General features: G+C 63.8%; 54 protein-coding genes and 2 pseudogenes (1 of these 56 only partly in view). 29 read left to right on the top strand and 27 right to left on the bottom strand.

Features of this window, described 5'->3' with window-relative positions:
- Nucleotides 1-88 precede the first annotated feature (88 nt).
- Nucleotides 89-859, top strand: a complete 771-nt coding sequence (locus tag NKJ26_RS13600) for an IclR family transcriptional regulator domain-containing protein (RefSeq protein WP_352695705.1) — start codon at nucleotides 89-91, stop codon at nucleotides 857-859.
- 89 nt (nucleotides 860-948) lie between these two features.
- On the opposite strand, the gene NKJ26_RS13595 is transcribed toward NKJ26_RS13600, so the two are convergent.
- From NKJ26_RS13595 to NKJ26_RS13580, 4 genes are read right to left on the bottom strand one after another with little or no spacing between them, the layout of a single operon-like run.
- A complete protein-coding gene (locus tag NKJ26_RS13595; protein ID WP_352695703.1) occupies nucleotides 949-2247 on the bottom strand; it encodes an NAD(P)/FAD-dependent oxidoreductase in 1299 nt (432 codons plus the stop codon).
- Nucleotides 2248-2249: 2 nt separating this feature from the next.
- On the bottom strand, nucleotides 2250-3620 hold the full coding sequence (locus NKJ26_RS13590; protein ID WP_352695733.1) for a glutamine synthetase family protein: 1371 nt from the start codon (nucleotides 3618-3620) through the stop codon (nucleotides 2250-2252).
- Nucleotides 3621-3625: 5 nt separating this feature from the next.
- Nucleotides 3626-4909, bottom strand: a complete 1284-nt coding sequence (locus NKJ26_RS13585) for a glycosyltransferase (RefSeq protein WP_352695701.1) — start codon at nucleotides 4907-4909, stop codon at nucleotides 3626-3628.
- A 10-nt stretch (nucleotides 4910-4919) separates the two neighbouring features.
- Nucleotides 4920-5858 carry a GntR family transcriptional regulator gene (locus NKJ26_RS13580; protein ID WP_352695700.1) on the bottom strand — a complete coding sequence of 313 codons (939 nt, stop codon included), beginning with the start codon at nucleotides 5856-5858 and terminating at the stop codon, nucleotides 4920-4922.
- Nucleotides 5859-6095: 237 nt separating this feature from the next.
- On the opposite strand from NKJ26_RS13580, the gene NKJ26_RS13575 reads away from it, so the two are divergent.
- The 8 genes from NKJ26_RS13575 (at nucleotide 6096) to NKJ26_RS13540 (ending at nucleotide 14341) form a co-directional block, all read left to right on the top strand.
- Nucleotides 6096-7160, top strand: coding sequence for a polyamine ABC transporter substrate-binding protein (locus NKJ26_RS13575; protein ID WP_352695699.1), 1065 nt, complete (start codon nucleotides 6096-6098; stop codon nucleotides 7158-7160).
- Between the two features lie 279 nt (nucleotides 7161-7439).
- A complete protein-coding gene (locus NKJ26_RS13570; RefSeq protein ID WP_352605957.1) occupies nucleotides 7440-8282 on the top strand; it encodes an ABC transporter permease in 843 nt (280 codons plus the stop codon).
- 225 nt (nucleotides 8283-8507) lie between these two features.
- The gene (locus NKJ26_RS13565; RefSeq protein WP_352695698.1) at nucleotides 8508-9299 is read left to right on the top strand and encodes an ABC transporter permease; all 792 of its coding nucleotides are present in this window, start codon (nucleotides 8508-8510) and stop codon (nucleotides 9297-9299) included.
- Nucleotides 9296-10369: an ABC transporter ATP-binding protein gene (locus tag NKJ26_RS13560; RefSeq protein WP_352695696.1), complete on the top strand. Its 1074-nt coding sequence runs from the start codon at nucleotides 9296-9298 to the stop codon at nucleotides 10367-10369. The genes NKJ26_RS13565 and NKJ26_RS13560 overlap by 4 nt, the downstream gene beginning before the upstream one ends.
- Before the next feature lie 11 nt (nucleotides 10370-10380).
- Nucleotides 10381-11655, top strand: a complete 1275-nt coding sequence (locus tag NKJ26_RS13555) for a glycosyltransferase (protein WP_352695695.1) — start codon at nucleotides 10381-10383, stop codon at nucleotides 11653-11655.
- Nucleotides 11656-11884: 229 nt separating this feature from the next.
- Nucleotides 11885-12235: a cupin domain-containing protein gene (locus NKJ26_RS13550; RefSeq protein WP_352602838.1), complete on the top strand. Its 351-nt coding sequence runs from the start codon at nucleotides 11885-11887 to the stop codon at nucleotides 12233-12235.
- A 90-nt stretch (nucleotides 12236-12325) separates the two neighbouring features.
- Nucleotides 12326-12670, top strand: a complete 345-nt coding sequence (locus NKJ26_RS13545; RefSeq protein ID WP_352602840.1) for a cupin domain-containing protein — start codon at nucleotides 12326-12328, stop codon at nucleotides 12668-12670.
- 162 nt (nucleotides 12671-12832) lie between these two features.
- A complete protein-coding gene (locus tag NKJ26_RS13540; RefSeq protein ID WP_352695693.1) occupies nucleotides 12833-14341 on the top strand; it encodes an aldehyde dehydrogenase family protein in 1509 nt (502 codons plus the stop codon).
- A 68-nt stretch (nucleotides 14342-14409) separates the two neighbouring features.
- Here the strand turns inward: NKJ26_RS13540 and NKJ26_RS13535 are convergent, their stop codons facing one another.
- The 6 genes from NKJ26_RS13535 to NKJ26_RS13510 form a co-directional block, all read right to left on the bottom strand.
- The gene (locus tag NKJ26_RS13535) at nucleotides 14410-15198 is read right to left on the bottom strand and encodes a hypothetical protein (RefSeq protein ID WP_352695692.1); all 789 of its coding nucleotides are present in this window, start codon (nucleotides 15196-15198) and stop codon (nucleotides 14410-14412) included.
- Nucleotides 15199-15496: 298 nt separating this feature from the next.
- On the bottom strand, nucleotides 15497-16258 hold the full coding sequence (locus NKJ26_RS13530) for an SDR family NAD(P)-dependent oxidoreductase (protein ID WP_352695690.1): 762 nt from the start codon (nucleotides 16256-16258) through the stop codon (nucleotides 15497-15499).
- 10 nt (nucleotides 16259-16268) lie between these two features.
- Nucleotides 16269-17081, bottom strand: a complete 813-nt coding sequence (locus NKJ26_RS13525) for an ABC transporter permease (protein WP_352695688.1) — start codon at nucleotides 17079-17081, stop codon at nucleotides 16269-16271.
- The gene (locus tag NKJ26_RS13520; RefSeq protein ID WP_352695687.1) at nucleotides 17081-17944 is read right to left on the bottom strand and encodes an ABC transporter permease; all 864 of its coding nucleotides are present in this window, start codon (nucleotides 17942-17944) and stop codon (nucleotides 17081-17083) included. Before NKJ26_RS13520 ends, NKJ26_RS13525 begins: the two co-directional genes overlap by 1 nt.
- Before the next feature lie 78 nt (nucleotides 17945-18022).
- Nucleotides 18023-19186: an ABC transporter substrate-binding protein gene (locus tag NKJ26_RS13515; protein WP_352695685.1), complete on the bottom strand. Its 1164-nt coding sequence runs from the start codon at nucleotides 19184-19186 to the stop codon at nucleotides 18023-18025.
- Nucleotides 19167-20303 carry an ABC transporter ATP-binding protein gene (locus tag NKJ26_RS13510; protein ID WP_352695684.1) on the bottom strand — a complete coding sequence of 379 codons (1137 nt, stop codon included), beginning with the start codon at nucleotides 20301-20303 and terminating at the stop codon, nucleotides 19167-19169. The genes NKJ26_RS13515 and NKJ26_RS13510 overlap by 20 nt, the downstream gene beginning before the upstream one ends.
- Nucleotides 20304-20413: 110 nt before the next feature.
- Between NKJ26_RS13510 and NKJ26_RS13505 the strand changes: the two genes are divergently transcribed.
- Nucleotides 20414-21220: a helix-turn-helix transcriptional regulator gene (locus NKJ26_RS13505; RefSeq protein ID WP_352695683.1), complete on the top strand. Its 807-nt coding sequence runs from the start codon at nucleotides 20414-20416 to the stop codon at nucleotides 21218-21220.
- A 346-nt stretch (nucleotides 21221-21566) separates the two neighbouring features.
- On the opposite strand, the gene NKJ26_RS13500 is transcribed toward NKJ26_RS13505, so the two are convergent.
- The 5 genes from NKJ26_RS13500 to NKJ26_RS13480 form a co-directional block, all read right to left on the bottom strand.
- Nucleotides 21567-23639, bottom strand: coding sequence for a 3-hydroxyacyl-CoA dehydrogenase NAD-binding domain-containing protein (locus NKJ26_RS13500; RefSeq protein ID WP_352695681.1), 2073 nt, complete (start codon nucleotides 23637-23639; stop codon nucleotides 21567-21569).
- A 152-nt stretch (nucleotides 23640-23791) separates the two neighbouring features.
- Nucleotides 23792-24739, bottom strand: coding sequence for an ABC transporter permease (locus NKJ26_RS13495; protein ID WP_027025641.1), 948 nt, complete (start codon nucleotides 24737-24739; stop codon nucleotides 23792-23794).
- A gap of 4 nt (nucleotides 24740-24743) precedes the next feature.
- A complete protein-coding gene (locus tag NKJ26_RS13490; RefSeq protein ID WP_352602860.1) occupies nucleotides 24744-25724 on the bottom strand; it encodes an ABC transporter permease in 981 nt (326 codons plus the stop codon).
- Between the two features lies 1 nt (nucleotide 25725).
- Nucleotides 25726-27195, bottom strand: a complete 1470-nt coding sequence (locus NKJ26_RS13485) for a sugar ABC transporter ATP-binding protein (protein WP_352695679.1) — start codon at nucleotides 27193-27195, stop codon at nucleotides 25726-25728.
- Nucleotides 27196-27236: 41 nt separating this feature from the next.
- Nucleotides 27237-28250 carry an ABC transporter substrate-binding protein gene (locus NKJ26_RS13480; protein ID WP_352695678.1) on the bottom strand — a complete coding sequence of 338 codons (1014 nt, stop codon included), beginning with the start codon at nucleotides 28248-28250 and terminating at the stop codon, nucleotides 27237-27239.
- Nucleotides 28251-28773: 523 nt separating this feature from the next.
- On the opposite strand from NKJ26_RS13480, the pseudogene NKJ26_RS13475 reads away from it, so the two are divergent.
- The 9 genes and pseudogenes from NKJ26_RS13475 to NKJ26_RS13435 form a co-directional block, all read left to right on the top strand.
- Nucleotides 28774-28962, top strand: a pseudogene (locus NKJ26_RS13475) (hypothetical protein); the annotation flags it as partial.
- A gap of 153 nt (nucleotides 28963-29115) precedes the next feature.
- The gene (gene gnd / locus NKJ26_RS13470) at nucleotides 29116-30132 is read left to right on the top strand and encodes a phosphogluconate dehydrogenase (NAD(+)-dependent, decarboxylating) (RefSeq protein ID WP_352695676.1); all 1017 of its coding nucleotides are present in this window, start codon (nucleotides 29116-29118) and stop codon (nucleotides 30130-30132) included.
- A 22-nt stretch (nucleotides 30133-30154) separates the two neighbouring features.
- On the top strand, nucleotides 30155-31531 hold the full coding sequence (zwf, locus tag NKJ26_RS13465) for a glucose-6-phosphate dehydrogenase (protein WP_352695675.1): 1377 nt from the start codon (nucleotides 30155-30157) through the stop codon (nucleotides 31529-31531).
- 25 nt (nucleotides 31532-31556) lie between these two features.
- Nucleotides 31557-32110: pseudogene (locus tag NKJ26_RS13460) on the top strand (ROK family protein).
- 215 nt (nucleotides 32111-32325) lie between these two features.
- The gene (locus NKJ26_RS13455) at nucleotides 32326-32784 is read left to right on the top strand and encodes a Ros/MucR family transcriptional regulator (protein ID WP_352602870.1); all 459 of its coding nucleotides are present in this window, start codon (nucleotides 32326-32328) and stop codon (nucleotides 32782-32784) included.
- A 153-nt stretch (nucleotides 32785-32937) separates the two neighbouring features.
- Complete coding sequence (locus NKJ26_RS13450; protein WP_352695674.1) at nucleotides 32938-34038, top strand: aminotransferase class I/II-fold pyridoxal phosphate-dependent enzyme; 1101 nt, start codon at nucleotides 32938-32940, stop codon at nucleotides 34036-34038.
- 170 nt (nucleotides 34039-34208) lie between these two features.
- Nucleotides 34209-34487, top strand: a complete 279-nt coding sequence (locus tag NKJ26_RS13445) for a hypothetical protein (protein ID WP_352695672.1) — start codon at nucleotides 34209-34211, stop codon at nucleotides 34485-34487.
- Complete coding sequence (locus tag NKJ26_RS13440; RefSeq protein ID WP_352695670.1) at nucleotides 34487-35776, top strand: hypothetical protein; 1290 nt, start codon at nucleotides 34487-34489, stop codon at nucleotides 35774-35776. Before NKJ26_RS13445 ends, NKJ26_RS13440 begins: the two co-directional genes overlap by 1 nt.
- A gap of 230 nt (nucleotides 35777-36006) precedes the next feature.
- Nucleotides 36007-37227, top strand: a complete 1221-nt coding sequence (locus NKJ26_RS13435; RefSeq protein ID WP_352695732.1) for an MFS transporter — start codon at nucleotides 36007-36009, stop codon at nucleotides 37225-37227.
- A gap of 3 nt (nucleotides 37228-37230) precedes the next feature.
- Here NKJ26_RS13435 and NKJ26_RS13430 read toward each other — a convergent pair whose 3' ends face one another.
- From NKJ26_RS13430 to hemC, 6 genes are all read right to left on the bottom strand, one after another.
- Nucleotides 37231-37947 (bottom strand): glutamine amidotransferase, encoded by a 717-nt coding sequence (locus tag NKJ26_RS13430; protein WP_352602876.1) that lies wholly within the window; start codon nucleotides 37945-37947, stop codon nucleotides 37231-37233.
- Nucleotides 37948-37961: 14 nt separating this feature from the next.
- Nucleotides 37962-38441 (bottom strand): tellurite resistance TerB family protein, encoded by a 480-nt coding sequence (locus tag NKJ26_RS13425; RefSeq protein ID WP_352602878.1) that lies wholly within the window; start codon nucleotides 38439-38441, stop codon nucleotides 37962-37964.
- A 35-nt stretch (nucleotides 38442-38476) separates the two neighbouring features.
- The gene (locus NKJ26_RS13420) at nucleotides 38477-40066 is read right to left on the bottom strand and encodes a heme biosynthesis protein HemY (RefSeq protein WP_352695668.1); all 1590 of its coding nucleotides are present in this window, start codon (nucleotides 40064-40066) and stop codon (nucleotides 38477-38479) included.
- 10 nt (nucleotides 40067-40076) lie between these two features.
- Complete coding sequence (locus tag NKJ26_RS13415; RefSeq protein ID WP_352695667.1) at nucleotides 40077-41567, bottom strand: COG4223 family protein; 1491 nt, start codon at nucleotides 41565-41567, stop codon at nucleotides 40077-40079.
- 110 nt (nucleotides 41568-41677) lie between these two features.
- Nucleotides 41678-42394 carry a uroporphyrinogen-III synthase gene (locus NKJ26_RS13410; protein ID WP_352695665.1) on the bottom strand — a complete coding sequence of 239 codons (717 nt, stop codon included), beginning with the start codon at nucleotides 42392-42394 and terminating at the stop codon, nucleotides 41678-41680.
- Nucleotide 42395: 1 nt separating this feature from the next.
- On the bottom strand, nucleotides 42396-43322 hold the full coding sequence (hemC, locus tag NKJ26_RS13405; protein WP_352695663.1) for a hydroxymethylbilane synthase: 927 nt from the start codon (nucleotides 43320-43322) through the stop codon (nucleotides 42396-42398).
- A gap of 101 nt (nucleotides 43323-43423) precedes the next feature.
- On the opposite strand from hemC, the gene tsaD reads away from it, so the two are divergent.
- From tsaD to NKJ26_RS13370, 7 genes are read left to right on the top strand one after another with little or no spacing between them, the layout of a single operon-like run.
- Nucleotides 43424-44509, top strand: coding sequence for a tRNA (adenosine(37)-N6)-threonylcarbamoyltransferase complex transferase subunit TsaD (tsaD, locus tag NKJ26_RS13400; RefSeq protein ID WP_352695730.1), 1086 nt, complete (start codon nucleotides 43424-43426; stop codon nucleotides 44507-44509).
- 41 nt (nucleotides 44510-44550) lie between these two features.
- Nucleotides 44551-45558 (top strand): NAD(P)H-dependent glycerol-3-phosphate dehydrogenase, encoded by a 1008-nt coding sequence (locus NKJ26_RS13395; protein ID WP_352695729.1) that lies wholly within the window; start codon nucleotides 44551-44553, stop codon nucleotides 45556-45558.
- Between the two features lie 21 nt (nucleotides 45559-45579).
- Complete coding sequence (locus NKJ26_RS13390) at nucleotides 45580-45876, top strand: YciI-like protein (protein ID WP_352695662.1); 297 nt, start codon at nucleotides 45580-45582, stop codon at nucleotides 45874-45876.
- A gap of 42 nt (nucleotides 45877-45918) precedes the next feature.
- Complete coding sequence (locus tag NKJ26_RS13385; protein WP_352602890.1) at nucleotides 45919-46344, top strand: EVE domain-containing protein; 426 nt, start codon at nucleotides 45919-45921, stop codon at nucleotides 46342-46344.
- Complete coding sequence (locus NKJ26_RS13380) at nucleotides 46299-47039, top strand: class I SAM-dependent methyltransferase (protein ID WP_502903106.1); 741 nt, start codon at nucleotides 46299-46301, stop codon at nucleotides 47037-47039. Before NKJ26_RS13385 ends, NKJ26_RS13380 begins: the two co-directional genes overlap by 46 nt.
- A 23-nt stretch (nucleotides 47040-47062) precedes the next feature.
- The gene (locus NKJ26_RS13375; RefSeq protein WP_352695659.1) at nucleotides 47063-47479 is read left to right on the top strand and encodes a DUF1761 domain-containing protein; all 417 of its coding nucleotides are present in this window, start codon (nucleotides 47063-47065) and stop codon (nucleotides 47477-47479) included.
- 18 nt (nucleotides 47480-47497) lie between these two features.
- On the top strand, nucleotides 47498-48235 hold the full coding sequence (locus NKJ26_RS13370; protein WP_352695658.1) for a glycosyltransferase family 25 protein: 738 nt from the start codon (nucleotides 47498-47500) through the stop codon (nucleotides 48233-48235).
- A 28-nt stretch (nucleotides 48236-48263) separates the two neighbouring features.
- On the opposite strand, the gene gcvA is transcribed toward NKJ26_RS13370, so the two are convergent.
- Nucleotides 48264-49196 carry a transcriptional regulator GcvA gene (gene gcvA, locus NKJ26_RS13365; protein WP_352695656.1) on the bottom strand — a complete coding sequence of 311 codons (933 nt, stop codon included), beginning with the start codon at nucleotides 49194-49196 and terminating at the stop codon, nucleotides 48264-48266.
- 165 nt (nucleotides 49197-49361) lie between these two features.
- Here gcvA and NKJ26_RS13360 point away from each other — a divergent pair, with 165 nt between their 5' ends.
- Nucleotides 49362-49613, top strand: coding sequence for a hypothetical protein (locus NKJ26_RS13360; RefSeq protein ID WP_352695654.1), 252 nt, complete (start codon nucleotides 49362-49364; stop codon nucleotides 49611-49613).
- A gap of 92 nt (nucleotides 49614-49705) precedes the next feature.
- Here NKJ26_RS13360 and NKJ26_RS13355 read toward each other — a convergent pair whose 3' ends face one another.
- Nucleotides 49706-50302 (bottom strand): L,D-transpeptidase family protein, encoded by a 597-nt coding sequence (locus tag NKJ26_RS13355; RefSeq protein ID WP_352695653.1) that lies wholly within the window; start codon nucleotides 50300-50302, stop codon nucleotides 49706-49708.
- Nucleotides 50303-50386: 84 nt separating this feature from the next.
- Between NKJ26_RS13355 and NKJ26_RS13350 the strand changes: the two genes are divergently transcribed.
- Together NKJ26_RS13350 and NKJ26_RS13345 are read left to right on the top strand one after the other, a co-directional pair.
- Nucleotides 50387-51070 (top strand): response regulator transcription factor, encoded by a 684-nt coding sequence (locus NKJ26_RS13350; protein WP_352602904.1) that lies wholly within the window; start codon nucleotides 50387-50389, stop codon nucleotides 51068-51070.
- 123 nt (nucleotides 51071-51193) lie between these two features.
- Nucleotides 51194-51649 (top strand): cyclic nucleotide-binding domain-containing protein, encoded by a 456-nt coding sequence (locus tag NKJ26_RS13345; RefSeq protein ID WP_352695651.1) that lies wholly within the window; start codon nucleotides 51194-51196, stop codon nucleotides 51647-51649.
- Nucleotides 51650-51762: 113 nt separating this feature from the next.
- On the opposite strand, the gene NKJ26_RS13340 is transcribed toward NKJ26_RS13345, so the two are convergent.
- From NKJ26_RS13340 to NKJ26_RS13325, 4 genes are all read right to left on the bottom strand, one after another.
- Nucleotides 51763-52569, bottom strand: coding sequence for an exodeoxyribonuclease III (locus NKJ26_RS13340; protein WP_352695649.1), 807 nt, complete (start codon nucleotides 52567-52569; stop codon nucleotides 51763-51765).
- Between the two features lie 151 nt (nucleotides 52570-52720).
- Nucleotides 52721-53401 (bottom strand): outer membrane lipoprotein carrier protein LolA, encoded by a 681-nt coding sequence (locus tag NKJ26_RS13335; protein WP_352603064.1) that lies wholly within the window; start codon nucleotides 53399-53401, stop codon nucleotides 52721-52723.
- A gap of 133 nt (nucleotides 53402-53534) precedes the next feature.
- On the bottom strand, nucleotides 53535-56204 hold the full coding sequence (locus tag NKJ26_RS13330) for a DNA translocase FtsK (RefSeq protein WP_352695647.1): 2670 nt from the start codon (nucleotides 56202-56204) through the stop codon (nucleotides 53535-53537).
- A 254-nt stretch (nucleotides 56205-56458) separates the two neighbouring features.
- Nucleotides 56459-56502 carry the 3' portion of a hypothetical protein gene (locus NKJ26_RS13325; RefSeq protein ID WP_352695646.1) on the bottom strand. It continues 232 nt past the right edge of the window, so only the last 44 of its 276 coding nucleotides appear in the window; the start codon falls outside the window, past its right edge; the stop codon is at nucleotides 56459-56461.

Raw genomic sequence — 56502 nt, 5'->3', positions numbered from 1 at the left:
GCGAACATATGTTTAGTATGTGATACTTTGTATGCTGACCGAAGGCTGGGAGTCAATCCAGACGAAGATGCCGCTCGGCGGAGGCTCGATGGACGAAGAGACCACTTCCCGTGACCATGTCGGCTCGCTCGAGCGCGGCCTTGCCGTCATGGAGATCCTCGCCCGCCATCCCTCGGGTATGACGCTGACCGAAATGGCCGAGGAGGCGAGCCTGACCCGCGCCGGCGCCCGCCGCTTTCTGCTGACGCTTGTCGCCACCGGCTACGCAACCCAGGCTGGCCGCGTGTTTTCGCTGTCGCCACGCCTGCTGACGGTCGCCCGCACCTGGCTCGGCGGCGCATCGCTGTGGACCTTCGCCGCGCCCATCATGCGCGCCGTAGCGGCGCAGCTGAACGAGGCCTGCTCGGCGGCCATCCTGTCGGGCCAGGACGTCGTCTATGTCGCCCGCATCCCGGGTCGGCGGATCCTCAGCGTGTCTCTGGATGTCGGCACCAGGCTGCCGGCCTATTGCACCTCGATGGGGCGTATCCTGCTTGCCGGCCTGACGCCCCAGGAACTGAACACATTTCTCGACCGGACGACCATCGAGAGGCGGACACCGAAGACGATCGCCGACAAGCGCTCGCTGGCTGGCGCCATCGGCAAGGCGAAGGCGGACGGCTTTGCCATCGTCGACGAGGAACTGGAACTCGGCCTGCGTTCCATCGCCGTGCCGATCCGCGACCGCTCAGGAAGCACGGTCGCGGCAATCAACGTCTCGACTCAGTCGGCGCGGTTTTCCGTCGCGGAGATGGAGCGAGAAATCCTGCCGGCGCTGCTGGAGGCCAGGCGGCGGATCGAGGAGTTCTTTGTCGTCTAAGGCTCGACCTGCGAGCGGCATAGCGGCACAGACCGAACGTGGCATTCCTTCGCGCCGGCGTCCGGGAACATCTCGCGACCCAAACCTCCTCAATGCTTGATGCGATCCCGCATCGCGTACCACAGCATCCCCAGCACATAGAGCGGACCGCGCAGGGCGGTGCCGCCGGGGAACGGCAGCGGGGTCAGCGTCGAGAACAAATCGAGCCGCGCGGCATCGCCGGTGATCGCCTCGGCCAGGAGCTTGCCTGACAGCGTCGACAGGATGACGCCCTTGCCGGAATAGCCATGCGCGAAATAGACCTCGCCATAGTGCCCGACATGCGGCAGCCGCGACGTCGTCACCGACACCAGCCCACCCCAGGCATGATCGATGCGGCAGCCCTTGAGTTGCGGGAAGGTGCCTTCCATATGCGGCCGCACGAAACCGGCAATGTCGGCCGGCGGCGACGGCGTGTAGCGCTCGCCACCGCCGAACAGCAGGCGGCCATCCGCCGACATGCGGTAATAGTTGACGACGAAGCGTGTGTCGGACACCGCGACATTGGCCGGGATGACGTTGCGCTTGCCCTCCAGCGGCTCGGTGGCGACGATGTAATTGCCGACCGGCATGATGCGGCTGTTGACGCGCGGCTCCAGCCCATTGAGCAGCGCGTCGCCCGCCAGCACGACATGTTTTGCCCGCACCGACCCCTTTGATGTCGAGATCCGGATCGAAGGCTCGCGCTCCAGCTTCACCGCCACGGAATTCTCGTGGATGACGACGCCGGTGGCCACCGCCGCGCGGGCAAGCCCGAGCGTGTAGTTCAAGGGATGCATATGACCGCCGAGCGGCTCGTACATCGCCCCGTGATAGGGCGTGTCGACCTTGGCCCGCGCCTGCGCCGCCGACAGGATCTCGACGTCGCGGAATTTCATCTCGCTCTCGAGGCATTTCGCCTCTTCCTCCAGATCCCGGAGATCGGAGACGTTGACCGCGCCGACCAGATGGCCGGTCAGCCTGAGGTCGCAGTCGATGGCATGGCGCTCGATGATGTCGAGCACCAGGCCGCGTGCCTCGAAGGCGAGGTCGAACAGCGCCTTTGCCCGTTCGGGCCCGTAAAGCTTGACCAGGCCTTTGGCACCCTTGCGCAGCCCGGGGATCATCTGGCCGCCATTGCGGCCCGAAGCGCCCCAGCCAATCTTGCCGCCTTCGAGCAGCACCACCTTCAAGCCGCGTTCGGCGGCGTGAAGGGCGGCCGACAGGCCGGTGCAGCCACCACCGACGACCACCAGGTCGGCCTCGACATCGCCGACAAGCGCCGGATGGTCCGGCGCCGGATTGGCGGTGGCGACATAGTAGGATCTGCCGATATCAAGGTCGGAATTGAAACCCGTTGAAGATGCCATGATCACACCTTCAAGAGCAGGTGATCGCGTTCCCAGCTGGTCACCACGCTCTGGAACAGGTCGAGCTCGACGCTCTTGACTCGCAGATAAGTCTGGAAGAAATCCTCGCCGAGCAATGCTCGCACCGGCTCACAAGCCTCGAAACGGTCGAGCGCCTCCTCCATGGTTTTCGGCAGCGTGCTCTTGATCTTGTAGGCATTGCCCGTGGCTTCCGCCGAGCGCGCCAGCTTCTGCTCGACTCCGAGATAACCCGCCAGAAGCGAGCCGGCGATTGCCAGATAGGGATTGCAATCGGCACCCGGCAGTCGGTTCTCCACCCGCCGCGCGGCGCGCCCGCCGGCCGGCACGCGCAGGCCGCAGGAGCGGTTGTCATGCGACCACTCGATGTTGGCCGGCGCGCTGTGGTTCGGTCTGACGCGTCGGAACGAGTTCACGTTGGGCGCAAACAACGGCATGATCTCGGGAATGTATTTCTGCAAGCCGCCGATGAAATGGCCGAACATCGCGGTATCGGCATCGTCGCTGCCGGCGAACAGCGTCTTGCCGGCCTCGTCGATGACAGACATATGCAGATGCATCGAGCTGCCGGCCTGTGCCGCGATCGGCTTGGCCATGAAGGTGGCATGCATGCCGCATTGCTGCGCGGCCTGGCGCGTCAGCCGCTTGAACAGCAGCACCTTGTCGGCCAGCGGCAGCGCGTCGCCATGCAGGAAATTGATCTCCAGCTGACCCGGCCCCGATTCATGGATCAAGGTATCGAGTGGCAGTCCGGCGGCCGCCGCATAGTCATAGATGCGCCGGACCACCGGCTCGTATTCCTCGAGCGCCACCATGTCGTAGGGATGCTGCACGGTTTCAGTGCGGCCATTGGCGCCGACCGGTGCCGTCAGCGGCTGGTCCGGATCGGAATTGGGCGCCGTGAGGTAGAATTCCACCTCAGGCGCCACCACCGCCCGCCAGCCCCGCCGGCGGTAGAGATCGACCACGGCCCGTAGCACATGGCGCGGCGAGGCCATCCATGGCCGGTCGTCCATATGAAAGGCATCGGCGAAGACATAGGCCTTGCCCGCGCCGGCGCCGGACGCCAGGCAAAGCGTTGAAACATCGGGCACCATACGCATATCCGGGTCCGAATACGCAAAACCCTCGTCGATCGAGCCGGAATAACGGCCGTCGATGCTGACCAGGAAGGCGCTGCTCGGCAGATAGAGCGCACGGTCTTCCAGCGCCGTGAGGAACTTGGCCGTCGGCAAGGCCTTGCCGCGCAGGACGCCGTTCATGTCCGGCACCAGGCACTCGACCTCCGTTATGTCGTGCTCGGTCAGCCAGGCTTTGGGGTCGTTGGTTGCGGTATTCGTGTTCTTGTCGAGCATTTCGTTCATGTCCGTATCAGAGAGAGTATGGCTTGCGCGGCCACTTCCGTTCCGGGTTTCAGCGCCATCTTGGCTGCATTGTCCCTAAGGCGGGCGCGCATGGCATCGTCGGCCAGCAGGCCGAGAATGGCTCTCTCCAATACTCCTTCGGTCCAGCCGTCACGGCCGATATGATCGCCGGTGCCGGTCTCTTCGGCGCGGCGTGCATTGTCGTGGCCGTCCCAGCAATAGGGCATGATCAGCGACGGCACGCCGAAACGCAGTGCCTCGCAAAAGCTGTTGTTGCCGCCGTGATGGATGAACAGGTCCGATTTCGCCACCACCGAGGGCTGCGGAAACCAGGCGTCGAGATAGACATTGTCGGGCACCGCGCGATAGGTATCACGCAGGCCGCCGGCATTGACGATGAAGCGCGCCGGCAGCCTGTCGAAGACGGCGAGCATGCGCTCGATCAGCCCGACATCCATGGCGCCGAGACTGCCGAAGCTGAGATAGACCAGCGGCCCTTTGTTGCGCGGAAACACCGGCACCTCGAACGGCCCTTCCGAACGCACGCAGCCTTCGAGATAGACGAAGCGGTCCGGGTCGAGCGGCTCGGCGCGCTCGCGACGCACGATCGACGGCGTCAGCAGCAAATTGAGGTCGGGCGAGCTTTCCAAAAACAGGCCCTTGGGCAGCGGCGCCAGGCCGGCATCCGTCCGAAAGCGGTTGAAGCGGTCATGCGCCGGCGCGCAGGCCTTGAGATAGCGGGCCTCGAACGCCGCGCGTTGCGGGTCGTCGGCGGCGAGGCCCGAGAGGTAGGGCGGCACTTGTGCATCCGGCAACTCGGTCTCGGCGCAGGAGACGACACGCACCCAGGGACAGCCTGCGGCCGATATCGCCGGGAACATGATGACGTTGTCGAGCACCACCGCGTCGGGCTTCAGCCGCGCCAGCAATTGGCGCAGCGGCGCTTCGGCATTGATCGCCGTGTCGACGATCGCTTGCCAGGTCGGCGCGACATAGGTTTCGAGCTGATCGATCGGGCTCAGCCTGAAATGCGGCAGATGCCGGCGCACGAAGGCCTGCCAGTAGCTCTGGCGCTCGCTGTCGCTCAGCGGCTCGTCGGTGGGCAGCTGGTATTCCTGGAAACCGTAGTCGGCAAAGACGCCGGAAAAACCGGCATGGCAGATGAAGACGGGCCGCGCGCCCCGGGCGCGCAGCGCCTGCGCGATGCCGACGCAGTTCAACGCCGCGCCGAAGCTTGCTTCCGGAAACAGCGCGATGGTCGGGCTGGCTTTACGCGTCAATTAATCCTCGTCATTCCGGCCGGCTGATCATGCCGAACAGTGCGGGCGCCCCGCGGCTGGCCGCTTGCGGTCGCTGGTTGCGGGAAAGCCGCAGGTGGATGCGAAGCAGATCGGCAGCCACCTCATACTGCCGGCTTTCGAGATGGTCGAGTATGTTGAGGTGTTCGCGCAGCGATTGCCGCAAGCGAAAGACGTTGACGCCGGCATAGATGCCCGGCAGCCGGCGCAGCCTGAGATGATCGGCCAGCGCATCGGCAACGAAGCGGTTGGCGCAGCCCTCGGCGATCATGCCGTGAAAATCGATGTCCAGCCGCTGGAACTCGCGCGTGTCGAATGCCGCGTCCGGAAGTGCGATCAGCGCCTCCATGCCCAAGCGCAATGCCGCCGCCCGCGCTCCGTCCACACGGAACCCTGGCGTCAAGATCGCGGCGGGCTCCAGCAACAGGCGAAACTCATAGCTTTCGCCTTGCGCCTCGGGATCGTCAGGCGCGCGGCGGAAAAGCCAGGATTGGCCGGGGGCACGGTCCAGCAGGTTCTCTTCCGTTAGTTTGTTAAGCGCTTTTAGTACCGTCTTGCGTTCGGCACTATACCGTCGCATCAGCCCCGCGACTGTCACCGTCTGGTCCAGCCGCCGCGCCGAGCGGTCGCGCAGGATCGCCTCGGCGAGCTCATCCTCCTCGGCGCTGGGCAGTTCGGCTGATATAGCGGGCTGCGCGGCGAGATCGATCGCCAGGTGATAACCTGAATCTGCCTGCCAGCGAACGACGCCCTGTTCTGCGAGCAGGCCGAGCGCCGCCCGCACCGGCGTACGCGAGACATTGCAAAGCGAGGCGATCTGCTGCTCGGGCAAGCGCGCGCCGGGCCCGAAGCCACGCTGCCGCGCCACATCAAGGATGCGCTGCGCCAGGTCGAGATGGTTGGTGCGAGGTCGTCGGGCTGCGGCTTGCATGGCTAATCTCGGTGAGCGGACGTGACCGCATTGATTTGACCGATCACCAGCACGGACGCAATCGGCCAGATTCCTCAGTCGCCTGGCAAATTATGGATTGACGTACTTTTTTCCGCAATAGTACTGTTAAGGCAATCGGCGATAAAAAGACCGAGGGGAACGGGATCGAGGCGACGGCACGGCCGCGAGCATTGGTCCGACGAAGAATTCGACGATCAACCGGAATGGGAGTCTGTCATGACCGCTACCAGCCTGCGGCGCCGTGCGCTGAGAACGTCTCCAATCGCACTCGGCCTGGCCTTGGCGCTGTCCGCGCCAGCTGACGCCGCCGACCTCGTCATTTCCAACTGGGACGGCTACATGGCATCAGATGCCATGGCCGCCTTCAAGACCGCGACTGGTGTTTCCGGCGAAGTCGTGGTGCACGCCACCAATGAAGAGATCATGGGCAAGCTCATCGCTGCCGGCGGCAAGGGCTATGACGTGGTCTTCGTCTCTTCGCCCTTCGCCGAGGTGCTGAACAAGCTCGGCCTGACCGAGCCGATCAACCACGCCAAGGTTCCCAATCTCGTCAATCTCTATCCCCAGGCGACCAAACTGCCGCACGATGTCGGCAACACTTTCTCCGTCCCCTACACCTGGGGCACCACCGGCCTCTGCTACCGCTCGGACCTGGTGAAAGTCGCGCCGACGAGCTGGAGCGACCTGCTCGCGCCTTCCGACGACCTCAAGGGCAAGACCACCATGCTGGCGACCGATCGCTGGTTGCTGGCCGCCGGCCAGCTCGACAAGGGTTTTTCGGTCAACGAGACCGATCCGGCCAAGCTCGCCGAGGTCAAGGACCTGCTGATCTCGGCCAAGAAGACCCTGCTCGCCTATGACGACACCACCTTCTATTCAAAGCTGGTTTCCGGCGAGGCGCTGATGGTGCAGGCCTGGGACGGCTGGTGCAATTACGGCATCGCCGAGAAGCCCGAGATCAAATACATCATTCCCAAGGAAGGCTCGGACCTTTGGGTCGACACGATGGTGGTGATGAAAGCATCCGCCAACAAGGACGCCGCCTTCCAGTTCATCAACTTCATGCTCGACGCCAAGAACCATGCCTGGGCGGCGCAGAACATCGACTATAAGGTGCCGAACAAGCCGGCGATGGAAAGCCTGCCGGCCGATTTCCTGGCAAAATTCCCCAACATGGCGATGCCGGTGGCCGACCTCGTCAAATTCGAGCAGTTGCGTGACGTCGGCGACGCCCAGCGCGATTATTCGAAGATCGTCAGCGAGATCAAGGCCGCGCAGTAAGGACTATTCCAACAGCATCCTGGAATTGAGCTTGCATTCCGTGGCGCCCCCCTCTGGCCTGCCGGCCATCTCCCCCTCCAGGGGGGAGATTGGCTGTGGCGTCGCTTTCGCCAACCTTCGAAATCCAAAGGCAGGCGAGAGGCTGGAGCTGCTGATCTTCCCCCTTGAGGAGGAGATGCCCGGTCCACCCTCCGCAGCTGCAGCGCAGCTGCTGCGGAGGACGGGCAGGGCAGAGGGGGGTACTTCGTGAAGCACCAACCCTCCCGCTCCTCCTTGCTGATGGCCCCGGCGCTGGCCTGGCTCGCGGCCTTGATGGTGGTGCCATGCGCGCTGGTGCTGGCGCTCGCCTTCTTCCGGCGCGGCATCTATGGCGGCATCGAATACACTTTCACTCTGGAGAATTTCGGGCTGGTCTTCGACCCGCTCTATGCCGGCATCTTCCTCAAATCGGCGCGCATCGCCGGCACGGCGACCTTGACCGCGGTGGTGATCGGCTATGCCGCCGCCTACGCCATATCGGCGGCCCCGCGCCGGCTGCAGCCGGTGTTCCTGTTCTTCGCCGTATTGCCGTTCTGGTCCAACTATTTGATCCGCACCTATGCCTGGATCGTGCTGCTCAATCGTGAGGGCCTGATCACCCAATTGCTGCGCTGGTTCGGCTACACCGGCGAGCCACCGTCGATGCTCTACACCGAAGGTGCGGTTGTCGCCGGCCTGGTCTACAACTACCTGCCCTTCGTCATCCTCGCCTGCTACGCACCGCTGTCGCGGCTCAACCCGGAACTCGCCGAGGCCTCGCGTGACCTCGGCGCTTCCGCCGTCACGACCTTTCGCCGTGTCATCCTGCCGCTGACCGTGCCCGGCATCGCTGCCGGCGCCGTCTTCGTCTTCGTGCTGTCGATCGGCAATTTCGTCACGCCGGCACTGCTCGGTGGCGGCCGCTTCCAGATGATCGGCAATCTCGTCTACGACCAGTTCCTGACCGCCAATGACTGGCCGTTCGGTGCGGCACTCGCCATGGCGCTGATCGCCATCATGCTCTTGGTGTTGATGGCGCAGGCGCTCGCCGCCGACCGCGCCTCGGGACGGGCGGCTGAGGCCAAGGGTAACGCCGATGGCTGAGCGCACTTTTCTTCCCTTCTCCCCGTTCACGGGGAGAAGGTGCCCCGAAGGGGCGGATGAGGGGCAGCGACAGCCTTTGCGACGCTCAGCGCCGCCCCTCATCTGCCTGCCCGTCCTCCGCAGCAGCTGTGCTGCAGCTGCGGAGGGTGGACCGGCATCTTCTCCCCGTGAACGGGGAGAAGGACGCTGTCCGCATGCTTGGCTCCAAGCTATCGGAGGCCAGCGATGACTCAATCCTTCGCTCGCACCCTGGGCATGCGGACGATCCTCGTTCTCGTCTTCGCCTTCCTCTACATCCCGATCGCCGTCCTGGTGGCGCTGTCCTTCAACGAGGGCGGCTTGCCGACGGCGTGGTCGGGTTTTTCACTGAAATGGTACGTGTCGCTGGCCGGCAATTCAGCCATCCTCTCCGCCGCGCTCAACACGCTGACCGTGGCGCTGGTCTCGACGGCAATCGCCACGTTGCTCGGCACATTGCTGGCGATCGGCGTCGAGACGCGCCGACAGTACGGCAAGGGTCTCGAAGCACTGATCTTTGCGCCGATGATCATCCCCGACATCGTGCTGGCGATCGCACTGCTGTCGTTCTTTTCCATGCTCAACCTCACCATGGGCCTGCACACCATCATCCTCGCCCATGTCGTCTTCAACCTCGCCTTCGTCTGCTCGGTGGTGCGTGCGAGGCTGAAGAGTTTCGATTGGTCGATCGTCGAGGCCTCCGCCGACCTCGGCGCCTCCGCGCTAACCACTTTCCGGCGCGTGACGTTGCCCGTCATCTTGCCGGCGGTGGTCGCCGGCGCGCTGCTCGCCTTCACGCTATCCGTCGACGAGTTCATCATCGCCTTCTTCACCGCAGGCGCCGGTCGTGCCTCGACCACGCTGCCGATGCAGATCTACGCGATGATCCGCTTCGGCATCACGCCGGAGATCAACGCGCTGGCAACCATCGTCATGGCGGTCTCGATCACCGCGCTGACCCTGTCGCAGCGGCTCAATCGGGGGATCATTGGCCAATGAGCGAACCGCGCACGCTGCTGGCCATCGATCATGTGTCGAAGCATTTCGGCCGGGTAACCGCCGTCGACGGTATCTCGCTCGATATCCGCGAGAATGAGTTCTTCGCCCTGCTCGGCCCATCGGGCTGCGGCAAGACCACGCTGCTGCGGATGCTGGCCGGTTTCGAGACGCCCAATGACGGACGCATCCTGCTCGATGGCCGCGACATCGCCAAAACCCCGCCCAACAAGCGGCCGGTCAACCTGATGTTCCAGTCCTATGCGCTGTTTCCGCATATGAGCGTCCGGGCCAATGTGTCCTATGGCCTCGAAATGGAGCGTTTGCCGGCCAGCGAAATCCGCTCCCGCGTCGATGCTATTCTCTCGACGACCGAACTCGTCTCCTTTGCCGATCGCAAACCGGAGCAATTGTCCGGCGGCCAGAAGCAGCGCGTCGCGCTCGCCCGGGCGCTGGTCAAGCGGCCCCGGCTGCTGCTGCTCGACGAGCCACTCGGTGCGCTCGACAAGAAGCTGCGCGGCGCCATGCAGCTGGAGTTGAAGCGCCTGCAGCACGAGGTCGGCATCACCTTCGTCATCGTCACCCACGACCAGGAAGAATCGCTTGTGATGGCCGACCGCATGGCGGTGCTGAAAGACGGAAAGCTGCTGCAATGCGACACGCCGCACGCGATCTACGAGCACCCCGCCGACCGCTTCGTCGCCGACTTCATCGGCGTGATGAATTTCGTGCCGGGCAAGGCCGCCGCCGATGGCGTCATGGCCGCCAACGGCGCGCGCATCGCCGGCAAGCTTCCCGCCACGCTCTTGTCAGGCGCTTCCGCAGTCGCGTCGGTGCGACCCGAGCGTATCCGGCTGTTCCCATCGGGTGAGACCGCCAACCGCACCACCGGTACGGTCGAGGCGCTGGCCTATCAGGGGCTCGACCTGCAACTGCATGTCCGCACGCCCTTGTCGCCAAAGCCGTTCCTGGTGCGTGTCACTGCGGACGCCGCCGACCGAAGGCCGGTTTCGTCGGGGGACCAGGTGGAACTCGGCTGGGACGCCGCCGACGTCAGAATTTTCGCAGAATGAAGGAGAGCTTGATGGCGCAGAAGACGATCGCGTTTTTCCCCGAAGCGGCCTACGGCCCGGCGCTCAATTCCGTCGGCATCGCGCAAGCCGTCGAGGCGCGTGGCCACAAGGCCGTTTTCCTGTCCGATCCGGGCTTTGTCGACGTCTACAAGGGCTACGGTTTCGAGGCGCATCCGGTGAACCTCTCCGAACCGATGCCGCCCGAGCAGATGGCAAAATTCTGGGAGGATTTCATCAACGGCCATATCCCGAACTTCCGCAAATCGCCCTATGACCAGGTCGACAATTACGTGAAGGATTGTTGGACCGCGATCGTCGACAGCGCCAAATGGGCGCAGAAGGATTTGCCGCGCGTTCTGGCCAGCATCAAGCCTGACGTGATCTGCGTCGACAACGTCATCCTGTTCCCGGCGATCAAGCAGTTCGGCAAGCCGTGGGTGCGCGTCATCTCCTGCTCGGAAAACGAGATCGAGGACGAGGACATCCCCCCGCATCTCTCCGGCTGCGGCGAGAACGATCATGCCGGCCACCAGCGCTACCGCGACCATTTCAACACGGTGATCAAGCCGATCCACGACGATTTCAACGCCTTCCTCACCGCCAACGACGAGGCGCCCTATCCGATCGGCCAGTTCTTCGAAGCCTCGCCCTATCTCAATCTGCTGCTCTATCCCGAAGCGGCGAAGTTCAAGCGCCGCCACCTCCTCGACCCGGCAAAATTCCAGTATCTCGAAGGCTGTGTGCGGCAGGAAAAGCCCTACACGGTGCCAGACTTCGCTGGGAACAATGAGGGGCCGCTGCTCTACGTCTCGTTCGGCAGTCTCGGTGCCGGCGATGTCGACCTGCTGAAGCGCATCATCGCGACATTGGGCAAGACGCGCTACCGTGCGCTGGTCAATGTCGGCGGCTACAAGGACCAATACACCGACGTGCCGGCCAACGTCATCGTCGACAGTTGGTTCCCGCAACCTTCGGTCATCCCGCAGGTCGATGCGGTCATCCACCATGGCGGCAACAACTCGTTCACCGAGTGCCTCTATTTCGGCAAGCCCGCCATCATCTTGCCCTATGTCTGGGACGGCCACGACAACGCGACAAGGGTCGAGGAGACGGGCCATGGCTTCGGCATGCCGCGCTATGACTGGAACGATGCCGAGCTGATCGCCAAGATCGAAACCTGCCTGACGGATCCGGCGATGAAAGCGAAGCTGGCGAGGACGTCGGCGCAGATGCGCGCCCAGAACGGCCCGGAGAAGGCGGCTGGGCTGCTGGAGGCGCTGCTGTGATTGAGATATCGAGCCCAGGCGCCCCCCTCTGGCCTGCCGGCCATCTCCCCCTCAAGGGTGGAGATTGGATGTCACCGAGGCTTTCGCCAATCGCCAAAGTTGTTGAAATAGCGCCACCCACGAAGCTGCCAATCTCCCCCCTTGAGGGGGAGATGTCCGGCAGGACAGAGGGGGGCCTCGTAGAGCGGCGACGGATCGGCGTTCGGCTGCATAATTGTGGAGCGCGCCCATGACCTCCTCCGCCCCGCATCTCCACCAAGCCTCCACCCGCACCGACCTCGTCGACTGGGGCGCCCAGCCGGACGCGCTTGACGGCGCGTCGCGCTCCGCCGGCAAGCTCGTGCACAAAGGCCCCAACAACCAGCCGGAATCCGGCATCTGGGTCTGCACGCCCGGGCGTTGGCGACTGGCGATCCCGCGCGATGAATTGTGCCATTTCATCGCCGGCCGCGCGACCTACCGGTCGGATGCCGGCGAAGTGATGGAAATCTCGGCTGGGACCGTGGCCATGTTCCCGGCCGGCTGGACGGGCGAATGCACCGTGCATGAGACCATGCGCAACGTCTACATGCTGGCCTGATCCTCACAGTTTGATGACATACCGGCACCGAAACACTGACCAAGGCCTTCATGGGCCGCTGAGCAACAAGGCCATTCCAGGGAAATCCATATGACGACACCGATCATGAAATCCCCGCTCGCCATGTCAGACCTCGTCGATTGGGGCGTCATCCCGACGATGATCGAGGGCGAATCCCACACTTCGGGCAAGCTGCTCTACAAGGGGCCGGAAGGCCGCTCGGAATGCGGCTTGTGGGTCTGCACGCCGGGCAAATGGCACTGCCACGTCACCCGTGACGAGTTCTGCCACTTCCTCGAAGGGCGCTGCACATATGTTCATGAATCCGGCGAAGTGATCGAGATCGAGCCGGACACGGCAGCCTTCTTTCCGCAGGACTGGAAGGGCGTCTGCACCGTCCACGAGACCATCAAGAAGGTCTACATGATCCGCTGAACCTTTCCGATAATTCTGCCCTGCCGGACACCTGGCGCAGCTTTCTGCGCTTCCGGTGCTCACGGACCCAAATGTCCGCTGCGCTCCGGTTCTCGAAAGCCACGCCATCTGACTCGGCAGGGCGAATTCTCAAAAAGGCTCCATACGTGGAGGAGGACGAAAATGCATTTCTCCCCTGACCGCCCGACCTTGTTCGTCAATCCGGACTACCGGCCGATGGCCGGCGCGAACAAACCGGTGATCGATCCGGCGACGCTGGAAACCGTCGGCGCCATCTCGGCACCCAGCGATAGCGAGATCGACGCAGTGCTCTCAGCAGCGACCAAGGCACAGGCCGCCTGGAAGAAGCTCGACGCCAAGAGCCGGGCAAAACACCTGCATGCCGTCGCCAACGCCATCGAGGCGGCCGACTTCACTCGCTGCGCCGAGCTGATGGTGCGCGAGATGGGCAAGCCCTATCCGGAAGCCATCGGCGAGATCGCCAACTGCGCGCCGATCTTCCGCTACTACGCCGAGATGGCACGCGACGATGCCGGCAAGATCGCCGGCACGACGCAGGCCGGTTCGTTCCAGTATGCCCGCTACGAGCCCTACGGCACCTCCGTCCACATCATGCCGTACAACTTCCCGATTCTGCTGATGTGCTGGACGGTTGCGGCTTCGCTCGCCGCCGGCAATGCCTGCGTCATCAAGCCGGCCGAGGCGACGACGCTGTCGACGCTGGACTACATGACTGTGTTCGGCTCGCTGCCCGAAGGCCTCGTCTCCTGCCTGCCCGGCGGTGCGGCAACCGCGCAGGCGCTGATCGCTTCCGACCGCACCCATGCCGTTGCCTTCACAGGCTCCGTCGCCGCCGGCAAGGCGGTTGCAATGGCCTGCGCCGAACGCATGAAGCCTTGCGTCATCGAAGCCGGCGGCAGCGACCCGCTGATCATCAGCCAGCACGCCCCGCTCGACATAGCGGCGGCCGGCAGCGTCACCGCCGCCTTCCATCTGACCGGCCAGGTCTGCACCTCGGCCGAGCGCTTCTTCGTCGTCGATGCCGTGCATGACCGCTTCGTCGAGCTGTTCGGCGAAAAGACGCGGGCGCTGCGCATCGGCAACGGCATGGACCGAAGCGAAATCGGCCCGCTGGTCAGCGAGGCCGCGAGGGCCAAGGTCATGCGCCTGGTCGACGACGCCATCGCGCATGGTGCCAAGGCCGTCACCGGCGGCCGCATTCCGCCCGCACACAACACCGGCTGGTTCTACGAGCCGACGATCCTGACCGGCGTCACCCCGGAGATGGCGATCATGCGCGAGGAGTGTTTTGGGCCGGTTGCCGCGATCTGCCGGGTCAAGGATTTCGACGAGGCGATCCGGCTAGCCAATGACAGCCCGTTCGGGCTCGGCGCCTCGGTCTTCACCACCGATCTGGCCGAAGCGCATGAGGCCGCCGAGCGGCTCGAAGCCGGCATGGTCTGGGTCAACAACCCGCTGATCGACAATGACGCTCTGCCTTTCGGCGGCTGGAAGGCCTCGGGCCTCGGCCGCGAGCTCGGGCGCCAGGGACTCGACGCCTTCCGCCGCTCGAAGATGGTGATCATCGACCACAAACCGGCAATCCAGGAATGGTGGTATCCCTATCCCGACAGCTGGTTCCGCGAGGCCGGCGGCCGCAGGCACGTGTGAAGCCTGCGATGCCGCCGACCAGCGCGCGACATCGGCTTTGACGGCTGCCGACGTCTCAGCCGGCGATGCTACGGCGTCGGTTGCATTGCCGCGGCCGTCTCGTCGATCTTGCCGGCAAGGACGCCTTGGGCCCAGGCGGTGACATCTGCGTCGACGGGCTTGTTAGCCATGTCCGTCAGCGCCGCGTCGAGCGATGTATCATCGGTGCCGACCGCTGTCTCGGCAGCCGCGGCTTCGGCATCGGCGGCGGCCGCATTGTCGGCGTCAACCACGGCCTGCTGGGCTGTGACCTCGGCCTCCAGAGCCGATATCTGCCCAGGCAGGGCCGCTTGCTGTTCGGGCGTCATGGCGGCAATCTGATCGGCCGTCAGCGACGTCAGCGCATCCAGCTGCGAATTCAGCGAATCCAGCTCAGCCTGGGCGGCGGCCGCTGTTGCGGCGGCCGTGGCAGCCGCGGCCTGGGCGACCTTGGCTTTCGCGGATTGCGTCACGAAAGCCTGAATGGCAGCGAACTTCTTGCTCTTGGAATTCATGTAGGCGTTGATGTTGCGCTGCAGCGAGTTCAGCCGGCCGAGTTTGGCGTGGATGTTCTTGTCCTTGGGCACGGACGAGACCTTTGTGGTATCGACCGTGGTGTTGGTCTTTTCCGTCTTGGCTACCTGCCCCCGGGCCGAGGAGGTCTTACCGTGCGAAGCGCCGCTGTTGCCGTGGTTGCCACCATTGCCATTGCCGCCGCTATGACCACCGCCATTGCCGCCGCCATTGCCATGCCCGTTGCCGCCGGCTCCGGCGAGTGCCGGAGACGCCAGAAGCGACAATGCGGCAAGCGCTGCCAACAGGGTTTTCCGGTTTGTCATGGTGGTCTCCTCGGGATTCGCCGTGTTCGCACAACTGCTGAACCAGCGTCCTATGAGAAACCGCTAATTTTACGGAGTAAACTTTAGACAAATGCGGTCGCAATACGCGAGCATCCGGCAAGCCGACCAGCTAAGCGGCTGATTTTAAACAGCGATCGGCGCCATCGGAGCTGCATGGCACTGAAGTCCCATGCCGATCAGACCATGGTCCTAGCAGCCGGCCAGGGGCATCGTGCAATAGCAGGGAACGGGTCGGAAAGGCGTTGAAAAGGAACGTCGGCGGATGAAACCAGGGACCTCAACCGATGCTTTCGCCGCCGTCGATCACCAGCGCCTGACCGGTCATGAATGAGGAACGGTCGGAGACGAGAAACAGGATCGCTTCGGCAATCTCTTCGGCTATGGCCCAGCGCCCCATCGGGATCTTGGTGCGTACATAGTTTTCGATCGCTTCCCGTCCGCCCATCTGGGCGATGAACGGCTCGTTGAACGGCGTGTCGACCCAGCCCGGACAGAGCGCATTGACGCGCACATTGTGCTTGGCATAGTCGAGCGACATCTGCCGGGTCATTGCCACCACCGCATGTTTCGATGTCGCGTAGGCGATCATTTCGCGGTCGTAGAACACGCCCGAATTGGAGGCCGTGTTGAGGATGACGCCGCCGCCGCGTGCGACCATCGACGGCATGACCAGCCTGGCCGCGAGGAACTGCGCCCGCACATTGATCCGCCACGAGGCATCCATGCCGCCGGTCTCGACTTCGGTCAGCGTGCCGCCGACCTGGATTCCGGCGTGGTTGTGCAGGATGTCGATACGCCCATGCTTGTCGAGCGTGCCGGCAATAAGCCGCTCGACCGCCGCGTCATCCGCGACGTCGGTAGCAACCGCCTCGGCCCGCCCGCCCGCTATACGGATGTCCAGCGCCGTTGCCTCGCCGGCAGAATGATCCCTGTCGGCGATGACAACCACGGCGCCTTCCCTGCCCATGATCATGGCGCCGGCGCGGCCGATGCCGGAGCCGGCGCCTGTCACCACGGCGATGCGGTCTTTGAGGATCATGATGCGGCTTTCAGTTTGACGGTTTGCGCTGGCGCAATTGCCATTGGGCGAGCACCACGAGCAGCACGGAAGCGACGAGCACGATCGTCGCGATGGCATTGATCTCCGGCGTCACGCCGCGCCGGATCGACGCGAAGACATAGATCGGCAGCGTCGTCTGGGCGCCGGCGACGAAGAAGGCGACGATGAAATCGTCGAAGGAGAAGGTGAAGGCGAGAAGGAAGCCGGCGACCACCGCCGGCATGATCTGCGGCAGCACGATCGAGCGGAACGTCGTCAGCGGCGTGGCGTAGAGATCGCTCGAAGCCTCGACCAGATTGCGGTCGAGGCTGCCGAGGCGCGTGCCGACGATCATCGTCACCAGCGCCATCGAGAACAGGCCGTGCGCCGCGATGATCGATCCGTAGCCCAGCGACAGGCGCGGCGGCTGGTCGTCAGGCCAGATCGAGGCGAGGAACGGATTGACCACCGCGAACAGCTGGACCAGCGCAACCAGTGTCGAAATGCCGATGACGACGCCAGGAACGACGATCGCCGCACCGAGCAGCGCGTCGAACACAGCGCGGGTCCGCACCCTGACGCGCGCGAGGCCAAGGGCTGCCGCCGTGCCGAACACCGCCGCCAGCGAGGCGCTGGTGGTGGCGATGAACAGGCTGTTCTTCAGCGCCTCGACCAGGAACGGGTTCGCCAGCGCCTTGCCGTACCATTGCACGGAGAAGCCGGTGAACTCGCTGGCATGATGACCGGCGTTGAAGGAGAACAGCACGACCAGCGCTATCGGCAGATAGAGGAAGGCGAAAACGGCAATGACGAAGGCGCGCATCAGATCAGATCCACCCGGCGGGCGCCCGAGACGCGGGTCGAGATGCGGTTGGCGGCAATCAGGACCACCACCGAAACCAGCACCAGCGTGATCGCGATCGCCGACCCGAACGGCCAGTTGCGCGACTGCAGAAACAGATCGACCAGCGCATTGCCGATGAAGAACACTTTGCCGCCGCCCAGCAGCGTCGGGATCAGATATTCGCCGAGTAGCAGGATCATCACCAGTGAGAAACCGGTCATCACGCCCGGCAGCGACAGTTTCAGGGTCACGCCCAGGAAAGTCGAAAGCGGTGTCGCGCCGAGATCGGCGGAAGCCTCCAGCAGCCGGCGATCGAGCCGTTCGAGGCTGACATAGATCGGCAGGATCATCAGCGGCAGATAGCCATAGACGATGCCGAGCAGGACAGCGCCTGGCGTGTTGATCAGCCTGACATCCTCGATGCCGGCAAAGGCGAGCAGCGCCGGGATGCCGCGCCCGCCCAGAATGTACATCCAGGCGTAGGTCCGCATCAAAAGGCTGGTCCAGAACGGAATGACGACCAGCGCCAGCAGGATCAGCCGCCAGCGCGCCGGCGCGCGGAGGGCAAGATAATAGGCGACCGGATAGGCGACCAGCAGGCAGGCGAGCGCCCCTGCCGGCGCCAGCACCATGGTATTCCAGAAGGCGGTCGCCCGCGCCGGAAGGTTGGCATATTGCGCCATCGTGAAGGCCGCCTGATAGCCGCCCTCCGGTGCCCGCTCGCCGACGCTGAACACGGCGATGGCTACGAACGGCAGCACCAGAAACACCACCAGCCACGCCGTCGCCGGAGCGAGCAGCATGGCCGTCAGCAGATTTTTGCGAAGGACATTGCCACGCATTGAAAGATTCGCCCCGGTGCCGGCGGGGTCTAAACCCGCCGGTCAAGTTTGTATGCGTCGGTTTGAGACCCGCTTTGTTCAGGCCGACTTGAAGCGCGCCATCAGTTCGGCACGGCCCGGATCGGTCAGCGTTGCCGCCGCGCCGAATTCCAGCGGCGTCAGAAGGTCCGCCGCCGGATAGAGGATCGGATTGTCGAGCACCTCCTTGGGCAGCAGCTTGTTGACCCGCGCATCGGTCGAGGGCGCGCCATTGGCCAGGTGCTCCTTGACCGCGACCTGCGGGTTCATCAAATAGTTGAGCAGGGCATAGCCGGCCGGCTTGTTCGGCGCATCCTTGGGAATGGCGTAGAAGTCGGTCCAGATCTCGCCGCCTTCCTTGCCCAGCACATAGGCGATCTCGGGAATGTCGCGATGCAGCTGCGCACCGTCATTGGTCCAGCACATGGTCATCCACGCATCGCCCGCGCGCATGCCCGGCTGGTAATCCGACGAAACCGCGAACAGATGCGGCTTGACCTTGAGCAGCAATTCCTCGGCCTTGGCGAGTTCGTCGGGCTTCAGCGAATTGAATGAATAGCCGTAATATTTCAGCGCGTTGCCGATCGTGGTCAGCTGGTAGTCGTGCACCATGGTGCGGCCGTCGCCTTCCGCCATGGCGGTGTCCCAGAACTCCTTCCAGCTGGTCATCGGCTTGGTGAGCTTCTTGGTGTTGACCGCAAACCCGGTGGTGCCCCAGTTCTTCGGCACCGCGTAGGTCACCTTGTCGATCGTGCCTTCCCCAGTGAAGCGCGGGTCTTCCTGCGAGCCGTCGAAATTCGGCAGCTTCGCCATATCGAGTGCTTCGATGATGCCGAGCTTCTTGTAGGTCGAGATCGTGTAGTTGGTCGGCACGAAAAGGCTCCAGCCCGAGGCCCCGGCCTGCAGCTTGGCCAGCATCTCCTCGTTGGAGCCGAACACGTTGACCTCGACGGCAACGCCGGTGTCCTTCTTGAAATTCTCGAACGTCGCCGGGTCATGATAATTCGGCCAGGTTGCGATCGACATGCGGTCGCCGAGGTTTTCCGCGGCAAAGGCCGGCGTCGGCATGATGCCGATCTCGCGCGCCATCACCGCCGTCGCGATGCCGAGGCCGGTGAGGCCAAGGAAGTCGCGTCGGCCGATCGAGCCGCGCTTCAGACGCATCAGCTGGTCGACAAAGTTCTCAGGGCTTATCGGCAGTCCATCACGATATGATTTCGACATGTTTGTTTACCCTCTGGTTGGTCCCGTTATTCTTGGTCTCCGGAAACGCCAGCGGCGTCCCGGTGGCAAAGCCGATGGCGACGGGTTCACCCGGCTTGAAGAGGTTGCCGTGTCCGGTAACATGATCGGCCTTGGCGAGCAGCGTTCCGATGCCTTGAACCTCGATCGCGTACTCCGCTGTCGACCCCAGGAAGATGCGGTTGCGGACGACGCCCTTGAACGGGCCGCTTTCCGGAGCGCCGAGACTGAGCGATTCTGGGCGCAGGCTGACCGAAACGGTCTCGCCGTTCCGCAAGGCGGTGCGCTTGCGCGCCGCAATGACCGTGCCGTCGGCCAACGCTATGTCCACCAGCTCGCCCGAATGCCCGGCGACCTTGCCGCTCAACAGATTGGTCTTGCCGACGAAATCGGCGACGAACAGGTCGGCGGGTTCGTCATAGATCTCGCTTGGCTGTCCGAGCTGGACGATGCGGCCGCCATTCATGACGCAGACGAAATCGCTCATCGACAGCGCTTCCTCCTGATCGTGGGTGACCAGCACGAAGGTGATGCCGATCTCGCGCTGCAGGTTCTGCAATTCGATCTGCATGTCGGTGCGCAGCTTCTTGTCGAGCGCCGCCAGCGGCTCGTCGAGCAAAAGCACGGCCGGCTTGTTGACCAGCGCGCGCGCCAGCGCGACGCGCTGCTGCTGGCCGCCGGACAGTTCGTGGATCTTGCGCCTGTTATAGCCGGCGAGGCGCACCATTTCGAGCGCTTCGCCCGCCCTTGAGGCGATCTCGCGCGATGACAGCCGCGGCCGCGCCTGGCGCAGGCCGTAGGCGACGTTGTCTTCCACATCCAGATGCGGGAACAACGCATATTGCTGGAACACCATGTTGACCGGCCGCCTGTAAGGCGGCGTTCCGGCCATGTCCTGGCCACGAATGAACACTTGGCCTTCGCTTGGCTGTTCGAACCCGCCGATCATGCGCAGGCAGGTCGTCTTGCCGCAGCCGGACGGTCCGAGCAGCGCGACAAAGGCGGAGGGCGGCACAGCGAGATCGATGCCGCTGACCGCGGTCACCGCGCCATAGCGCTTGGTGACGCCGCGAAACTCGATGTCGGGCACTGCGGTCAAGGCTGCGGACTCCCCAGGGCAATCTCAAGACGCTACCAGAGCCAATGGCGGCTAGTATATACCTCACGGGTGGTATATCTGATCTATTTTCTCGTTTAGAGGGGTATGAATTGACCCGCAGCGATGAATACAGCCGGCTGGCCACGCTTGTCGCGGCGACGCGGGAGACGAGCGGCGATCTCTTCGGCCATGCGTTGGTCGATTGGCTGCGGCAGCATGTCGATTTCGATCACTGCGTGATCTTCGGCTATCGCGGCGCCTCACGCCCGCTATTGCTGTTCGAGACGTTCTCGCCGACGGAGAGCCACGTCTTTGTCGCCCTCTACCAGGAAGGGCCTTATCTGCTCGATCCGTTCCACCACGCGGCGGTCGAGCGAAAGGAAGGCTTCTGGCGCATGCGCGAACTCGCGCCGGACCGTTTCTACGCCAGCGAATATTTTCGTTCCTACTACAGCCAGACCAGGCTGGCCGAGGAGGTCGGCTTCTTCGTACCGCTGCCGGGCAAGGACGCACTGGTGCTGTCGCTGATGCGGCTGCGCGCTTCAGGTCCGTTCGGAACCGCCGACGCCAGGCTGCTGCGCGATATGGCGCCGGCGGTGGTCGCCTTCGCCCGCTTGCGCTGGCCTGCTCTTCCCGTCGACGAGCCGGTCGAGGCCAAGCAGGACGAGGCGTTGGCGGCCGTCAACGAGTTCGACCGCGCCCATATCTGGAAGAGCCTGTCGCTGACGCCGCGCGAAAAGCATGTCGTCGACCTGGTGCTGCAAGGGCATTCCACCGAATCGATCGCCAGGGCCATGCGCATCGTGCCGGGGACCGTGAAGGTCCACCGCCGCAACATCTACCGCAAGCTCAAGATCAAGTCGCAGGCCGGCCTTTTTGCCCGCTTCGTCGAAATCATCGACGCGCGGGTAAGGTAGCTCCTCCAATCCCCGCCACCACCTGGCAAGGCGATCGCTTCTGATTCGAATTCGCCCCATCACCTTTTCCGACTGTTGACGCCGCCCCTCACCTGCCTGCCGGCATCCTCTCCCCGTATAGTGACGGGGAGAGGGGCGCTCTCATTGCCGCTTTCGCCAACCACCAGCCTCGAAAGAAGGGCGCCAAGGTTGAGGGCAGCCCCTTCTCCCCGTTACTATACGGGGAGAAGTGCCCGGCAGGGCGATGAGGGGCGGCGCCGACTTCGAAAATTGATCGTCTCAGCCACAAGTTGGAAACTGTCGTTGGTCTGAGGCCACGCCCCGACCGCTTGCCGATGGCGCTCGATCACGCTGTCGAGCCAGCTTCCCACGAGCCAGTCTCGGCCATCCGCCTCAGAAGCGGCGCCGGCTTGAAGACATCCTTGCCCGTCCGCTGGTGCCAATATTCGAGCCGCTCGATGATCTTGGCCGCGCCTTCGAGGCCAGCCCAGAACATCGGACCGCCCTTGCCGACGGGAAAGCCGTAGCCGTTGACCCAGACGACATCGATATCGGATGCGCGGGCGGCAATCTTTTCCTCGAGGATTTTCGCGCCTTCGTTGATCATGGGGTAGAGCGTTCGCTCGGCAATCTCGTCTGTCCCGATCGTGCGTGGTGCGATGCCCTTCTCGGCGGCTTTTTCGCGGATCAGCGCCTCGACCTCGGGATCGGGGATACCCGCCCGCGCACCAGCCTCGTAGAGATAGAAACCGCGGCCGGTCTTCTGGCCGAAGCGCCCTTGTTCACACAAACTGTCGGCGATCACTGCCGTCTGCCCGCGCGCCTTGCGGTTTCGCCAGCCGATGTCGAGGCCGGCGAGGTCGCCCATCTGGAACGGCCCCATCGGCCAGCCGAAATCGGTGAACGCCTTGTCGATCAGGCTTGGCGTCGCTCCTTCGAGCAGAAGCGCCTCGGATTCGGCGCCACGCGCGGCCAGCATGCGGTTGCCGACGAAGCCATGGCAGACGCCGACCACGACGGCCACCTTGCCGATCTTGCGCGCCAGGTCGACCACCGTGGCCAGCGCATCGGGCGCGGTCTTGTCGGCCCGCACGATCTCCAGCAGCTTCATGACATTGGCCGGCGAGAAGAAATGCAGCCCGAGCACATCCTGTGGCCGCGAGGTCGAGGCGGCGATTTCGTCGATGTCGAGATAGGAGGTGTTGGTGGCGAGGATCGCGCCCGGTCTGGCCACCGCGTCGAGTTTGCCGAACACTTCCTTCTTGACCGCCATGTCCTCGAACACCGCCTCGACGATCAGGTCGCAATCGACCAGGTCGGCATAATCGGTGGAACCCTTGAACTGGGCGAGCCGCTGCTGTTTGGCATCTTCGGTCAGGGAGCCGCGTGAGACCGAAACGGCATAATTCTTCTCGATCATACCGAGCCCACGCTGCAAGGCTTCCTCGCTGGTCTCCAACAACGTGACTGGAAAACCGCCATTGACGAAGGCCATGGCGATGCCGCCGCCCATAGTGCCGGCACCGATGACGCCAACCCGCGCAATCCTGCGTTTGACGACATCCTTATCGGGATTCTTTGCCGCCTCGCGTTCGGCGAAGAACAGATGCCGCTGCGCCCGCGACTGGTCGCTGGCGACCAGCTTCATGAACAGCGCGCGTTCGGCAGCCAGAGCTTCCTCGAACGGCAACGTGACGGCGTTGCGCACCGATTGCGCGCAGGCGATCGGCGCTTCGAGCCCGCGCGCCTTCTTGGCAAGGTCCGCCGCCTCGGCGTCGAAGGCCGCCAGGTCGGTTTGCCTGAGCTCGTCATTGCGATCGCGCACCGGCGTGAAGGGACCACCCTTGCTGGCTATCTCCCGGGCGAAGTTCACGGCATGCGTGATCAGATCGCCGTCGAAGACAGCATCGACCAGGTCTGCTCCATGCGCTTCGGCAGCACCGATCGGCGCGCCGGAAACGATCATCCTGAGCGCTTTCACCGCACCGACAAGGCGCGGCAGCCGCACCGTGCCGCCGCCGCCCGGCAACAGGCCGAGCTTCACCTCGGGAAGGCCGAGCCTGGCGCCGGCATCGGCAACGCGGAAATGGCAGCCGAGCGCCAGTTCCAGCCCGCCGCCGAGCGCGGTGCCGTGAATGGCGGCGACGGTCGGCTTGGCGATGGTCTCCAGCATGGCCACGACGGCACGCAGGTCGGGCTGCTGTACAGGTTTGCCGAATTCGGTGATATCGGCGCCGGCGACAAAGGTCCGTCCGGCGCAAGCGATGACGATGGCCGCGACCGAAACATCGTCGCGCAACGAGACCACCGCCTGCATCAGCGGCTCGCGGACATGAAAACTCAGCGCGTTGACCGGCGGATTGTCGATGGTGACGATGGCGACATCGCCGTCCCGGCTGAGCTTCAGGAAATCGGACACGCAAAACCTCCCAGCAATGGCGAACGGCTTGCGGCCGCGCGAACGGGATTTACAGCGCCATGACGCGGATGGGAACCGGATGCCGGCCTGGCATAATGATTGCCGGTCTTGAAGTGCCTGGTGCTGTCCCGCCAGCGCCAAGCTTTTCGCCATCACCGCAGCGGCTTCTGTCCACCCGCGGCCGTGATCACCCCGACGATGATCAGCCCGGTCAACAGCAGCCGCACGCCGGCGCTGACGCCGAACGTGTTGAGCATGGTCAAGAGCAGCACCAGGAACAGCGCCGCGCCCCAGACGCCGGGCACGTTGGCCTTGCCGCCGGCCACCGACGTGCCGCCGATGACGACGACGGCGATCGAGGCCAGCAGGTACTCGTTGCCGATGTCGACGTTTGCGCCGCGGAAATAGCCTGCGAGCAGCGCCCCGTCGATGCCGCCGAGCGCGCCCGACAGCGTGTAGGTGAGGAAACGGATGCGGCCGACATTGACGCCGGCCAGCCACGCGGCCCGGATGTTCTGGCCGATCGCCAGCACCGAGCGGCCATAGATCATCCGTTGCAGCGCGATCGCGGCGCCGATGGTGAACAGCACTGTGAGGATCGCCAGCACCGGGATGCCCAGAACCTGCCGGTTGGCGAAATCGGCGAAGCCCGGCGGCGGCTTGATCTGCAGCCCGCGCCCATAGCTGATGTCGATGGACTGGATGATGAAGCTGGCCGACAAGGTGGCGATGATCGGCGGAATGCGCAGCGCCCAGATCAGCAGATAGTTGGCGACGCCGATCGCGGCACCCGTAGCGAGCGCCGCCAGCAGCCCGACCGCGATCATCGAGTCATTGCCGTCCATCACCTTCATGGCGACGGCGCTGGCAAGGCCGATATTGGCCGGCAACGACAGGTCGACATTGCCGGGGCCGAGCGTGATGACGAACATCTGCCCGACGCCGACAATGACCGTGAACACCGCCAGCGACAGCGCTGCCGTGACCATGCCGCCGCCGCCATAGCCGCCGGTGAAGGCGATGGTCGCCAGCCACACCAGAAGCGCGCCGAGGAATGACCAGATCCAGGGCCTGCCGAGCAGGGTCTTCACCAACACCACTGGCTCACCTCTCCCTGCGGCTGATCAGCACCCGCGCGGCAAGCACGATGATCAGGATGGCGCCATTGGCGGCCACCTGCCAGTCGGGCGGAATGTGCATGAAGGTGAGCAGCGGCGACGCGGCCAGCGCCAGCGTCAGCGCGCCGATCACCGCGCCGATCGGCGACACCCGGCCGCCGACGAATTCGCCGCCGCCCAGAATGACGCCGGCGATCGAAAGCAGCGTGTAGCCGTTGCCTATGTTGGCGTCGGCCGAGGTGGTGATGCCGATCAGCGCCATGCCGGACAGCACGCCGAACAGGCCGGCCAGCGAAAACAGCACGATCTTGGTCTTGAGCAGCGACCAGCCGGCGCGGCCGAGCGCCGCCGGATTGCCGCCGGAGCCGCGCAGGATCACGCCATAGGAGGTGCGCATCAGTCCGAAATGAACGACAAGGCCGATCAGCAACGCTGCAATGATCGGAAACGGAACGAGAGGCGGTTTGAACGCCATGAACGCCAGCAGCCAGTCCGGCGCCTTGCCGCCCGGTTTGGGCAGCACGAGAATGGCCAGCCCCTGCCACACAAAACTCATGCCGAGCGTCACCACGATCGACGGCAGGTTGCGCAGGTGGATCAGCGCGCCGAGCAGCGCATAGACGCCGATCGACCCGAGCAGGATGGCGACGCCGATGACCGGCGCGTCCTTCAGCCATGTCGCGGTGACGCAGCCGACGAAACCGACAAAGGTGCCGATCGACAGGTCGAGCTCATTGCCCGATATGACGAACATCTGCGCGATTGTCGCCAGGGCGATCGGGATCGCCAGGTTGAGCATCAGGCTGAAGCCGAAATAGCTGATGGCGCGCGGGTTGAGCCAGGCGATGGCGAGCAGCACCAGCGCCAGCGACAAAGCCGGCAGCAGCCCACGCAGCAGGCGGGCACGCGCCAGCGCGCCGCGCTCGGCGGAGGTCTTGGCGGTGGTGTCGATGCTGGCGGCCGTCATCTCAGGCCGCATCGCCGAAGGAGGATTGGATGATCTTCTCTTCGGTCAGTTCGTCGCGACGCAGATTGGCGACGATACGGCCGTTCTTGAAGACGTAGATGTGGTCGCAATTGTCGAGCTCTTCGGTTTCCGTGGTGTACCAAAGGAAGGTGCGGCCTTGCCGAGCCTCCTTGCGCACGAGCTCGTAGACCTCGAGCTTGGTGCCGATATCGACGCCGCGCATCGGATCGTCCATCAGCACGATCTGCGCATCCGAGCCTAGCGCGCGGGCAAACAACGCCTTCTGCTGGTTGCCGCCCGACAGCGAAAAGATGTTGTTGTTCATGTCGGGCGTGCGGATGCCGATCTTCTTTTGCCAGAACTGCGCAAGCTCAGCCTCGCGCTGCGGCGAAATCAGCAGGCCGTTGCGCAAACGCGCCAGCGAGCGGATGCCGATATTCTCGGCGATCGACCACTGCGGAAAGATGCCGTCCGCCTGCCGGTCGCCGGCGACCAGCGCCACCGGCGCGGTCACTTGGATGCCGGCCTTGGCGCGCGACGCAGCGCGGAAGATCGCCAGCAGCAGGTCGGTCTGGCCATGGCCGGCCAGGCCGGCAAGGCCGATGATCTCGCCGGCGCAAGCGACGAGGTCGGCGCCGTCCTTCTGCGCGGCAGGCCGCGCCCGAACCCGCAGCGGGCTGGCGCCGGGTTTGGCCGCAGCGGCTTGCGCCGCGATCTTCTGGCGTGCTTCCGCCCCACCCATCGCCGTCACCAGCCGGTCGCGGTCGAAGGCACTGGCCGCATCGGCGACAACCACCTTGCCGTCGCGCATCACCACGATGCGGTCGGCGTTCCGCAGCACTTCGCCCAGTACATGCGAAATCAGGATGCAGCTTTTGCCGCCGGCGACGAAGCGGCGCACGAAAGCCAGCAGCTGGCCGGCCGTATGCGCGTCGAGCGACGATGTCGGCTCGTCGAGGATGACGAGGTCGAGCCGGTCCTGCGTGACGGTGAAGGCACGCGCGACCTCGACCATCTGGCGCCGGCCGATCGAGAGATCGCCGACAATGTCCGCCGCCGAGATGCTGTGGCCCGGAAAGATCTCGTCGAGCTTGGCGGCGATCAGCTCGGCGGCCTTGCGCCGCCAGCCGAAGCCGCGTAGCGAAGCGTGGTTGATGCGCGTGTTCTCGGCGACGCTGAGATTGGGGCACAGCGACAATTCCTGGAAAACGCAGCGTATGCCGAGTTGCTGCGCCCGCGACACCGAGTAGTTCTCCTCGGCCTCGCCATGCACGCCGATCGTGCCGCTATCGGGCGCCAGCGTGCCCGCAACCATGTGCATGAGCGTCGATTTGCCGGCGCCATTATGGCCGACGAGGCCGACGCACTCCCCAGGCCCGACACGGAAATCCACGCCGCCAAGCGCGCGAACGGCGCCGAAATGTTTTTCGGCGCCGTTCAGTCTGATAATGTCGGCATTCCCTTCAGCCATGCTCAACGATATCCGCTCACGGTAGGAACGCCAACGCCATGCTACTTGATGTTGGCCTTGATGGCCGCGATGGCGTCTTCCTGGCTGTATTCGTGCGTGGCGACCCCGCCTTCCTTGATTTTCGGCAGGGCAGCCTCGAAATCGTCCTGGGTGAAGGCGAGATACGGCACCAGCAGGTCGTGCGGAATGTCCTTGCGGCCGTCGAGCACCTGTTGCGCCACCCAGAAGGCCAGCGACGACACGCCGGGCGCGATCGAGGCCGACCAGGTCTGATAGCCGTCCTTGTCCTTCTGCTCCTTCCACCACTTCAGCTCGTCCTGGCGGTTGCCCATGATGATGGTCGGGCGCGGCTTGCCGGCTGCGGCGAAGGCCTGCGCCGCGCCGTAGCCGTCACCGCCCTGGTCGACGATGCCGACGATGTCGGGCAGCGACGGCAGGATGGTCGCGACCGCCTTCTGCGCCGTGGTCTGGTCCCAGTCGCCGGTCACCGAGCCGACGATCTTGAACTCGGGGTGGGCGGCAACGCCTTCGAGAATGCCGGCATGGATGGCGTCGTCGATCGACGTGCCGGCCAGCCCGCGGATTTCCAGCAGATTGCCGCCCTTGGGCTGGAATTTGGCCATCTGCTCGACTTCCTGCTTGCCCATGTCCTTGAAGTCGACGACGACGCGGTAGGCGCAAGGCTCGGTGACGATGCCGTCGAAGGAAACGACGACGATGCCGGCGTCGCAGGCCTGCTTGATGGCGCCGTTGAGCGCGTCCGGCGAAGCGGCATTGATGACGATGGCGTCATAGCCTTGCAGGATCAGGTTCTGCACCTGCGCGGCCTGCGTCGGGACTTCCTTGTCGGCGGTGGTGAAGACGTCGGCCGCGGCGACGATCTTGTCGTCGACCGCCTTCTTGGTGACGATGCCATAGCTGTCGAGCATGGCCTGCCGCCACGAATTGCCGGCGTAATTGTTGGAGAACGCGATCTTCTTGCCGCTGGTGTCGGCAAGTGCCGTGCCCGAGGCGAGCATCGCGCAGAGGGCTCCTAAAACGAACAGTTTCTTCATGTCATACTCCTCCCAAGAGTTGCTGGTCGTGCTGCTTGCTGATGAAACTTGGTCCTGGCTTCCTGTTTTTTATCTATTGTCGGACAAATGCAGAAGGCTGGCAGCCTGTCAACTGGCAATCCGTGCAAGCCCAGGGGCTCAGAACCCGGGTCGACAAAGGCCTGGCGACAGTCCGGCTGTACCGGCTGCCTTTTCAGGATAGGAATTTTTTCTTGACAGGGTGAGTGCAGCTATGGTAGATATTCCTCCATGGTGCTGAGTTGCGCCACGGACCCGCCGCACAGGCGGGTTTTTCCGTCCAATGCTCCATCAACAGCGCGCCGGCGAAAGCTCCGAAGGAACCCATTACCCCGGGTTGTCCCGCGTAAGAGCCTGCCGATCAACTTGCAGTGCAACGATTGAAATAGCTTTGGTTGATGGGCTAGGCATGCATGCAGGAGACCGAAGCATGGCAGCGACGCCGATTGTTCCCCCGGGCGCACCGGGCATTCCGGCGCGCTGGACGTCAAGTGCCAAGAGCGGCGAGACCGCCGATGTCTGGAAGGTCGAGCGCTGGACCTATGTCACCGCCACGGCAACCAGCAAGACGGCAGGCGTCGAGGGCTACTACGTCCGCATCGCCCCACCGGACAGCGCCGACGCCGGCTCGCCGAAGGACGGCTATGTCCCGATCAAGAACCGGCCGCCCGGCGACACGGACCAGCCCGCCGAGGCGCCTGCCGATGCACGCTGATCTTCACTTTTTTCTGGCCCGCAACCGGCGATTGGGAGAATGTCGACTTCTCCGTCGTGTCAGGCGATCGGGATAGCCAGTAGGTCCATCCTCGACTAACCCAGAAAATCTCAAGGAAACAGGGACGAAACCATGCAGATCGGAATGATGGGACTGGGCCGGATGGGCGCCAACATGGTCCGGCGCCTGATGCGCGACGGCCACCAATGCGTGGTGTACGACATCAATCCCGCCAGCGTCGCGGCGCTGGTGACCGACGGCGCGTCCGGGGCGGCGTCGATGGAGGAATTCGTCGGCAAGCTCGCCAAGCCGCGCTGCGTCTGGGTGATGCTGCCGGCCGCGATCACCGGCAAGATCGTCGACCAGGTGGCGGCGCTGATGGAGCCGGGCGACATCGTGATCGACGGCGGCAATTCCTACTATCACGACGACGTCGACCGGGCGGCAAAACTGGCGGCCAAAGGCATCAGCTATGTCGATGTCGGCACCAGCGGCGGCGTCTGGGGCCTCGATCGCGGCTACTGCCTGATGATCGGTGGGCCCGACGATGCCGTCAAGCACCTCGATTCGATCTTCGCCACGCTGGCGCCTGGCGCCGATGCCGGCGCAGCCTCGCCCGACAAGGCCGCCGGCACCGCTGCCTTCGGCTATCTGCATTGCGGTCCGAGCGGCGCCGGCCACTTCGTCAAGATGGTCCACAACGGCATCGAATACGGCGTCATGGCTGCCTATGCCGAGGGCATGAACATTCTCAAGGCCGGCAATGCCGGCAAGGTCAAACGCACCGCCGATGCCGAGACCAGCCCATTGCAGAACCCCGAATACTATCAGTTCGACATCGACCTCGCCGAGGTCGCCGAGGTCTGGCGCCATGGCAGCGTCATCGGCTCCTGGCTGCTCGATCTGACCGCCGGTGCGCTCAAGTCGGATCCTTCGCTGGCGAATTTCGGCGGCCGGGTCTCGGATTCCGGCGAAGGCCGCTGGACGCTGAAGGCGGCGATCGACACCGGCGTGCCGGCGCCGGTTCTGTCCTCCGCCCTGTTCGACCGCTTCTCCTCGCAAGGGGAATCCGAATTCGCCGACAAGCTGCTCTCGGCGATGCGCTACGCCTTCGGCGGCCATCTCGAAAAGCCGAAGGCCGGCTCATGACGGCGGCAAGGGAGACACGCCAATGAGCCAGGAACGGTCCGACACGCTGGTGCTCTTCGGGGCGACCGGCGACCTCGCCCATAAGAAAATATTCCCGGCACTTTACCAGATGGTCGCCAAGGGAACGCTCACCGAACCGGTGATCGGCGTCGCCTTCGATGCCTGGGACCTCAAGCAATTGCAGGCGCGTGCCCGCGACGGCATCGTCAACGCGCTCGGCAAGATCGACGAGGAGGTCTTCGCCAAGCTTGCCTCCCTGCTGCGCTATGTCAGCGGCGATTATCGCGATCCGGCCACCTTCGAGAAGCTGAAGAGCACTCTCGGCAGCGCCCAGCGGCCGCTGCACTACATGGCGGTGCCGCCGACCATGTTCGAGACCGTCGTCCAGGGACTTGAGCAATCGGGCACCGCGCACGGCGCGCGGCTGATGGTGGAAAAACCCTTCGGCCACGATTTGCAATCGGCACGCTGGCTGAATCGGGTGCTGCACCTGGTGTTCGACGAACAATCGATCTTCCGCATCGACCATTATCTCGGCAAGGAAGCGATCCAGAACCTGCTCTATTTCCGCTTCGCCAATTCCTTGCTCGAACCGATCTGGAACCGCAATTTCGTCGAAAGCGTGCAGATTACCATGGCCGAGGATTTCGGCATCGAAGGACGTGGCCGCTTCTATGACGATGTCGGCTGCATCAGGGACGTCATCGAGAACCATCTGCTCAACATTCTCTTGCTGCTCGCCATGGAGCCGCCTGTCGGCCGCTCCGCCGACGATCTGATCGACGAGAAGGTACAGGTGCTCAGGGCGATCCGCACCTTGACGAAAGACGATGTCGTGCGCGGCCAGTTCGCCGGCTATCTCACCGAGCCCGGCGTGGCGCCGAATTCGCCGGTCGAGACCTTCGCGGCGGTGCGCTTCTCCATCGACACCTGGCGCTGGCAGGACGTGCCGTTCTTCATCCGCGCCGGCAAGAACATGCCGGTGCATGTCACCGAGGTGGTGGTGCGCCTGAAGCGCCCGCCGCTCGACGTCTTCGACCCGATCAAGCCCGCCGACCAGAACTATGTCCGCTTCCGCATCGACCCGCAGGTGATGATCGCCATCGGCGCCCAACGCAAGGCGCCGGGCGACGACATGATCGGCGAGCAGGTGGAACTGACGGCACTCGACGACAGCAAGGGCGACATGCCGCCCTATGAACGGCTGATCGGCGACGCCATGAACGGCAATGGCCAGCTCTTCACCCGGCAGGATGCAGCCGAGCTTGCCTGGCGCATCGTCGGCCCGGTGCTTGGCGACACCACGCCGCCGCACCTTTACGAGCCAGGGACATGGGGGCCGGCGGACGCCATGGCCGGCTTTGGACCGCCCAATGGCTGGATCGATCCGGTGGCGTGAGCGGAGGTGACGCAATGGCCAGTCGGTGAAGCAAGCAGCGTCGGGTACCGACAAGGTCGTGCTTTCGATCGACATTGGCGGTTCGCATGTCAAGATCCTCAGCAGCGCCGGCGGCGCGGAGCGCAGCACCGATTCCGGGCCCGGCCTGACGCCGCAGCAGATGACCGACAGCGTGAAGAAGCTCGCCGAGGGCCTGTCCTCAAGGTGGTCAACGATGCGCTGATGCAGGCCATCGGCAGCTACGAGGGCGGGCGCATGCTGTTCCTCGGCCTGGGAACCGGGCTGGGTGCGGCGATGATCGTCGACAATGTCGCCCAGCCGATGGAACTCGCCCACCTTCCCTATAAGAACGGCAAGAGTTTCGAGGATTATGTTGGCGAACGCGGCCTTGAAAAACGCGGCAAGAAGAAATGGCGCAAATATGTTTTCGACGTCGTCGAACGGTTGCGCGCCGCCATGCAGCCCGACTACGTCGTCATTGGCGGCGGCAATGTCGACACCGATTCCAGGCGCGGCGATAACACGCGTGCGTTCGAAGGCGGATTTCGTCTGTGGCGAGACAAGGCCTTGATCGTCTGAATTGTTACAGTTTAGTATAGTTGTTCAAAATAACGTGTGACGCCGCGCTGAATGATTGCCTTGCGCAGATTTGCCGACTAGGAATTCGCCATACTACAAAACGACGCGGCCCCCGAGGGCTACGCGAAAGACGCTTCAGCATTTGAGTTTGCGCATCGACCCTTCGAAAACGATCCCGATTTTCGAAGCGGTGCGCCATAGACGGAGGACATAGATTGACAGACGACAGCAACCCCGCTCGCAAAGACATCGACCTTCTCGAACTAACCGCCCATATCGTGTCCGCTTACGTCGAAAAGAACCGCTTGCCCGTCTCGGGCCTGCCGGACCTCATCGCCAGCGTCAGCGCCTCGATCAGCGGGCTCGGCAAGCCGGCCGCGCCGGTGAGCGTACCGCAGGTTCCCGCGGTCAATCCCAAGAAATCGGTGACGCCGGATTTCATCATCTGCCTCGAGGACGGCAAGAAGTTCAAATCGCTGAAGCGCCATCTCGGCGTGCATTTCGGCCTGACGCCCGACGCCTATCGGGCCAAATGGGGTTTGCCGTCTGACTATCCGATGGTTGCTCCCAACTACGCAGCCTCGCGCTCGGAGCTGGCGAAGTCGATCGGTCTCGGCCGCAAGGCCGCCCCGAAGCCAGCCGTCAAGGGCAGGAAGGCCAAGGTTTCGGCCTGAGCCCGTTCGGCGCTCAATCAATGGATCGATTGGAGCCTGCCGGCGAGTTCGCCTGGCAGGCTTCATGCTTTTTATGGCTGGAGCAATTCCCGGAAGCGGTTTCCTTCCGGAATTGCGCAATAACAAATCCGCGCAGGCGATCTGGGGGAAGGCATGAACTACGCAAGAATGGTGATCGAGAAAGAGGCGCCGGAGGAATACGGCTACGACCGCATCCGCTACAATCTCTCCGAAAGCTCGATCGCCGACCAGAAGCTGTCCGACCTCGGCCTGTCGCTGCCCGATCTGACGCTGTTCTACGGCGAGCACCGCGGCGACAAGGAATTGCGCGCGCTGATCGCGGCGCAGGATGCCGGCGTCACGCCGGATGATGTGCTGGTCACCGCTGGTGCCGCCGGCGCGCTGTTCATCGTCTCGACCTCGCTTTTGTCGGCCAGCGATCATCTGGTCGTCATCAGGCCCAACTACGCCACCAACATCGAAACCCCACGGGCGATCGGCTGCGCCATCAGCTTTGTCGATCTGGCCTTCGAGGAAGACTTCGCCATCGATGTCGAGCGCGTCAAGGCGGCGATGCGGCCGGATACCAGGCTGATCAGCGTCACCTGTCCGCACAATCCGACCGGTACCATGATGAGCCGGGCCGGGCTCGACGCGCTGGTCGCTCTTGCCGAGAGCACGAACTGCCATTTGCTGGTCGACGAGACCTATCGCGATCTCTCCTATGGCAGGCGCCTGCCGACGGCGGCCTCGCTGAGCACGAAGGCGATCAGCGTCTCCTCGCTGTCCAAGGCCTTCGGTATTCCCGGCATCCGCATCGGCTGGCTGGTCACCAGGGATGCCACCCTTCAAGAGACGTTCCTTGCCGCCAAGGAGCAGATCGGCATTTGCGGCAGCGTCATCGACGAGGGCATAGCGCGCGGCATGCTCGAGCGCCGGGATGCGTTCCTGGCGACACTGCTGCCCGAAATGGCAAAGCGCCGCGACATCGTCCAGGCATGGATCGATCGCGAGCCGCTGGCCGACTGGGTGCGGCCTGAAGGCGGCGTCGTCGGCTTCCCGCGCCTCAACGTCGATGCCGGCTTCGATCTCGACCGGTTCTACCGGAACCTGCTGGAAAACCATGGCACCTATGTAGGACCCGGCCACTGGTTCGAAATGCCGAAGCGCTTCTTCCGTGTCGGCTTCGGCTGGCCCACGGAAGCCGAATTGAGGGGCGGCCTCGACGCCATATCGGCGGCGCTAAGGCAGTAAATTTCCGTGCGGCCCGACTACGCAATGGAACTTCTGCGCAGGCTGAATGTTCTTCTATTTGTGCCCATGTTGACTAGTAATTCACAATAAAATATCCGCATGTTCGATTCGGTCTTTTGTCAAGAGTTTTTTTCGCGTATTATGCGGGCGCGAATCAGGGGAGCGCGAGCATGGCTTATCTGCAATTAGCTGGTGCGGTCGCCCTTGGCGCTTTTGGTCTCGCTTTGCTGAGGTTTGCGCTGAAGATCGCTTTCTATGATCGGATAGAATACGAGAAATCTCGTGCCAGGTATCCTTCGTTGATGGCCGCAGTGTCGGGGAAAGCTCGCGTTAAGCGAGGTGAATTCCCGGACGGGCGCGTCCGTGCCGGGATCGCTTATAACAAAAAGTTCAAGCGGTTCGAGGCAAATGGGAAACTGCGTAACGACGTGGTCGACCACGTCGTTTAATGAGCGAACTGCTTTCGTTGAAGGGATGGGTCCCGACCGTCAATGGACGGCTTTCGTATAAAATAATCGGCGAAAGCCGCCATCCCACAATGGCAGAATACGCCAACGTGGGTACGCCAGAGTATCAATTTGTTCTTGCCATCCAATCGCGCAATACAACCGACGTATTATTCCACTGGCTACTTGCGAAATTCTTCCAGATTTCGGGGGATTTCAATTTTGTTTTCTGCGCCCGTGCGAGGCGCGGAAGCAAATCGCCTGATGATCCATTGATTGGGCGGATCTATGTGGTGCGTCCGGGGTCGGACAGTTCAATCCAACTCAAAGAGAAGATGCAAGGTTGGCTACACTCACTTCGGAGTGCGGAATACGGCGTCGAAAAAGCCGAGCTTTGTAAGTTGTTTGGTTCTCTCCATCTAGAGCTTACAAACATTTGCGACCTTAGGGCCAACGTCATATTGCATCGAAACGGCATGATATCGATTAGTAAGATGTCGTTTTCGGATGACGAGATCTATCAGAACTCACTTCAGTACGCGAATAATGATCACGTCGAAATAGAATCATTATGGGCAGATCAGCTTTACTACTTCGTCAGGGACATTTCGCATCAACACCAACATCACAGCCCTGACGCCGACACGATGATAACAACATACCGGGTTCGTGGTCGATCTATGGACTGGTGTAATCGGGTCATATACGCTCTATACTTCTATATAATTAATTCTAAGCGCCGCCTGGAGCCGACAGAGCAGGTTAGAGTGCTTGGCGTCTTAGCTTACCTAAATTCGTTCAAGCAGGTCGCCACTGAACAGGCTGCTCTCTCTAACTTGCCTTTGAAGATGCCAGCATTCAATGACCAGGCTACGAAGGATTCCATAAACGCGACCAAAAGTTATCTTGATCTCAAATTTTCCGAGAAGAAACAGAACTCCGACAAATACCGCACGGTTCTATTCACTGTAGCTGCAACACTTCTTACCCTCGTCAACTTCGTTTCGGGGTTTGCAAGCCCGAACGTAGAGCCGGCCAAGTGGGTGGGTGACCTCGCAAATTTCGTGAAAGTTAATGCATACATATGCCTCGCGCCGCCTGCGATCATAATGGTTTGGTGGCTGAGCGACATGTTTCTAGTGCCTAACTATGAGGCCAAGAGGGACGCTGTTCGCCTAGGGTTTGCCAACCGGCGAGTTTTTGCAGCCGTCCTGATTCCTCTTTCCATTTTGATCATTTACGCAGCCTGGCGCTTAACATACGCGACGGCCGTTCAAATCGTTCATCATTAAAGAAGGCAAACATCATCGTATTTGGTGAATTTGCTTCATAGATATCGGAAATCCCTTGATCCGGCAGCGTTTTTGGCGCAAATCGCCGCCACGAACTTTGCTGAAATTCCCTTGGCCGGAACAGCGCCCATTTGGGAAGTGCCCCGCTGGCGAAGATTGAAAACGTGGAGCGTACTTCGGACGCTCTGACGCCATCGCAATGGGGCCTTGTCCATGACTGCCGAACAGACCTGCCGGACCAGCGCTATGCCGCGTTTCGCCACCGCGCTTTCCTAAGCTACTGGGCGGCACGCTTCCTCACCACATTCGCCACCATGATCGTGTCCGTCGCGGTCGGCTGGCAGATGTACGACCTGACCCGCGACCCGCTCGATCTCGGCCTCGTCGGCATCGTCCAGTTCCTGCCGTCGCTGTTCCTGGTGCTGGTCACCGGCGTCGTCGCCGATCGCTTCGGCCGCCGGCTGATCATGGCGCTGGCGGTGCTGATCGAGGCGATCTGCGCGCTCACGCTGCTGCTTATGACACTGCGCGGCATCGGCGGTCCGCTGCCGATCTTCGTCGTGCTGGCCATGTTCGGCGTCGCCCGCGCCTTCTTCGGCCCGGCATCGGCCTCGCTGTTCGCAAACCTGGTGCCGCCGCAGGATTTCGCCAACGCCATCGCCTGGAACTCGTCGGCCTGGCAGACGGCGACCATTGTCGGCCCGGTTGCAGGCGGCCTCCTCTATGGCGTATCGGCGGAAGTAGCCTACGGCACCGCCGCCATGCTGATGCTGGTGGCGGGCGTGCTGATCTTCACCATTCCACGGCCGGCGCAACGCAGCGAGACCGCCAAGCCGACGATGCAGACGCTGTTTGCCGGTTTCGGCTATATCTGGGGCGAGAAGATCGTGCTTGGCGCCATCTCGCTCGACCTGTTCGCGGTGCTGCTGTCGGGCGCCTCGGCACTGCTGCCCATCTATGCCCGCGATATCCTGCAACTTGGTCCCTGGGGCCTTGGCCTGCTGCGCTCGGCGCCGGGCGTCGGCGCCATCTGCGTCGCCATCTGGCTGGCCGGCCATCCGATCCGTAATCACGCCGGCATGATCATGCTCGGCTTCGTCGCGGCATTCGGCGCCTTCACCGTGTTGTTCGGCCTGTCGACCATCACCTGGCTGTCGATCGCGGCACTGGCCTTCCTTGGCGCCACCGACATGTTCAGCGTCTACATCAGGGAAACCCTGATCCAGCTGTGGACGCCCGACCACGTGCGCGGCCGCGTCAACGCCGTCAACCAGGTCTTCGTCGGCGCTTCCAACGAGCTCGGCGAGTTCCGCGCCGGCACGATGGCGGCGCTGATCGGCACGGTTCCGGCGGTCGTGATCGGCGGTGTCGGCGCGATCGCCGTCGCCGGGCTGTGGATGGTGCTGTTCCCGCAACTGCGCAAGGTTCGTCACCTCAACGGACGAAACTGACGCCTATCGCACGGCCGGCCTGCCGAAAATCGTGCGCAAAAACTCGTCCAGCCAGCGCTTCAGGTGCATGTCCCAGATCAGCCGCCCGCCGAGGTGATCGCGGCCGGGCTGCGCGCCCGGCAACTCGAAACGATGCGCGCCGCGCACCACCCAGCGCTGCATCATCACCCTGGTCAATTCGCCGTGGAACTGGATGCCCCAGGCATTGTCGCGGTATCGGAACGCCTGGTTGGGATAGGTCTCGGCAGTCGCCAGCAAGGTCGCGTCCCTGGGCAGCGAAAAGCCTTCGCGATGGAACTGGTAGACCATCTCGGGCCAGTGCATCAGTCTCTGGCCGGCTTCGGTCGCCTTCAGCGGATACCAGCCGATCTCGACCAGCCCTTCGCCGTGCCCCTCGACCTTGCCGCCGAGATGGTTGGCCAGCATCTGCGCGCCGAGGCAGATGCCGAGGATCGGCCGGTTCTCCCTGAGCGGGACTTCCAGCCAGTTGGTCTCGCGGCGGACGAACTCGTCCTCGTCATTGGCGCTCATCGGCCCGCCGAACACCACGGCACCGGCGTGCCCGTCCAGCGTTTCCGGCAAGACGTCGCCGAGCGGCGGCCGGCGGATGTCGAGATCGAAGCCTTCTTCGAGAAGCATGTGGCCGACACGTCCGGGGCTCGAATTCTCCTGATGCAGCACGATCAGGACCTTGGCTTTCGAGCTCGGCTTTGGCGGCATTGGCAGGCGCAACCTTATTCGTCGTTTGATGTTCCACGGGCGTCAGGTACTTGCGCCGCCGCCTTGCGTCGCGCCTCGACACGGTCGCGGCGCTCGACGCCGATCAGCTCGGCGACGCGCCACACCGTGTTGTCCTCCAGCTCGTGCAGCTCGCCATCGGCATAGACGATCTCCCACATCAGGCCGATGAAGGCCTTGCGCCCATCCGCGTCGAGATGGCGCTTGAGCACGCTGGTGAACGCATAGAGGTCGATCGCCTCGTTGTCGGCGCGTTCGCCGGCGGCGGCCAACGCATCGAGTTCGTCGCCGCTGATCGAATAGCTCTCCGCCAGCACGGTCTTGAGCCGTTCCCATTCGACATCCTGGCGCACGCCGTCGGCGTTCATCACGTGATAGAGCAGCGCCGATGCCGCAACGCGCGGATCGTCCGCGCTCGGACGGGCGCCGGCGCCCGCAGGCAAATCTCTCAGAAACGACAAGACACGTTCGAACATCGATCCATTCCCAGCGGCCACGTGGCGGGCCCAATTCAGAACAAGCGAAACCGACGCGACGATTTCTCCGCCTCGTCGTCCGGATCGACACCGGGGTCGTCCGGCAAGCGTGCGAGTTCCTCCGCGGGCTCGACGGCCTCGGCATCGGCCGGCACGGCCGCAAAAGCCGCGGCGGTCACAGGCGTAACATGGTCTTCGCGGGCTTCCTTGCCTTCATTGCCCGGAGCAGCGTGATCGATCACTTCGGCCGGCTTCTCCCGTGCCGGGCCGGCTGGCGCTTCGATAGCTGGTATCGCCATATCCGGCGTATCGTCGCGGCTGTCGATCAGTTGCCCAAGACGCTCCATCGGCGCGCGCCATTCGAAAGCGTCGAGCCGCCCGGTAACCGGCGAAACCGGCGCCCAGCGTTCGGAAACCACTCCGTCGGCCACCCAGGCCGGATCGCGGGGCGCCCGCACCGCCTTCGATAGGAGCTGCCGCACCTTGCCCTGGTCGCCGGTCTCGGCCTCCTCGATATCGGCCAGCAGCAGATAGGCGCCTTCGCGCCGGTCCATCCGGATCGCGGCCTCGGCTTCGCGGCGGGCGGTGGAAAAATCCTGCGCGTCGAGCGCGGCGCGTGCCACCGTCATGGATGATTCGGCGTGGTTCTTCTTCATCTCCTGCAGCTTCTTCGCCCGGTTGAGGCGGTCGAGCACGGCATCGCCTGGCCGTGCATGGGTATAAAGCTCCGATATCTCCGGATGCGGCTCGGCTTTCCACGCGGCTTCCAGGATTTTCGACCCTTTGCGCACGTCGTTCTGCTTGAACAGCGCCGCGGCGGCGGCAACCGCGGCAGGCGCGAAATCAGGCTGCAGCCGGTTGGCCTCGATCGCCGCGGCCCTGGCGGCGGCGGGGTCGCTGTCGGCGAGCGATTGCGCCTTGGCGGTCAACAGCACGGCGCGGCGGCGGTTGGCGGCATCGCGCTCGATCTGCCGTGTCGATTTCTGCGCATCGACCAGTTTCAGGGCACCGTCCCAGTCGCCGCGCGCGGTCAGCTCTTCGAGTGTCGATTCGGCTGCCCAGGCCAGTTGCGGCGCCACCACGGCGGCGCGGCCGGCATAATGGCGCGCTGCATTGCGGTCGCCGAGGCGTTCGGCTTCGAGATAGAGGCCGCGCAAGCCGAGCAGCCGCATTTCAGGATCGTCGAGCATGCTCTCGAATTTCTGCCGTGCGCCTTCATGGTCGCCCTCGAGCAGCGACGCCTGTGCCTCCAGCAGATGGATCAGCGGCTCCTGGTCGGAACGGATCAGCTTGGCCGCTTCCTTGGTCTTCTTGCGGGCCAGCGCGCCGTCACCGGCGCCGGCCGCGATCATGCCGGTCGACAACGCCTGATAACCGCGGTCGCGGCGACGCACGCGAAAATAGCGCGAGATGGTGTAGGGGCTGTTCCACAGCGACTTGACGAGCCACCACAGGATCATCACCGCGGCGACCACGGCAACGACGGCGACCGCCGCCACCATCAGGCTGACCTGGTATTGATAGCCGCTGAAGGTGATGACCATGTCACCCGGCCGGTCGGCCAGCCAGGCAAAGCCCAGCCCGAGCGCGAAAACGACGATGAGGAAGCCGAGCAGGCGGATCATTGTGTTGTCCTCACGCCTTCATCGCGCCGGAGATCAGCGCGTCGACCTGCGTTTCGACCTCGATGCGCGCCTTTAGTTTGCCGGCAAAGTCGGCACCGGCGGCCTTCGCCGCCTCAGGCAACGTGCCATACTCGCTGAGCGCCTTGGCGTAGTCGCCTTGGTTGACCGCCACCTCCATGCGCGCGACGGTTTCCGGCGCGCCGGCACCTTCGACGGCGCCGATCGGCCTGACCTTGACCAGCGATTCGGCGCTCGACAGCAGGTTCTGCAGCAGCCCGGCATTCTCGTCGGCCGGCGTCGCGGCGGCGACCATGGCATTGGCGGCGGCATCCATCTGCGATGCGATCTCGGTGCGGGTGGGAACGCCCTTTTCGGCGTAGCCGCGCAATGTCGCGAGTTGCGGCGCGTCAGGCGAAATCGCGGCCAAGGTCTCGAGTTCGGCCGAGAATGGCGCCCCGCGCTCGAGTGCCGCCTTCAGCGCCGAAGCGGCGATGGCGAGCGCGATCTTCGGCTGTCCCGCCTGCGCCTCGACTTTGCCGGAGAGCTGCGACACCGACTGTTCGAGCGCGCTGAGCCGGCCATCCTGTGATTTTACAGCCTCGCCGGCCGACCGCACCTGCGCATCGATCCCAGCCAGCCTTTCGTTGAGCGGGCCAAGATCGACCGGGGCCGTGCCGGCCTTGCCGAGGGCAGCGACCGCCGTTTCGATCTGCCGGACCTTATCGCCAAGTGCCGCAAGCCCGGCATTGCCGCCGGCACCACCGGATTCGACCGCCGATTTCAGCGCGGCGACATCGCCCTTGACCTGATCCAGCGCCGCCGAGAGGCCGTCGACCTTGGCCGACGCATCGCTGCTGCCGCCGGCCTCCTTCAAGCCTGCGATTTCGGTCCTCAGCGCGGCGATCTCGCCGTTGACGCCGTCGAGCGAGACACCCGAGCCGGAGCCTGGCGCGCCGAGCAGGCCGGCGAATTGCAGGCCGCCGGCGCCGACCAGCGCGATGACACCGCCGATGATGCCGGCCGCGATGCCGTTGATGCCGCCACGCTTAGGCTGCGCTGTCATCGGTTCGCTCCACGTATCGGCTTTTCCCGCTGCCGACTTTCCCGCTGCCGACTTGGCCTCGCCGGTCTTGGCGGTCGCGTCCTCGAAATCGTAGTCGGAGGCCGCGGCGCGGCTGGGCGGCACGTCCGAACCGGGATAAGGCAGTTCCGGCTCGACGGCCTTGGTCCCGGCATCCGCGGGCGTTTCAGCGTCATCCCCCGTCGCGGCGGCTTCGGCGTGCTCCCATGGCTCAAGATCGGTCTGGTCGGCATGGACCGGTTCTTCCGGCGGTTCGGGCTGCGAGGCGGTCGCGGCTTCCTCGGCCTTCGCCTCGTCGGTCTTGGCCTCATCGCCGGCGACATTCTCGTCGGGAATGCGTGAGACGGCGCCCGGATCGAGGTCGATAGTCACCGGGTCGCGGCGGCTTTTCGAGTGTCGCATCTTCGGCGTCTTGACCATGCCTGGGCTCCGCAAAATTCGCTTCGTCTCAACGCCGGGTGGCGCTTGAATGGTTAGAAAGGGTCTAGCACATCACCAAGCGGTGAAAAGGGGCGGTGTGATGACGCGGCTCAGGACCGCGCCCGCAAAAGTGCCAGCAGCGCCTCGTCGTCAGGCTGCGCGGCAATGCGGATTTCGATATCGGTGCCGTCGTCAAGGGCTGCGGCGATGCGCGCTGAAAGCGCCAGGAACCGCGTCTCTCCAAAGAGACCTTGTAGAGCAGGCCGCCCGATCAAGCCGCGCATCGCGGCAGCCGCCACGGCCGAATAGAGCAGCACCGCGTCGACAGGTTGGCCGGACAGGCGCTCAAGGACGGCCTTATCCGGATAAGCAACCGCCAGCGTGTCATAGGTCTCCACGGCTTGGATCCGAACGCCGGCCGCCTTCAGCGTCTGTTCGAAGACTGGAAACCGCACGCGCCCGCAGAGATAAGCGACGGTCTTGCCTGAAAGCGCAGCGGCCATGCTGTCGGCCAGTGCCTCGGCATCGCCCGGACCTTCTGCGACCGACAAGAAGCCCGCTTTGCGGGCGACCTCCGCCGTCCTTTTGCCGACGGCATGGCAAGGCAGAGCGGCGAGTGCCGTGACTATCTCCCTTGGCGCATGGCGCACGGCATGGGCGCTGGTGACCGCAACGGCGATGGCGTCGCCTGGAACCGATCGGGCCTCGACCGGCAAAGCCACCGTTTCGGTCAGGGGCAAAACGATCGGCTGAAAGCCTGTCTCCTGCAGCTTTCGCGCCGTGCGCGACGCCCCCGGTTCCGGCCTGGTCACCAGAACGCGCAGCATTTCAGAGCCAGCCGTCGAAGAACTTTTCGCCGGCCTTGGCCCGCACCGTCCGGGCTGCTTCCCCGCCGATACGGGCGGCCTCCCGCGCCGGCCCTTGCAGTTCGACCGTGTGCGACTGGGTGCCGTCGGGCGAGATGATCAGCCCGACGAAATTGAGCTTTCCGGCCTCGATCGCCGCATAGCCGGCGATTGGCGTACGGCAGGAGCCATCAAGCGCTGCCAGGAAGGCGCGCTCGCAGGCCAGCGCCTGGCCGGTCGGCACATCATGGATGGCCGCCAGCATCTTTTCGACCTCGCGGTCGCCGATGCGGCTTTCTATGCAGATCGCGCCCTGGCCCGGCGCCGGCGGAAAAATGTCGAGCGGCATCAGATCGGTGGCGACGTGCTCGAGCCCGAGCCGCTTCAACCCGGCATAGGCGAGGATCGTCCCGGCGGCGACCCCTTCATCCAGCTTGCGCAGGCGCGTCTGTACATTGCCGCGGAACATCACGACGTCGAGATCGGGCCGCATCCTGCGGATCAGCGCCTGCCGCCGCAGCGACGACGAGCCGACTTTCGAGCCATGCGGCAAGTCGGCGATGGTCCTCGCCGCCTTGCCGACAAAGGCGTCGCGCGTGTCCTCGCGCGGCAGGAAGGCAGAGAGTTCCAGGCCATAGGGCAATTGCGTCGGCATGTCCTTCGACGAATGCACGGCGATGTCGATCCTGCCGGCGAGCAGTGCTTCCTCGATCTCCTTGGTGAACAGGCCCTTGCCGCCGGCTTCCGACAATGGCCGGTCCTGGATGCGGTCGCCGCTGGTCGAGATGACGACGACTTCGAACGCTTGCGCCGGCATGCCATGGGCGGCCATCAGCCGCGCCTGCGTTTCATGCGCCTGTGCCAGCGCCAGCGGGCTGCCGCGTGTTCCGATTTTCAAGGTTGTTTGCATGGCGCGCAGTCCGTGATAACCCCCGGCGAGCGAGGTCTTCCGGGGTTTTCTCCTAAAGGGGAAAGCTCCGCGATACAATCTTCGGAGATAGCGACGAATTGATCCGCGTTCTGGGCATCGAGACGAGTTGTGACGAAACCGCCGCCAGCGTCGTGGCGGTCGACGGCGATTCCGCGCCGCAAATCCTGTCCAACATCGTGCTCAGCCAGATCGAGGAACATGCCGCCTTCGGCGGCGTGGTGCCGGAGATCGCGGCGCGTGCCCATGTCGAGGCGCTGGACGGCATCATCGAGGCGGCGCTGGCCGATTCGGGCACCGCACTTGCCGATATCGACGCGATCGCCGCCACCGCCGGCCCTGGCCTTGTCGGCGGGCTGATCGTCGGGCTGATGACGGCCAAGGCGATCGCCGCCGCGGCCGACAAGCCGCTGATCGCCATCAATCACCTCGAAGGCCACGCCTTGACCGCCAGGCTGACCGACGGGCTCGATTTCCCCTATTTGCTGCTGCTGGTCTCCGGCGGCCATACGCAGATCCTCGCCGTGCGCGGCGTCGGAGACTATCAGCGCTGGGCAACCACCATCGACGACGCACTCGGCGAAGCTTTCGACAAGACGGCCAAGATGCTCGGCCTGCCCTATCCCGGCGGCCCGAATGTCGAGAAGGCGGCACAAACCGGCAGTCCCTCGCGCTTTGCCTTTCCGCGTCCGATGAAGGGCTCGGCCCAGCCGGACTTTTCCTTCTCCGGTTTGAAGACCGCCGTGCGCCAGGCCGCGACCGCCATCGAGCCCCTGAGTGACCAGGACGTCGCCGATATCTGCGCTTCGTTCCAGGCGGCTGTCGCCGATGCGCTTGCCGATCGCGTCGCGCGTGCCCTGGCGCGTTTCAGCCAAACATTTCCCGGCACGAAAAACCCGGCGCTGGTCGTCGCCGGCGGCGTCGCCGCCAACCGCACGATCAAGGCGACATTGGAGCGGCTCTGCGCCGAGGCCGGCTTCGCCTTCGTCGCGCCGCCGCTGAAGCTTTGCACCGACAACGCGGCGATGATCGCCTGGGCCGGCATCGAACGGCTGCGCGAAGGTATGGCGCAGGAGAACGGTTTCGATTTCGTGCCGCGCTCGCGCTGGCCGCTGGACAGCGTCTCGACGCCGATGGTCGGCTCCGGCCGGCGTGGAGCCAAAGCATGATCAAGGGAGGCATGATCGAGGCAAGCAGGATCGAAGGAGACATGAGCGGCAGCGACACTGTTCCAACCGGCTGGCGTGTTGCCGTGCTCGGCGGCGGGGCCTGGGGCACCGCTTTGGCGCTGGCCATGCTGCGCGTCGGCCATTTCGTCCGCCTTTATGCCCGCGACCCGGCGACCGTCGCCGCGATCGACCGCGGCGAAAATCCACGCTACCTGCCGGGCATAGCGCTCCAGGCCGGCATCGTGGCGACGAGCAACATCCAAGCCGCGCTCGACGGTGCCGATTGCGTGCTGGCGGTGACGCCGGCGCAGTCGCTGCGGGCAACGCTGACGGTCGCCAAGGAGCATATGCCGGCCGGCATTCCGCTCGTTCTCTGCGCCAAGGGCATCGAGCGCGATACCGGCGCCTTGCTGTCGGCAATCGTCGAAGAGATCTTGCCGCAGAACCCCGTCGCCGCCCTGTCCGGCCCAAGCTTCGCCATCGATGTCGCCCGCGGCCTGCCGACAGCGGTGGTGGTTGCCGCCCGCGACGAAGGCCTGGCCACCGAGCTCGCCGCCCGCTTTTCCGCCGAAAACCTGCGTTGCTATTCGAGCGACGATCTCATCGGCGTCGAGATCGGCGGCGCCTTGAAGAACGTCTTCGCCATCGCGGCTGGCGCGGTCACCGGCGCCGGGCTCGGCGCCAGCGCCCAGGCCGCCATGGTGACGCGCGGCTTCGTCGAACTGCGCCGCATTGGTGCCGCCTTCGGCGCCAGGCCGGAAACGCTGATGGGCCTTTCCGGCCTCGGTGACCTGATGCTCACCTGCTCGTCCACCCAGTCCCGCAATTTCGCCTATGGCCTGGCGCTCGGACAAGGCAAGCCGCTTTCCGGACTGCCGTTAGCCGAGGGCGTGCCGACGGCCGCGATCGCTGCCCGTATCGCCGCCGAGCGCAACATCGACGCGCCGATCATTGCCGCCGCCGCAGCCATACTGGATGGCACCATCACCATCCGGCAGGCAGTGACGGCCTTGATGACGCGGCCGCTGAAAACCGAAACCAACGATTGATCCATCCCCAGGAGGAAGACCATGCTTTTTGCTTTGATTTGCAAAGACAAGCCCGCGACCCTGCAGGTGCGTCTCGACACGCGGCCTGAGCATATCGCCTTTCTCGAAGGATTGAACAGCGACAAGAAACTCGCCTTTGCCGGTCCGTTCCTCGATGCCGAAGGCAAGCCCAATGGCAGCCTCGTGGTCGTCGAGGCTGCCGATCTGGCCGCTGCACAAGCCTTGTCCGCCGCGGATCCCTACGCCAAGGCCGGCCTGTTCGAGAGCGTCGAAGTCCGCCAATGGAACTGGACGTTCAACAAGCCGGCGGCTAGTTAATTCCGGTCGCCGGCAGGCGAACCGCAAGGAGGGAGCAAAGACATGAACTACTGGCTGTTCAAATCCGAACCTTCGGTCTTCTCCTTCGAGGCGTTGAAGGCCAAGGGCAAGGCCGGCACGCAGTGGGACGGCGTGCGCAACTACGCCGCGCGCAACAACATGAAGGCGATGCAGATCGGCGACCTCGGCTTCTTCTACCACTCCAATGAGGGGCTGAACGTGGTCGGTATCGCAGAGGTCTGCGCGCTGGCCCATCCGGACACCACATCGGACGATCCGCGCTGGGAATGCGTCGACATCCGCGCCTTCAAGGACGTGCCCAACCCGCCGACGCTGGAACAGGTCAAGGCCAATCCGAAGCTTGCCGACATGGCTCTGGTGCGGCTCGGACGGCTTTCCGTGCAGCCGGTGACGCCGGCCGAATGGAAGGAAGTCTGCCGCATGGGCGGCCTGATACCTGCCCCGTGACGGTGCTGACGCCAACCGGCGCCAAGCAATTCATCCTCGACAACACGGCGCTGATGGCGCCGCCGCATGTGCCCGAGATCGAGCTTCATCTCGCCGATGAAGCGCATGATCTGTGGCTGCGCACGGAAGACGAGCTGGCCGAGATCGGCTTGCCGCCGCCTTTCTGGGCGTTTGCCTGGGCCGGTGGCCAAGGTCTTGCCCGCCATGTCATCGACAATCCGGCCACGGTGCGGGGCAAGCGCGTGCTCGACTTCGCTTCCGGTTCCGGCCTTGTCGCCATCGCCGCCGCCAAGGCCGGTGCCGCCAAGGTGATCGCCGCCGATATCGATCCGTTCTGTGCGACCGCGGTCCGGCTCAATGCGCAAGCCAATGGCGTCGGGATCGAATTCCTCGGCACGGACTGCATCGGGACCGACGCGGGCTGGGATGTGATCCTGGCCGGCGACGTCTTCTACGACAAGCCTTTCGCGAACCGGCTGCTGCCGTGGTTCTCGGCTCTCAAAGGGCGCGGTGCCGACATCCTGGTCGGCGATCCCGGCCGGTCCTACTTGCCGCGATCGGGGCTGGAGCCGCTCGATGTCTACGAAGTGCCGGTGACGCGGGCGCTCGAGGACGCCGAGACCAAGCGCACGACCGTATGGCGATGGAGTGCCGGCGTTCGGCTTGACGCCATCGCCGAACAGGCGTTTCCATAAATCTGCATCGGAGGGGGAAGCACATGGATTTTTCAGCAGTAAACTGGCTGGCGGTGATCGCCGCCGCCGTCGCCGCGTGGTTGTTCGGCGCCGCCTGGTACATGGGCTTGAGCAAGCCGTGGCTCAAGGCCGCCAAAATCGATCCGGCGACAATGAAAAAGTCGTTGCTGCCCTTCGCCATCAGCTTCATCGCCGAACTGGTCATGGCGCTCGTCATGGCCCTGGTCGTCGGCGCATTGACCGGCGGTGAGCCGACATGGCTCGCCGGTCTCGTCTTCGGCTTCGTGCTCTGGCTGGGATTCGTCGCCACCACGCTCTCGGTCAACCATCGCTACGAGAATTTCGGCTGGGACCTGACCTTTATCGACGGCGGCCACTGGCTCGGCGTGCTGTTGATCATCGGCGCCATCATCGGCTGGTTCGGCGCCGCGGCAAGCTGAATGAATGGTGGTGCATTGATGCCGGGAGAATTCCCTCGCGACCTGGTGTTCACCCGGATCTGTCACGTCAAGCAGGGTTATGACGACCGGCGCCGGCACATCGTTAAGGAATTCGAGCGGCGCGGCGTGCCGGTCTACTTCTACACCGACTGGGACCAGCCGGACATCACCCCGGAGATACGCAGCGAATTGATCGCTCCCGACTTTGTCCATCCGGCGCGCGTCTCGCTGGCGCTCAAACATGTCGGCATATGGCGCGACTTCCTCGAAACCGACCTGCCCTATTGCCTGGTTTTCGAGGATGACGTGTTCCTGGCCCGCGATTTTGTCGCCGGGTTCCGGCAAGGGCTGGCCGAACTCGGCGACCCCCTGCGCAAGGCCGTCATCTATCTCGGCAATGGCAGCAATTATTACACGCCGAGCTGGAAATTGCGAAGAGGCCGCAAGCTCTATCCGGCGCTCCACGCCCGATGCGCCGATTCCTACCTCATCACCCGCCCCGTCGCGGAAGCCCGCTGTGCCTGGATTGCCGAGAACAGGATATCTTGGCCGATCGACCATCAGATCGAACACATGGATGGCGAACTGGGAATTGAAATGCTGTGGTTCGAGCGGCCGATTGCCGAACAAGGCAGCGAAAACGGAGCGTTTCACACTTCAGTGGCCGGAAAATCGCGTCCGCTCCTGTACAGGAAGCTGCAATGGAAATGGAAGAAATACACCCGGATGATCTTCGGCCATAACGCCCGGTCCTGAACGGGAGTTTCGGATTTGGCGCGGTAGCCTACGCCGTGTCGGTGGTGCGTGTCTTGGCCATTTCCTCTAGTATCCATTCGCGGAAGGCGACGATGCGAGGATCGTCGGCCATCGCCTGGGGATAGACCAGGAAATAGGCGTATTCGGGCGCGACCTTGATGCCGAGTTCGAAAGGCCGCACCAGCCTGCCTTCGGAAAGGTCGTTGGCCACCATGGCGAAATCGGCGAGCGCCACCGCGCTTCCCTCCAACGCCGCCTGAACCGCATCGGCTGACGTGCCGAAGACGATGGTGCGGCTGTCGTCGAAATCGTCGACGCCGGCAGCCGCCATCCACATGCGCCAGTTCGGCCACGTCACGCCTTGCCGCGCCCATTCGATATGGGCGAGCGTGTGGTGGAAGAGATCGCGCGGCTCGCGCAAGGGCGGCCCTGATGCCAAAAGACTTGGGCTGCATACCGGAATAATGATGTTGTCGAACAGGCGGTGCGCGCAGAGCCCCGGATATTTTCCGGCGCCGAAACGGATGCCGACATCGACATCGTCAAGCTCGAAATCGCGCAATCCGTAGGCGATGTCGAATCTGAGCTCGATGCCGGGCCTTTGCTTGCGGAAATCCTCGACACGCCGCATCAGCCATTTCGTCGCGAACTGCGCGTCCAGGGTCACCTTCAAAAATTCCGTCCCGCGCGCCGCCTTGCGCGCCCGCATGACGGCCCGGCCGAGCAGGTCGAGCGTGTCGGTCGCGGCTTCGAACAGCACCGTGCCCGCCTCGGTCAGCCGGATGGTGCGGCTGGTGCGGGTAAACAACACCAGCCCGAGCTGATCCTCGATTTCCTTGATCTGATGGCTGACCGCGGCCGGCGTCAGGCCGAGCTCGTCGGCGGCGCGGGTGAAATTGAGGTGCCGGGCCGCCGCCTCGAGCGTCCTCAACGCACGCGTTCCCGGCAGCGGGCTTGCCATCAGAGCGTTACCTTGCCGAACCGGCCCATGGCATCCTAATCCTCAAAGAAAACTTGATGATCTAGAAAAAACTACTCGTTTCCTCCCGGGATTTCAATCGGGCATGATGTGAGCATCGAAGCACCATCAAACTGAATTTGATATCAGGACGAACGGGATCGCGCCATGTCACACATCGCTCTCAACTCTGTTCATGTCAGGCCGGCCTGGCTGACCGCGACCCTCGACTGGCTGCGTCACGCCAGGGTCGCCGCCAGACTTCCGCACCAGAACGTCGAAGACCTGTCCGATCGCCAACTGCGCGACGTCGGCGCCGCCCGCAAGGACATCGCCCGCGCCATGGACCGCGAGATGGGCCGGATCGGACTTCTCGACATTGGCTGGCAGCAGCCGGATCGGAAGGGAATGGGGGAGTAAGGCAATACGGCAGTAGGCAAAGTCGGGTAGCACGGAGCCACCCCCTACTCCCCTACTCCCCTACTCCCCTACTCCCCTACTCCCCTACTCCCCTACCTAACCACCCTCACCACCGTTCGATCCGACAGCAGCGGCAAAAGCCGCGTCATGGTGCGCGCGGTCACCGCCACGCAGCCTTGCGTCGGCGTGAACCCGGGACGCGCCAGGTGGAAGAAGATGGCGCTGCCGCGCCCGCGGCGGCGGGGCGCGATGTTCCAATCGAGCACCAGGCAGGCGTCGTAAAGCTTGTCGTCACGCCGCATGCGTTCGTGGCTGGCGCCGTACGGAATCCTGACCGGGCGGTTGTAGTTGCGGTCGTCAGGCACCTCGCACCAGCCGAGATCCGGCCCGATCGGCGCCATAGCCAGCCGGGTTTTGCGGCCGCCGGAAAAATGGTCGCCGCGAAAATAGCCCGACAGGATTCGCATGGGGCCAAGCGGCGTGGCGCCGTCGCCTTCGCGCTTGTCGGCCGAGATGCCGCCGCGCCCCAGCGCGCACGCAAACACCATCTTTCCGGCCTGCAGCAGGCCCTGGCTTGGGTGGCCCGGCCTCGCCCGCACGGTCAGCACACGCAGCCCTTTTGGCAAAATTGCGCCGGCTGCATTGCGATCGCGTTTTTTCTTGTATGATCGTGCCACGGAACAAATCACTGTGATCGGCTATTGTCCCGGTCAGCTTCCGCATAAACAGGCAGCGGTCAACTGAATTCTCTTTTCAAAACAACGGATTGATCCATGACTTCACGCACCATCCTGATTGTCGACGACGATGACGACCTGCGCGGCACATTGGTCGAGCAATTGTCCCTCTACGAGGAATTCGACGTGCTGCAGGAATCGACTGCGGCAAAAGGCGTCGCCGCGGCGCGCGGCGGCCTCGTCGATCTGCTGATCATGGATGTCGGCCTGCCCGACATGGACGGCCGCGAGGCGGTGAAGCTCCTGCGCAAGGGCGGCTACAAGGCGCCCATCATCATGCTGACCGGTCACGACACCGATTCGGACACGATTCTGGGGCTCGAAGCCGGTGCCAACGATTATGTGACGAAGCCGTTCCGCTTCGCTGTGCTGCTGGCGCGGATTCGTGCACAGTTGCGCCAGCACGAGCAGAGCGAGGATGCGACGTTTTCGGTCGGGCCCTATACTTTCAAGCCTAGCCAGAAGCTGCTCATCGATCCGCGCGGCGGCAAGGTGCGGCTGACTGAAAAGGAAGCCTCGATCATCAAATATCTCTATCGCGCCGACCAGAAGGTGGTGACGCGCGACGTGCTGCTGGAGGAAGTCTGGGGCTACAACTCGGGCGTCACCACGCACACGCTGGAGACCCATGTCTACAGACTACGCCAGAAGATCGAGCGTGATCCTTCCAATGCGGAAATTCTTGTGACAGAAAGCGGCGGCTACAAGCTGGTTCCTTAAACATTTCATTATCCAATAAGCGGTCTGGGCGGGACCGTTTTCGGGTGCGATCCTGTTGGAGGGGGATTCAGGATCGGCTCGTAAAGGAGGGATTGGACTGACCGTTCGGGGACGCAGCTAGAGATGGCGCTGGATGACGACATCCGCATCCTGTCCGCCGTGAGGCTTTTCGAGGGCTTCACGCAGGAACAACTGCGTCTGCTCGCCTTCGGCGCCGAGACCACCTTGCTGCAAGCAGACCACAAGCTTTACCGCGAGGACGACGAGGCCGATTCGGCCTACATCGTGGTCAGCGGGCGCATCGTGCTCTATCGCGAGCAGGATGGCCAACGTGTCCCGATCGGCACGGCCGGCCCCGGCACCATGCTGAGCGAGCTGGCATTGATCGCCGACACCAACCGGCTGACCAGCGCGTCGGCCGAGATCGATTCGGAAGTGATTCGGCTCAGCCGCAAGATGTTCCGCCGCATATTGGAGGAATATCCGGAGCTGGCGGTGCAGTTACACCAGCGCATCCTTGAGGATTTTCAGGCGATGATCAGCCGTATCGAGAAGCTGGCGCCACGGTTTTCGGAGTGAGGCGCAGCTTCCTATCCACGAAATTGGCGCGACCGCATGACCTTCGTTATCCTGGGGAAGCAAGGAGCGCAGCGACGCGGCGCAGACCCTAGAATGACGAATCAAGGGTACGCCTAATCCAGATCGAACCGGCCTATGACCGGCACATGATCCGACGGCCTTTCCCAGCCGCGCGCCGGGCGCAGGATCTCGTAGCCTGTGAAATCAGGCACCAGGTTCGGCGATGACCAGACATGGTCGAGCCGCCGGCCGCGGTTCGATGCTTCCCAGTCCTGCGCGCGATAGCTCCACCAGGTGTAGAGCTTCTGTTCAAGCGGCACGTTGAGCCGCATCAGGTCGACCCAGCCGCCGGCCAGCCGCATCGCCTCGAAATTTTCGGTCTCGACGGGCGTATGGCTGACCACGTTGAGCAATTGCTTGTGCGACCAGACATCGTGCTCGAGCGGCGCGATGTTGAGGTCGCCGACCAGAACCGAGGCGGACACCGCGTCGTGCTCGGCGCGGATGGCATTCATCTCGGCGACGAAATCAAGCTTATGCCTGAACTTCCTGTTGATCTCGGGGTCCGGTTCGTCGCCGCCCGCCGGAACATAGAAATTGTGCAGCAGGATCGCCTTGCCGCCGGCCTGCACCCTCACTGACAGGTGCCGGCTGTCCTCGATCTCGCAGAAGCGGCGCTTCTCGACCATCTCGATCGGCCGCCGCGCCACCGTCGCCACGCCGTGATAGCCCTTCTGGCCATGAAACGTGATGTGCTCGTAGCCGAGCTTGCGGAAGGCCTTTTCGGGGAACAGCTCGTCGGGAACTTTTGTTTCCTGCAGGCAGAGCACATCCGGCGCGTATTCATCGAGCAGGCGCTCGACGATCGGCATGCGCAAGCGAACGGAATTGATGTTCCAGGTGGCAATGGAAAAGGGCATTTGGCGGGTCCGGCGAAAGATCGCCGAACTACTGCCAGCCCCACGTCATAAAGACAAGCATTGCAACAGTTGCAGAAGTCAGCGCCACGCCCGATGGCGACAGCCGGGCGGCGCTGACGCTGCACGAAAAGCTTCCCCAGATCGAGGAAAGCTATCTTGTCTTGGTATTCAGCTCGCGATTGGCTGCATAATCGATGGCGAACGTATCGGCGGCGAAGCTGACGCCTTCCTTGACGTTGAAGATCATCACCGTGGTGTCCTTGCCCTGCGCGTCGGTGATCGTCCACTGGCGCAGTTCGTAGGATTTCGGATCGAACATCATGGTGATCTTCGAATTGCCGAACACCGATTTGTCGGCGAGTTGGATGGTGGTGAGGTCGTCTTCCTGCTTGACGCTTTTGACACGATCGCCGGAGAGATCGATCCGGTCGTCGAGCAAAAGCTTCAGCGGCGTCTTCGACAACGGATAGAGATCGGATGTGTTGAGCCTCTTGTTGAGGATGACCACCGACTTGCCATCCGAGATCACCCGGAAATTCGACGCGCCGTCATAGTTGAAGCGGATCTTGCCCGGCCGTTCCAGGAAGAACTTGCCGCCGGTCTGCTCGCCCTTGGGGCCGAACTGCACGAATTCGCCGCTCATCGATTTGACCGAGGAAAAATGATCGGCGATCTTCTGCGCGGCCGGCGGCACGGCCGCCTGTGCCGAGGCCAGCAACTGGAATCCAGGCGCCACATTGAAAGCTGCGGCACCCATAAGCGACAGGCCGAGGCCAAGCAGCTGGCGCCGGCTGGGAGCAAAATCGCTGAGCGCGGAAAGATCATTTTTCATCTCGGTCACTCTCATCTGATTCCTGATTTGCCGCTGTCCTGAACCCCCAGTTGGGCTGAAATTTGGCGCGGCGAACATTGCGCCGCCGCTTGAACGCGCCAAAAGGTTCAAAGTTGCCGCCGCATTCTCACCATCAGAACTTGTCGTCTTCGGTCGGCACCAGGATCTCGCGCTTTCCGGCATGATTGGCCGGGCCGACGATGCCTTCCTTCTCCATCTTCTCGATGATCGAGGCGGCGCGGTTGTAGCCGATACCGAGCCGCCGCTGGATATAGCTGGTGGAAGCCTTGCCGTCGCGCAGCACCACGGCGACCGCCTGGTCGTATGGGTCGTCGGAATCTTCGAAATTGCCGCCGCCGCCGCTGCCGCCGCCCTTGCCGGCCGGTTCGTCATCGTCCTCGTCGTCATCCTCGGTGATGGCATCGAGATATTCCGGCACGCCTTGCAGCTTCAGATGTGCGACGATCTTTTCGACCTCTTCGTCGGCGACGAATGGGCCGTGCACGCGCTGGATGCGGCCGCCGCCGGCCATGTAGAGCATGTCGCCCATGCCGAGCAGCTGTTCGGCGCCCTGCTCGCCAAGGATGGTGCGGCTGTCGATCTTCGACGTCACCTGGAAGGAGATGCGCGTCGGGAAGTTGGCCTTGATCGTGCCGGTGATGACGTCGACCGAGGGCCGTTGCGTCGCCATGATGACGTGGATGCCGGCGGCGCGCGCCATCTGTGCCAGGCGTTGCACCGCGCCTTCGATGTCCTTGCCGGCGACCATCATCAGGTCGGCCATTTCGTCGATGATGACGACGATATAGGGCATCGGCTCGAGATCGAGATTCTCCGTCTCGTAGATCGCCTCGCCAGTCTGGCGATCGAAGCCGGTCTGCACGGTGCGCGAAATCTTCTCGCCCTTCTTCTCCGCCATTTGGACGCGTGCGTTGAAGCCGTCGATGTTGCGCACGCCGACCTTGGACATCTTGCGATAGCGGTCTTCCATCTCCCGCACCGTCCATTTCAGCGCCACCACCGCCTTCTTCGGATCGGTGACGACGGGGGTCAGAAGATGCGGGATGCCGTCATAGACCGAGAGTTCCAGCATCTTCGGATCGATCATGATCAGCCGGCATTCCTGCGGCGTCAGCCGGTAGAGCAGCGACAGGATCATGGTGTTGATGGCGACCGACTTGCCCGAGCCGGTGGTGCCGGCGACCAGCACGTGCGGCATCTTGGCGATATCGACGATGACCGCCTCGCCATTGATGGTCTTGCCGAGCGCCAGCGCCAACTTGGCTTTGGTGGTCTCGAAATCGCGGCTGGCCATGATCTCTCGGAGATACACCGTCTCGCGCTTGGCGTTCGGCAGTTCGATGCCGATGGCGTTGCGGCCCGGCACCACGGCGACGCGGCAGGCGATCGCGCTCATCGAGCGGGCGATGTCGTCGGAGAGGCCGATGACGCGCGACGATTTGATACCCGGCGCGGGTTCGAGTTCGTAGAGCGTGACCACCGGACCCGGCCGGACATGGATGATCTCGCCCTTGACGCCGAAATCCTCCAGCACGCCTTCGAGCAGGCGGGCGTTCTGCTCGAGCGCATCCTTGGACAGGCTGGGATCGCGCGCCACGTTCTTGGGCTCGGAGAGGAAATGCAGCGACGGCATTTCGAATGTCTCCGAACCGATCAGCGATGTCTGCGCTTCGCGCTGGACGCGGGCGCCTGGCACGGGGCGCGCCGCCGGCGCTTCGACGCGGGTGGCGGCATCGGAGCGGAACTGCTGGACCTTGGCGGTCGGAGCGGCGCGGCGCTGGACGACTGGTTCATCGTCGAAGTCGGCATCTTCCCCGTCAGTGTCGAAGCGATCGCCGAACACGTCGTCATCGGCCGGATCGACGGAAACGCTGCGGTCATTGACCATGGCGGCGAAGAATTCAGGCTCGACGCGGGCGCGGCCATCATGGCTCATCCGCTGCTCGGCGAACTCGGCCGACTCGACCCGTTCGGCGGCGCGGCGCCAGGCGCTGGCGCGCGGCTCCATCTCCGGCCCGTATTCGTCGCGCTCCTGCCTGCGGCGCACGGCGCGGCGGTGCATCCAGGCGCGCAGCGACAGCCACCAATGGGTGATTGCGCCGAGCGCCAATATGCCCTCGTTGCCTTCATCATCGTCATTGTCGAACAACAGGTCGTCCTCGCGCCGCTCGGGCACGGCCGGTTCTTCCATGACGGCGAAGCCATTCTTGCGCCCGATCAGCGCCGAACCGTAGGCAAACAGCCACAGCGCCGGCGCGGCCATCAATATGGCGAGCACGCTGGCGATCAGCCCGGTCGGATAGCCGCCGGTAAGAAGGCCCGGAATCCTGAGCACCATGTCGCCGAACACGCCGCCGAGGCCGGTGGGCAGCGGCCAGGTCTTGGGCGGCACCACGCAGCCGGCGATGGCGGCGGCCAGCAGCGCGAAGCCGAACCAGAACAGCCCGCGCTTGGGAAGCCTGTCGACGCCGCGCGCCGAAAACAGGAGGTACCCCCAGATAACAGCCGGAACCAGCGCCGCGACGGCGGCAAGACCGAAGAACTGCATGGCGAGGTCGGAGAAGACCGCGCCGGCATAACCCATGGCGTTGGTGACGATGTTGTTGGTGGCGTGCGAGAAGCTTGGATCGGCAACGTTCCACGTTGCCAGGCTGGCGACGCCAAAGGCGGTCAGAGCGAACAGCCCGGCGCCCGCGAGCCGGCCGACCTGGCGCCGCGCGAAAGCCTGGATGCCGTGCCCCGTATCGGTCAGCGCGAGCGGTGCTGAAGCCCCTGAACGCATGCATTTCCCCGTCAGTGATTGCCTGGCCCGAGCGCATGGCGCACTCCGGCAGATTCGGAGGCAAGACTAGCGGCGGGAAGGTTAAGGGCGCATTAACCATGGGCGCGGCCTCGCCCCCGCCTCCCGCGAATATTTGCCGGCCACGGCTGCCATGGATGATGTGTCGCCATCAACAACAATGGCGGGCACCTTGCCCGCCATCATTCGTTTGTGACAGGAAATCGATCAGGCTTCGGCCCGATCGCGTCCTCGGCTCAGTTGGCGCCGCCAAGCGCCTGGACGTTGGCGCAGAATTCGG

Origin of the sequence: Mesorhizobium sp. M0152 (genome assembly GCF_040322415.1) — a bacterium.
GTDB lineage: Bacteria > Pseudomonadota > Alphaproteobacteria > Rhizobiales > Rhizobiaceae > Mesorhizobium.
The sequence above is the reverse complement of the archived record's forward strand: the minus strand, read 5'-3'. Positions and strand labels throughout refer to the sequence as shown.

Coding starts and splice junctions, on each gene's coding strand:
- NKJ26_RS13370 (WP_352695658.1), top strand. CDS start 47,498: ATGCCGGGAGAATTCCCTCGCGACCTGGTGTTCACCCGGATCTGTCAC.
- NKJ26_RS13425 (WP_352602878.1), bottom strand. CDS start 38,441: ATGTTCGAACGTGTCTTGTCGTTTCTGAGAGATTTGCCTGCGGGCGCC.
- NKJ26_RS13350 (WP_352602904.1), top strand. CDS start 50,387: ATGACTTCACGCACCATCCTGATTGTCGACGACGATGACGACCTGCGC.
- hemC (WP_352695663.1), bottom strand. CDS start 43,322: ATGCAAACAACCTTGAAAATCGGAACACGCGGCAGCCCGCTGGCGCTG.
- NKJ26_RS13550 (WP_352602838.1), top strand. CDS start 11,885: ATGACCTCCTCCGCCCCGCATCTCCACCAAGCCTCCACCCGCACCGAC.
- NKJ26_RS13525 (WP_352695688.1), bottom strand. CDS start 17,081: ATGCGCGCCTTCGTCATTGCCGTTTTCGCCTTCCTCTATCTGCCGATA.
- gnd (WP_352695676.1), top strand. CDS start 29,116: ATGCAGATCGGAATGATGGGACTGGGCCGGATGGGCGCCAACATGGTC.
- NKJ26_RS13485 (WP_352695679.1), bottom strand. CDS start 27,195: ATGGCTGAAGGGAATGCCGACATTATCAGACTGAACGGCGCCGAAAAA.
- NKJ26_RS13445 (WP_352695672.1), top strand. CDS start 34,209: ATGGCTTATCTGCAATTAGCTGGTGCGGTCGCCCTTGGCGCTTTTGGT.
- NKJ26_RS13535 (WP_352695692.1), bottom strand. CDS start 15,198: ATGACAAACCGGAAAACCCTGTTGGCAGCGCTTGCCGCATTGTCGCTT.
- NKJ26_RS13360 (WP_352695654.1), top strand. CDS start 49,362: ATGTCACACATCGCTCTCAACTCTGTTCATGTCAGGCCGGCCTGGCTG.
- NKJ26_RS13560 (WP_352695696.1), top strand. CDS start 9,296: ATGAGCGAACCGCGCACGCTGCTGGCCATCGATCATGTGTCGAAGCAT.
- NKJ26_RS13450 (WP_352695674.1), top strand. CDS start 32,938: ATGAACTACGCAAGAATGGTGATCGAGAAAGAGGCGCCGGAGGAATAC.
- NKJ26_RS13480 (WP_352695678.1), bottom strand. CDS start 28,250: ATGAAGAAACTGTTCGTTTTAGGAGCCCTCTGCGCGATGCTCGCCTCG.
- NKJ26_RS13555 (WP_352695695.1), top strand. CDS start 10,381: ATGGCGCAGAAGACGATCGCGTTTTTCCCCGAAGCGGCCTACGGCCCG.
- NKJ26_RS13375 (WP_352695659.1), top strand. CDS start 47,063: ATGGATTTTTCAGCAGTAAACTGGCTGGCGGTGATCGCCGCCGCCGTC.
- gcvA (WP_352695656.1), bottom strand. CDS start 49,196: ATGGCAAGCCCGCTGCCGGGAACGCGTGCGTTGAGGACGCTCGAGGCG.
- NKJ26_RS13580 (WP_352695700.1), bottom strand. CDS start 5,858: ATGCAAGCCGCAGCCCGACGACCTCGCACCAACCATCTCGACCTGGCG.
- NKJ26_RS13595 (WP_352695703.1), bottom strand. CDS start 2,247: ATGGCATCTTCAACGGGTTTCAATTCCGACCTTGATATCGGCAGATCC.
- NKJ26_RS13340 (WP_352695649.1), bottom strand. CDS start 52,569: ATGCCCTTTTCCATTGCCACCTGGAACATCAATTCCGTTCGCTTGCGC.
- NKJ26_RS13440 (WP_352695670.1), top strand. CDS start 34,487: ATGAGCGAACTGCTTTCGTTGAAGGGATGGGTCCCGACCGTCAATGGA.
- NKJ26_RS13330 (WP_352695647.1), bottom strand. CDS start 56,204: ATGCGTTCAGGGGCTTCAGCACCGCTCGCGCTGACCGATACGGGGCAC.
- NKJ26_RS13335 (WP_352603064.1), bottom strand. CDS start 53,401: ATGAAAAATGATCTTTCCGCGCTCAGCGATTTTGCTCCCAGCCGGCGC.
- NKJ26_RS13380 (WP_502903106.1), top strand. CDS start 46,299: ATGGAAGGAAGTCTGCCGCATGGGCGGCCTGATACCTGCCCCGTGACG.
- NKJ26_RS13575 (WP_352695699.1), top strand. CDS start 6,096: ATGACCGCTACCAGCCTGCGGCGCCGTGCGCTGAGAACGTCTCCAATC.
- NKJ26_RS13420 (WP_352695668.1), bottom strand. CDS start 40,066: ATGATCCGCCTGCTCGGCTTCCTCATCGTCGTTTTCGCGCTCGGGCTG.
- NKJ26_RS13430 (WP_352602876.1), bottom strand. CDS start 37,947: ATGCCGCCAAAGCCGAGCTCGAAAGCCAAGGTCCTGATCGTGCTGCAT.
- NKJ26_RS13385 (WP_352602890.1), top strand. CDS start 45,919: ATGAACTACTGGCTGTTCAAATCCGAACCTTCGGTCTTCTCCTTCGAG.
- NKJ26_RS13600 (WP_352695705.1), top strand. CDS start 89: ATGGACGAAGAGACCACTTCCCGTGACCATGTCGGCTCGCTCGAGCGC.
- NKJ26_RS13540 (WP_352695693.1), top strand. CDS start 12,833: ATGCATTTCTCCCCTGACCGCCCGACCTTGTTCGTCAATCCGGACTAC.
- NKJ26_RS13520 (WP_352695687.1), bottom strand. CDS start 17,944: ATGCGTGGCAATGTCCTTCGCAAAAATCTGCTGACGGCCATGCTGCTC.
- NKJ26_RS13565 (WP_352695698.1), top strand. CDS start 8,508: ATGACTCAATCCTTCGCTCGCACCCTGGGCATGCGGACGATCCTCGTT.
- NKJ26_RS13570 (WP_352605957.1), top strand. CDS start 7,440: ATGGCCCCGGCGCTGGCCTGGCTCGCGGCCTTGATGGTGGTGCCATGC.
- NKJ26_RS13545 (WP_352602840.1), top strand. CDS start 12,326: ATGACGACACCGATCATGAAATCCCCGCTCGCCATGTCAGACCTCGTC.
- NKJ26_RS13490 (WP_352602860.1), bottom strand. CDS start 25,724: ATGACGGCCGCCAGCATCGACACCACCGCCAAGACCTCCGCCGAGCGC.
- NKJ26_RS13415 (WP_352695667.1), bottom strand. CDS start 41,567: ATGGTCAAGACGCCGAAGATGCGACACTCGAAAAGCCGCCGCGACCCG.
- NKJ26_RS13395 (WP_352695729.1), top strand. CDS start 44,551: ATGAGCGGCAGCGACACTGTTCCAACCGGCTGGCGTGTTGCCGTGCTC.
- NKJ26_RS13390 (WP_352695662.1), top strand. CDS start 45,580: ATGCTTTTTGCTTTGATTTGCAAAGACAAGCCCGCGACCCTGCAGGTG.
- zwf (WP_352695675.1), top strand. CDS start 30,155: ATGAGCCAGGAACGGTCCGACACGCTGGTGCTCTTCGGGGCGACCGGC.
- NKJ26_RS13515 (WP_352695685.1), bottom strand. CDS start 19,186: ATGTCGAAATCATATCGTGATGGACTGCCGATAAGCCCTGAGAACTTT.
- NKJ26_RS13530 (WP_352695690.1), bottom strand. CDS start 16,258: ATGATCCTCAAAGACCGCATCGCCGTGGTGACAGGCGCCGGCTCCGGC.
- NKJ26_RS13590 (WP_352695733.1), bottom strand. CDS start 3,620: ATGCTCGACAAGAACACGAATACCGCAACCAACGACCCCAAAGCCTGG.
- NKJ26_RS13345 (WP_352695651.1), top strand. CDS start 51,194: ATGGCGCTGGATGACGACATCCGCATCCTGTCCGCCGTGAGGCTTTTC.
- NKJ26_RS13410 (WP_352695665.1), bottom strand. CDS start 42,394: ATGCTGCGCGTTCTGGTGACCAGGCCGGAACCGGGGGCGTCGCGCACG.